Genomic DNA, 51,653 nt, shown 5'->3' with positions numbered 1-51,653 from the left:
TTTATCAGCTTTCTCCTCTATCCAACGAACAATCGCCTCCTCAAATGTGACGTCAGGGAAGTCACCAAGCTTTTCTATGCGCCACAGTTCAGACTTTCGTTTGTCGTGTAACTCCTGTGCTTGCTTCTTGTTCGTTGTGCCAAGAGACTCCTTGATACGCTTGCCGCTTGGCGTCGTGTAGTCCCCGTACCAGATTTTTCCTCTTTGGAATATTGACATGGTTTCCTTTCTCCTGTCTCACCAGTGTTCACTGGTATAGTGTGAATTGATTTATTGGCCGCTGCAATACATGCAGCTCTAGTGAATAAATAAGGGGAGTTTTTCTTTAGCGGGTTTTTCTTTGTGAATGCAATCATTCCTTGCTTGCACCACTGTGATAGCGTGTTTTCAGTTATACCAATTATTTCTGCTGCTTCTTTTCTAGATATGGTTATTCCTGTCACCGTTAATCTCCTTATCGATGCTATTGACATACCAAATTAGCCACATGATTGGTGGAAACTTTTTGTGTTCTTTGGTGAGTGTTAATTTAAACTTGGGTAGGTAATCTTTGAGTATTGCTGTGCTTTGTTTATCGCTGATTTTTTTAGTTGCTTTAATTTGTCTCTGCATTCCCTTGCTATTTTTCTACGTCCGTTCTCTAATATCTGCTCATTCATATCCTCTGCCTTTTATTTCTCATTGTTACCATATAAGACTTTTGACAGTTTTGAATTTCGACAGGGTAGATATTCTTCCCTATCTTTATCTTGTGATTAACGATTATTCCTGTTCGGTTGTGATTCTTTTTGTGGGCTTCCAATGCCGTATTAATAGCAATCCTTTCAGTGGGCGTGACTTCGCCGCGAATTATTAATTTCATAATTCACCTATGCTATTTTCCATTCATTTAATATTTGATTGCCGATATTCATCAACTCATCTCTATCGACAGTGCTAATTATCTTTCTAGGTTTAATGTACGGACGCCATATTAAAAGCATTGAGCCTTTGTTATTCCCGTTAACTGGTTTGTTTGTAGCAGCGTTAATAAATGAAATCCTTCCTCCTGTAATTAATCTAACTTCATCAACTGTTTCTAACGCTGAATTAAACCAGCCTACTGATGTATCAGACGGAATTAGCATTACTATAGGCTGTAATTGTTTTTTACATTGCTCAGCGGCTTTATTAATCCACGGCTGAATATTGGAATAGGGTGGGTTAATCCAAATAGCGCCATAACTTTCCCAATCACAATTTAACGAGTCGTCTTTTTCGGTTAAGTAATGAGCACAAAGGTGGTTATTTCTATCGGCGGCAGCATCTAAATAGAAACCGAATTCAGCGTCCAATGCTGTAAATAAAGGTAGTGGAGTTTGCCATCTATCACGCAATTCCTTTGGTGTGTGGCTTCCACCGTAGTCAGCCTTCATCCTTGCTATCACTTATATTAAAAGGCAATTCGTCAGCTTCCATTGGTTTTATATTAGTAAATTCACATGGAATAATTAAACCACCGAACTCTTGAACGAACATTAGCGCTTGCTTTGCCTGAAGAAATACATATTGTTTTGGTAATGCTATTTGATACGTAACGCCATCAATTAAAACTAACGTCGTCATTGCTTGAACTTGTTTCATTGATTAACTCCAATTCACCTTGTGCGAAATACGTTTCAATACCATCAGGAAAATTAACTCCAATATTTAAAGTTTCACTATTATCAATCGATGTTACTTCGCATTCATAACCAACAAGATTAGAGCCGAGAATATCTTTAACTACTCTAACCTTATCGCCGACTTTATATTTCATTATTCATCACCAACGTATTTAATTTTACCATTCATCATTGCATCAATTATTGTTCGCAATTCCCAGCACCAGTAAGCAGACTCAACATATATTGATAGCTTGCCGTAGTCGTGCTGCTTGCGCTTAATAAATCGCTCAGCAGCTTCTTTTGTTAGATGTGAATTTACAGTTCTATAATCCCATTTCCAGTAGTAAATATATGAGTCGGATATGACATTATTAATTGCATCGGCTTTACTGTGGTCGTCTAATTCATCCCATTCGTACACTTCAAATTCATCGACATATTCACGAACCTTACAGGCTATATCTTCTTCAAGGTCATTAAATGCTTCGTCGATATCATCGTAATAATTATCTTCACAATAAATCCCAACTTCGTCATCGTCACTGCCAGTTACTTTGACTTTCTCTCTAACTGTGAATATTGGGCTTGCAGTGTAGTGATAATTAACACCTTCGCCTTGGTTGTGATATTTAAGTCGTTCAATAAAGTTATTCCATGTTTCGTTATTTAATTTGTCACCATCTGCTAATGATTTAATTTCGCTCATCTGAAAACCTCACCACATTTAATTTCAACATCCCGCACCTGCATTAATTGCATGGCACGGCTCTCGCATTCTTGCTGTGTGTATATTTGCTCAGATACAGGCACAGCAGAACCCTGTATCACAAGCAGTAATACATATCCGATTATTTTCATGGTTGTTTACTTTTGAATAAATATAGGCGTGTTTATATTGGTGGTTAATTTCATTCCCACGTCTCTTTAATTAATTGCTTACCTTTATCGGTTAATTCAAGAGTTCGACCAGTATCAATTCCGTAGCCTAAATTATCTAAAAACTCGCAAGCATTCTCGCCAGCCGACATAAATAAATGGTCATTATTTGCGTATTGTTGGAAAACTAGAATTAAATGCTTAATGGCTTCGTCGCGTTCTTTTTCTAAACTCTCGCGTGATGCTTGCCATGCCATCCATTGGCGCTGGTGTATTCTCGTTATCGAAATCATACCTAACCCATTCCGCTTCATTTCTTCTTTCTGTGGTGCAAACCACGCTTCAAATTGCTGCCTTGATTTATCCATCACTCACCCTTATTTTCTATTGCCGCATTCCATCCGAAAATAAATCCATTCCATGTGTTAGCTACGAATAGGTTAATATAATTACCTTCGGAGTCTTTTTCTAAGTCAGCGTTTAATTCTTGCGTCATGAATTGTTCGAATATTTGCCGTTTATCCATCACTCCACCTTTAATCTTCAGGTTGTACCCAGTAATCAATAAGCGACTCTATTGCATCGCTAATAATTACACCTTGCTCAGATTCAGTTAATTGGTTCCATTCAGCCTCGGTCATTCCTAAACCAGTTTCAGAATCAGAGCCAACCTTATTTGTCCTTGCAACTAAAACCATCTGCTTACTCATATTTATTCCTTTTATTGCATATATTTAATCGATATGATTAAAATAATTCATCATTGTTTTTAATTTATGACCTATAGTTAATTTGAACTTTCTAATTATTTTTGTAGTCCTCGCCGATGCTTCCTGTGTCGGCATTTTTTTATTCATTGCATCCATTTAATCGCTAGGATTAAAACGTTTCATGGCAAACACTTATTTACCTTCTACACTTAACCCCGAAAGAGTAGTAACAAGCTGTGCAATTTTCGCCGACCTCCCTGTGTCGGCATTTTTTTATCTAGCTTCCTTGCTAAATTCCATGCCTTAACTATTCTTAAACTGCATACACAGATAAATTATAAGTTTCATTCCTGCACGTCCCCTTGCCGTCCTCTCTGTGGCGGCTTTTTTATTCATTGCATCCCTGCGAGTTAAATTATCCAGCCGTTGATTCAACTGGCGCTGGGAAGTCGATATAAGTAAAAAAGTCAGCGTCCATTGCTTTAGTTGCTAAGCAAAAGTCACCTTTGTTTTTATTCATCCATTCACTCACTTCGGGCTCTTTACTTCTGTCATAAATCCAAACCATTGGGTCGCCAGTTGTATAGAAGCCAAGACGTTCTGACGGGCATTCATCCAACACCTTTTGAACCTTTTTAATCCATGCCAGTTCTTTTTTGGTTAGTTTTGCCATATATATCTATCTCCTGCTTGCATCCTTGCAAATATATCCTTTGGTTAAATTACATAGGGAAGGGTTAGAATGGTATATCTGAGTCATCCCAATCCATCGGTGGCTCATTCTGCGGCGCTTGTTGCTGCTGAGGTTGTCGCGCTGGCTGCTGGCTTCCTGCCTGATTATTACCACCGTTACCGCCTAGCATTTGCATTGACCCGCCAATGTTAACCACGACTTCTGTGGTATAACGATCTTGACCGCTTTGGTCTTGCCATTTACGGGTTTGCAGAGAACCTTCGATATAGACTTGTGAGCCTTTTTTCAGATATTCACCTGCTATCTCAGCTAACTTTCCGAAAATGCACACTCTATGCCACTCTGTTTTCTCGCGCATTTCACCCGATTGCTTATCACGCCATGTTTCCGATGTGGCTAGTGTGAGATTTGCTACTGCGCCACCTGCTGGCATGTATCGAATTTCAGGGTCTTGGCCTAAGTGACCAATGAGAATTACCTTGTTTACTCCGCGACTAGCCATCGGTTCCTACCTCCTCATACTCCCCCTCAAAAATAGTAGCGTTTTCTTGGTCCACATTAGCCTCTGCCTTTTCATCCAGAACGACAGCTTTTTGCATTTCGATAGAGACTGGGAGGTACTTAAACAAACGACGAATAACGGTTTTCTTTGCCATTTCTTCCCAGTGAGAAACCCATGGGCCGTTTTGTCCAGCCTTGCTAGATGCTCTGACTTTCTCAACTTGGTTATACGTCATGACTTCAAACTGGACGCCACCATCTTTTAATCTCGCCACTGCGTACACGTGTGTAATAGGTGAATCTTCATTTTCACTAGGTGTGTGAGTTAGGTCCTCATTAAGTCCGTATTCAAAGTGAAAGTTATCACCTTGTCTTACTGTTCTAGCTGAAATGCTGATTATTTGGTTTGAGCGGCGGGCTAAATCAATCATCCCTCTATAGCCAATGATTAACTGTACGTTTGATTGCCCTGATTTAGCTTTCCCGTTACCAAAAGGGAGCAGGTAGGCATGACCCAAAGCGTTGCCAGGTTCTAACCCTAATTGTGAGCACTGAACAACAGCACCAACAAAGCTTTGCATATCACAAGTGGCTAGTGCAGGTGTTTTGCGAATCTCTGTTGTTACAATGCGAATCATGCGGTCAGGTGTCATGTGGCGAGGCAGGGCGGCAGCTAATTGGGCTTTCATGCTTGGCTGATTAATGAACTGAATTAGTTGCTGGTCCTTAGTTTTAACTTTAACCTCTGTTCCTTGAGTTTTTTGCAAATCAGATTGAGCTAGCGGTGGGTTACTCATTCCTTAATTCCTTAGCCCAATAGGGCAGTGATAGTGTGCGTATGCCTGCCCATTCATCCATTTTTAGGCATTCTGCATACGTTTTTAAGTTTTGCTTGTATGTTGTTCGGCCAATATCTTTCGCCTGTTTGTCCAAATTGAAGACTCTAACTGGGTATCTACCGCAGTCGATAGTCGTGCTTACAACGAGAAAGACAAAGACTGGTGATTCGCCTGTTAATGACTTATATCCGTCGGAATAAAATGAGTCCTGTACGTGATATCGATATTCGTACATCGAGCGGTCGAACCTTTGAATATCGGCAGAGCTTTTTACATCAACAATCCAGTTGTGCTTTTGAATAAGCTTGTCTGGCCTGCAACGACAAAGAATGCCTGTATCCTCATCATTCCAGTAAATGCTGCTTTCAGATACTCCATCAGCCTCCAAGCACCATTTTGCTATTGGGTGTGCTAGTGCGCTTTCTCTCATAATCATTAACTTCCTGTTATCGTCATGAGTGATAGGGGTTACCCCTTCCTTTTCGCACATGTCAAAGAATTCCTTTTCTTTTTCTTTCCCTGCATTGGTCCGTCTATTTACATCGGGGCCTATTTTGTATCGTTTACTGTACTCTTCTGGTTCGAGCAAAAGACAGTGAATCGCAGTCCCGAAATCCAATGCCTTTATTTTTTCTTCATCAACAGGAGCTTCCTTGCTCCAAATATATTCAGCTGGCATTTCGTTTATAAGATCCAATTGTGATTTGCTAATACCTAATCCATGGTGATAGTCCTCATTTGAAATGTCGTAATAAATACCTTCTTTCATTGATGAAATCTCTCTTCTTTCGCAGCCTCAAAAAAAGCATTCCATGCTTCATCTGATTCTTGAGTCGTCATTTTCCGTATGACCGATGAGGGAAGGGCATCATAAAACCGCTGAGCCATTTCATTAGTTAGCTCATCATCCTGATTTGCTAGGTGTTCACGGTCTGGAATGATGACGAAATTTTCATACTCTGAAATTCTCATGCTGAGTCCTTACGTGAATTCATACGCTCCACGAGTATCAACCTGACGTAAAATGCGATTTGTCTTTTCGCATTGCTGTTTAAATTTCCAATCAGCAAACAATAATTCGACTTGTTTCTCGGTCATTTCAGACTCGCGAAGTAGGGTGAATATCTGTTGCTTTGCGTGTTTCTGCTTTGCGTTCATGTTGTACTCCGTATGCTGTTTTTAATGTTTCGTTTGCTTCGCTCCATCCGTTCTCATCCTTGAGATAAATAGCGCGCCATGCTTGTTGTTGAGCTATGCAAAGTTTGTGTTTATCAATACTCATGCTTACCTCTGGATGTGCGAAACCCTCACTTATCGATTGATAGCGATTGTTATTTAGGTTCTGGTGTTGGTGCGGTGGGTATTAGTAATTCATTGTCATGTGGGGGATTTGGTTACTTGCAACTAGCTTAATAAATTCAGTCGCTAATTTTTCATCAAATCCGTTACTGACTAAGGCTTGCAGTGCTTCTTTATTAATAACACGGCGATGTTCTTTATTTTCCTGACGTTTAGCTTCTTCCTGACGCTTACGTTCTTCTTCTGCTAATCGCGCTTGTTCTGCTTCTTGTGCTTTCTTGCGCTCAGCTTCGATAGCTAATTGTTTCTCGCGTTCGGCTCGCTCCTGAGCTTCTTTAGCATCACGCTCTGCCTTTTCCTTAGCTTCTTTTGCTGCTTGCTCTGCACGTTGAATTGCTTCCTGCTTTTCACGCTCTGCACGTTCAGCGGCTTCTTTTGCTTCACGCTCACGCCGTGCTGCCGCTTCAATTTCTTGCTGTGCTTTGCGCTCAGCTTCAAGTCTTGCCTGTTCCGCAGCTTGACGCTTCATTTCTTCTTCACGAGCAATGCGCTGGCGTTCCTCTTCGGCTTTGCGTAAATCAAACAACTCGTTCATTTGCAGCGCTTCTTCGTGGTCAAGCTCGATTTGCTTCTTGAGCGCCTCAGCTTCTTCACGAGCTTTTTCTTGCTCTTCCCACTCGGTTAGTGGCTTGCGAATTTCTGTGCTCAATGCATCTAATTCGTCACGAAATAACTTACGACTAGCATCAACTTTTTTGGGTAGCTCTTTTAACTTATCGACAACTGCTTTACCTTCCTTGTCGATATACGTTTTTGTTTGAGCAACTTTGTACGCCAGAGATGCAAAAGCCTTTCGGTTTTTAGCTACTGAGAAATCACTGTCGAGTTCTTTACGCTCTTCTTCTGCAAGAGATTTAATATGCTCTAGCATCTGATTTACTTTTTCTGGTGCCGTAAACAAATCTAGTGCTGTAGCTTGTTCAATTACGACTAATTCATTTGCCATTTCCTATGTTCCTTATGTGCGTATTCCTCACTATTAATAGCGATATGAAATGTTTGTGGTGGGTTACTGCTGACCGAGGGCTTTTGCGATGACAGCGTCAGTGATATCTAAATTGTCGCCGCTGTCCTGTTTGTAGCTTGCAACTATGTTTCGTAGTCGAATGAGCTCACTTAATAACTCTGGTGCTGCTGCGATTAATCGGACATCGGCATCGGCTCTTGCTGATTGTTCATTGTCACTAGGTTGCGATACGTGGGCTATAACAGTGTTATCGTCACTCCGAATAGTATGTCTATTTCGGTATTCAAATGGATGTGAACCAATGTGCCATGGTGATTTACTACCTTTAAATTCCATATCACCCCCTAGCCTTTAACATTGCATCTGCCATGCGGTAGTAGGTTTCAGCTCTATCCTTGGAAATGGCGTCAATGTCATCCTGTGACCAATACCCGCTATCCATGCGCTCTGTTGCCCAATCACCTTGCATGCATTTAGCTGCAAAGTAGTCGCGCAATGTCGCATCACTCGCCATCAACTCAGGCTCTTTACCATCTGGACGCCACAGCAAATCATAGTCGCCGTTATCATCGAAACTGGTTACTTGGTATTTCCAGCGGTGACCTTTGTACTCGAATGTTTCATTTGAGCAAGAATGGTGACGCCTATCCTTTGGGAATCGAGCTTTCATATACTCACTATGCTCTGGCGAGTCTTTATATACCTTCAGTGTTATTGTCATACTCCCTCCGTTATTCCCTATAGATACTCAAGTTCCCAAGTGGGGTGATAAATATCAGCATAATCATCGCCATCCATTTTTATTTTTAGATTCCCTGCATGGGTTCCAACTATTGTTCCTTCTCTTGAGCCATTACCGAAGGTATATCGAACACGGTCACCTTTTTTGATGTTTAAGCCGTAAGTCTCATTTATGTAATCGAACATATTGTTTCTCCGTTATTAACTAAACACGATGCTAGTAATCAAACAAGCCCATCGATAACTTTCTCAACTACTGTCACCGCTTCTTGCAGTTTTTGCAGTCGAGTTATAAATACTTCACGCTGAGACTTGACGGCCTCAATGAGAAACTCTTGGTCTGCAAATGCTCTGAACGAAGTGTTATTATCTGCACAGACCATCCAAGTAATGGATGCATCCCTTTTGTTAAAATCAAGCACATTATCTGCCCGCTGTATGGCGCGCTTCGTTGTTTCGATTTCGTCTAATAAACTTTTAATTTCCATTTTCTACCTCCTATCTATTAATCAACTCACCACAGCCCACCTTGATGGACTGTAATTAGTTAACTGTGCCTGCTTTTACGTTAACGATTTTAATCTTGCTATCAATGTGTTGTAACTTGTTGCAAATCTTTCGCAAGATTCTTTAAGGTCATAATGATTAATTGCGTCAAGAATTGCGCCAGCTTCAGCATGAGTTAACTGTCTGTCTCTGAAGTTATATGCGGCCGCTGAAATTACCCGCCCGCCTAAAGCATCCATTCCTATATCGGGTTGAGGTTCTTTGCCGCTTTTGTATTCAATAACATATGTTATTTTTCCCATCCGCTAATAACCCTTTAATTGATTGTTAATAATTGCTTTATTCGAGTTGGTGAGTGTTTCTGTGCTTCAAGGACAGCATCACAGAACTCTATTTGGTGATAATAAAATTTAAGCATTAACTCACTCATCATTGATTCATTCGTGGATACATCTTTTGCATCAATACCTCTCTCAGCAAGAAAGAGAATGAATTCTTTTAGATGTTGTTCTATGTTCAAGTTCATATCTATCCCCTTACCGTAACACTTCCATCACTCATAATCGGCTTGCGTAGCCGTGGTTGCTTGCGTGTGTCTTGTGCTGATTTGAGTTTCTTCAACTCAACGATTATCTGCGCCATAACATCGAATGAATTAACCTTCCGTGATTCTTCTTTGCGCTGTTCCATGCGCTTCTCTTTCCTGCGTAATTTGTAACGCTGTCTTGAGTTCATAATAAAATCCTCAGTTAGTTAACTTTGGTGATTGGTGGTAGGTGCTGAACTCCTACATTGTGCGTTTCAATCGCATAGACATAACGCTGCGTCCGCCTGACCGATTACCGCTGGTTCAGCGCTAACCAATTCGCACTTAACGTCTCAGCGCATCAGCCTGCGCATTCACCAATCCCAAAGCTAACTTCACTTTGGCCTCCCGTTTGCAAGGAGGAAGCTAAATTATTAAAGAGCATGAATGGTTTTGATAAATTATAGCTCCATTCGATGAGTTAAATTTAGCGTAATGATAAATTAAGGTCAATAGCAATTTGATAAATAATTTATCATTTACTGGTAAATTATGATTAAGTTATTGATTGTTGGATAAATTGATTTGGTAAATAATTTAGCAGAAATAAAAAAGCCAGCTCTGATGGCTGGCTTGATGTGAATAATGTTCGTTTTTAACCTAGTCTGGTGTAGTTCATTTCCCACTTACCGACGACAAACCCCTCGATTCTAAATTGGCTTTCGTTGGATTCGTTGATTTCCCATTTTTGATAAACTGAGTTATCACTAATGACTATCATCTTGTCGCCTAGAAGTTGAAGCCTCTTTATGTGTGATGCATCCATGAATGTAAATGCATAAATTCCGTCACTGATAAACCTATTCACAGTCTTATCAATTACTACTAACGATCCCGGGTCGATAGTACCTAACATACTGTCACCAACAGCGGTAACAATGCCTAGTGATGATGCTTTTCTACCACCAAACATTCTTTTAGCATGCTCAGGCTCTAGCTCCACAGCTCTTACGACATCAGGATAATCATGATTCAAGCTGCCACCTCCACAACTGTATTCTAGATCTAACAGTTCAATCCTGTACGTATGATCAGTACCTTTATCGGAGATGTTTTGCAAGATATATCTATCGTTGCTGTGATTTTCGTTCTTACTTTCTGCCTGTAGGGTGTCCATCCAGCCATTAGGCAGAGACAGTGAATCCTCAATTTTCCTAGCTAAAACATCACCAATGTTTCGCACTTCCTTGTCACTGGTAAGTTGACTTAGCTGAGCGGCAGGCATGCCTAGCTTGTCTGCAAATTGAGCTTTGTTATAACCAGATGAGAGATATTCGCTCATAAGGGCACGCAAATTAGCGCGTCTTATATCTTTATTTTCCATTCCCTAATGCTCACATTTTTTACCAAAATGATAAATATGCAAATTGATAAATCTTGCTTGCTAAATATTTATCATTACGATAAACTTTGATTAATTTGTAACAACAAAGGTAAATACAATGAGCAACGAATTACTCCGATGGAGAAAAGAAGCCAGTCAAGATGACTGGGTGCTCCTTGCTCAGCTTGCAGGGACGAGTGTTGGTTACTTGAACCAGATCGCTTACGGCAACCGCCGAGCGTCACCTGAAAAAGCTGGCGATATTGAGGAAGCAACAAAGCAGTTTAAGTACCAAGAAGTAAAAAAAGAAGCATTGGTTTTCGCCCAATTAAAAACGAATGCAGCCTAGCACTAAATCGCTCTTTAACATCTTATCCGCTCTCCTTGCAAACGGGAGAAAACTTAACTCACAGGATCGTGAGCAACGGGCTAACTACGTCAAAAGGAATTTAACAAATGGACTACGCAACAACACGCAAAAACTTCAATCAATTCGTATCAAATCATCTAATCGCTACGGCATTACAAGCATTGAGAGCTAAGTCTCAGTCTGTAGTGGCCAAAACATTAGGTGTCCATGACTCAACCATTCTACGCAGAACTGACAAATTTCCTGAGCTATGCGAAACGCTGGCAGCTTCGGGGATTAAAGATTTTGTGCTGGAAGGTGAGAGAAAAATATCTGAGGAAGAATATCGCTTTTTGTGGAAACAAATCGGCGAGCTTTCTTTGATGAGAACAAAAGAAAACGCCCCAGCTGCTGGAACAGTCGAGGCGCATTAGTAAATCATTCACGGGAGTAATTATACATGAATATTAATTACACAACAAATCGATATGGAGGCTTAAATGGCTAGAGCACGCAATATTAAGCCAGGTTTTTTCACAAACGACGATCTGGCTGAATGCGACCCTTACGCTCGCATTCTTTTTGTCGGTCTATGGACAATCGCTGACAGAGAAGGGCGGTTAGAAGACAGACCCAAGAAAATAAAAGTCCTAACTTTGCCATTTGATGATGTAAATATTGACAGTCTTCTTACTACATTAAGTCAGAAAGGCTTCATTAATAGATACCAAGTTGAAGGCCAAGAATATATTCAAATAGTAAATTGGGCTAAACATCAAAACCCACATCATAAAGAAATCGCATCTGTCATTCCTGCGCCAACAGATCATAAAGATACAGTTTGTGAAGGATATATACCACTAAGCAACACTATTCGAGACAGAATAAAAGAACGCGATGGAATGAAATGCAATTATTGTGGGGATACCGATGAATTACAGGTCGACCACATCACTCCTATTTCAAAAGGCGGAAATAGCACAGATGATAATTTACAGATTCTTTGTAAGAAATGTAATGTGTTGAAATCTAATCATTTAGTTAACCATGAAGCAAGCATGAATCAAGGTAAACTCATACTTGCTTCAAGCATGAGTCAAGCACGAGCTAATGAAATCGCTTCTTGTCCCACTGATTCCCTTAACCTGATTCCTGATTCCCTTAACCTGATTCCCTATAACACCCAAGCCGAAAACACGGCTTGTCCTGGCGATGAAAAAAAATCATCAAACAATGTTCAACCGATAGCAAAAAAATATGCATTCGAGGGACAGATTATTCGACTCAATCAAAAAGACTTCGATACCTGGAAGGGATTATTTCCAAATATTGATCTGGTTGCAGAGTTAACACGTTTAGACCTGGAGTTCGAGAAGGACAAACCTAAGAACTGGTTTAGCACAGCAAGCGCGAAGCTGAACTACCAGAACAAAAACGCCAAACCTACCTGGTCGCCTAACAAGCGAGTAGCCAGTGAGAACTTTGGATCCAAGGATTATGGACAAACGGATATACCAACATGGGTGAATTAAATTATGAACCTGACAGAAAGAATTCAAGAAATCGAGAAGCACCTGGCAGAGATTGATAAACAACCTGCTGAAATACCAAACACAGAAATTCATTACCTGGATATCGAATGTGAAACTCATGGAACATACCAGGCTAGGAAGCGAGTAAGTACAAGTGGGTTAAAACTAGCATCCCGACCATCACCATGCCCCAAGTGTCTGCTTGAAGAGCTAGAAAAGTTAAGGGCTGAAAAGCAGCAAAGTGACGAGCGTGGCAAAAAACGCCTTATCGAAAAGCTCCTGGCTGATCTGAATATCCCTGAACGTTTTATTCCATGCACCCTGGAGAATTACGAGCCAGTTAACCAGGATGCAGCTAGAAATCTAAGTGTTTGCAAAGCGTATGCAAACAAGTGGACGGATAGATTACGGCAGGGTGGCGGGTTGGTTATGTGTGGCAAGCCTGGTACTGGTAAAAATCATCTAGCCCTGGCTATTGCCCGACATGTGATTGAGCAATACCAGGATTCTGCGCTATTCACAACCGCATTACGGATTGCCAGAAAGTTCAAATCAACCTGGAGTAAAAACGCGACCGAAACCGAGTCAGATGTTATTCGAATCTATACCAACCCTGATTTACTGATAATCGATGAAGTAGGTGTTCAATTCGGGTCTGAAGCTGAAAAGCTGATCTTGTTTGAAATCATCAACACCAGGTATGAGCGAATGAAACCAACCATTCTAATCAGCAACCAAACCAGGGAAGAACTAGGCGCGTTTATCGGAGAACGGGTCATTGACCGTATGAGTGACGGTGGCGGTTGTACATTGGCTTTCACCTGGGATAGTTACCGATCACGCAAGCAAGCAGCCTAACACACCAAATCATAAGGACTTCTAGATGAATTTATTAAAAAGCACAGTCACCAAGGTATTAGGTGATCCGGTTCGCCATACCTACAAAAGCGATGATGGAACAGAAAATGAATATTATCTAACACCAGTTGAGAGTGATTGCTGGGGTGATATTTCTAACACGAAAGTGATGACAAATACTCTTGAGCAAGCCAAGAAAATTAAAGTCGGCTACGAGTGGGAATCGTGAGGAGTTAGCAATGAAAACCAAGCAAACTAAGATGGAGCTAGTCGCATACCAAAAGGATGACGACAAGAAAGTTAAAACCTATCAGTTGCTTCACTACAACGAAAAAACACGCCTGGAGCAGAAAATAAAAGTAACCAAAAGACAGGCACTTCATGGCTGGGAAGTTAGTTTGAATTTGGACGATTTCCCTAGACTAGAAACTGAAACTGAGGCTTTGCTGAAATACGCAGACTGGCTAGAACGCATGGGAATAGCAATACGCAGAGAAGCCAAGCGGGCAATTAAGCGAGGTGTTGAGTGATGAAATGGTATGAGGAAGCACTTGTAAAAGTATTTAGTAACACCGCACTGATGTTTCTATTTCAACTTATCGTTTGGGGTCTAGCGTCACTCATGATGGTGATGGAGAAATTAAGTAAATTTAATTTCAGCGCTTACCTAGAATCATTGCCAATAGTGGTCATTCATGCGGGGTTGATGACGCTCCTCATCAGGCTAGTATTCAAAATTCACACTAAAAATATTGATATTAATCATAGAGGTGAGTGATGAAAGGAACAACGTTAACAGAGCTGAACAAAGCCTACTTGCGACAAGGGAGATTTATAGCGGGTAGATACATTCATGCGAACGTTAAATACTTCAGACAAAGAACAGACGCAATTTTCTTTGAACACGAGCTAGCAGCTGATAAGCACAGACCACGCGGCAAAGCATATTTGCGATTAATGGAAATCGAGAATTTAGCCAACACAATGAAGTTTCAAGCGTTGCAAGAAAAAATTCGCCAGATGGAGGCATCTAATGCAGGGAACTAATTGGGTTAAGGTGAAAGCAATTATCACCTCAACCTAGTTTTATTAAATTGAGTCTTTTTCTTCTTGTCGTTTTTTAATCATCTCAGGCAAGGTAAAGGAGTACATTAGAAATACCTCGGTAAACCCTAGTATCTGTTTCGCTTCCTCTTTCGTAAATTCTTCGTCAGAGTGAATCGCACCGTTTGAATCAATTCTTACGATGTGAGCCCAATCTTTCATCTGTTCAGTTATTTTCCCCTTAGAAAATAGCATGGTGATACGCTTGGATAATTTTTCATCCCTAGCTTCATCACCCATGAGTATTTTAGTTGCAATATCCATGACCTTTCTGCAATTCATTACACAAGTTTCATATCTACCACGTTGAAAGTCATCTTTTGATTCAATAAAAAATTTAGCAGCTCGGTCGGGAGTATTATCAGGAGCGGTGTTCCCGTTAACTTTAGGGATTATGCCAATCAATAAAAATTTAGGGTCGTCCGAAGGAAGGCTCATTCCAGATGTTCTACCTCCGGCTGTATGAAATGGGCCATACGAAGTATTACTTCTAACAACGGCAATCCCTGAGTTGTGGCAACTTCGACACATGAAAGATACATCGAAAAAAGGTTCGTCATCACCTTTTTGTTGTTCACCGAAAGCTTCTAACACTGCATTTTCTCTAAGGCAGTGCGGACAAGTTTGATTAAAAAAGAGCTTACCCATGAATACACTAACTCCATTATTAAATGATATTTCAATAATTCTTAACAGTTCAGATAGACCTGAATTTACCTTAATTCAACGTTACGAAATAGCCTCATCATCGCAAAAGTCAGAATTTGTTATAGCACTGGTAGGTAAACTTATTGAGCAGGATAGGAGGCTAAAGGCTTTGCCACTCCCACCAATGCCAGAGGGTGAATAATGAACGAACTCAAGAAATGCCCGTTTTGCAATAACGATTTGTTAGATGAGAAATCAGCAGCACCAAATTTTAAATATATTCGCTGCCCTAGGTGTGGGATGGCAGGCGCTTATGGATTATCAAGCGAACAAGCTATTCACTTTTGGAACACTCTGCCGAGAGAGTCTAGCAGTATGGAACAGGAGAGCTAACAGTGAGTGATCCAATAACATTGATGTACAAAATCAGCATGAACCTATTTTGTGGTTTAGGATTTGCAATGGCATTTATCATGCTGAAGGTATTTGACGGGGATAATAATTGGTTTGTTATCACGATGAAGGTCATATCAGCAGCCGCGATAATCCTCTGGTTAATATCTATGGCTTACATTTGTTTTTTCTTATTCAACAACGTGTTTCTAAAAAATTGAATAGGGGGTTAAATGTCACTAAAGACATACTATCTCAGTAGCAAAAACATCAGACAAAACGCCATCGAAGCAATACAAAACCTACCAATAGATTCAGCCAAACCCTACGAAGTAAAACTTTCCGAACCTAAACGAACCAAAGCACAAAATGACCGCATGTGGGCAACTCTTACTGATTTGTCTGAACAGGTCATATGGCATGGTCAAAGGTACGATAAAGAGGATTGGAAGGACTTAATCACTGTACTTAATAAGCAAGTCAATGGAGGGGCTCAACGGTCGGCTGTCGGGCTAGGTGGCGGCATTGTTTATTTTGGTGAACGCACTAGCAAAATGCGAGTAAGGAAAATAGCGGATGTTATCGAATGTGCTCACTGGTTTGGTTCACAAAATGGCGTGAAATTCAGTGATGATGCAAGGCGAGAATTAGAGTGGGCTCAACGCATCGGTGACAAACAGAAACTCAAGGAGCAGCAAGAGAGATGACACATGATGAACTATGCGAGATAGCAGTTAAATTTCTTCGCAAAAATGGCTTTGAAATCGTGTTCGATGACAAGCTGAAATCTGTTAACTGCTCAGGCGAACAGCCCGACGCGATTGGATTTAGGAGTAGCGTGAGTTGTTTAATTGAAGCGAAAGTGAGTCGTTCTGATTTTCTAGCTGACAAGAAGAAGCGATTTAGGATAAACCCAGAACTCGGCATGGGAGACTGGCGTTTTTTCATATCACCGCCTGACATTATCAGTATTGACGATTTGCCGAAAGGATGGGGGTTGCTTCACGTAGTAGGAAAGACAGTGAAGAAGGTTCATAAATGGCCTAGCAACTGTCTGTGGATTAGTGAGAAGCCGTTTAAATCAGACAAACAAGCTGAGTGCAATCATTTGTATAGTGCGTTACGGAGAATGAATAAATGACACCTCAAGAAAAACTAAAGCAACTAGATGAACGTTTAGATGAAGTGCATAAGCTAGTTATTTATCTAAATGAGTGCCGCAGGGAGTTAATAAATCGTCACAATCTAAACAAGGAGAAGTTATGACTCAGCAAGGTAAGAACGCGATTGAAATAATCAAAGCGGTTAGAGAGCTTGAATATTTCACCACAAAACAAGTGCAAAACATAACAGGAATCCCTTACTCAACGGCAAGTTACATTATCAGCCTAATGCGTAAATTTGCGGCTGTGTCGGTTGTAGGGAAAAGCAAAGGTACATTGAAATATAAAATATCACCTGATGCTGTGCAGATTGTTAAGCGTGAATTTACCGAAGTTTTCAAGCCAGAACCTAAAAAAATAGACGATGAAATAGTAGGTCGTGGAATGGTCTATGTCGAAAAGGCCAATGTGCAGGGTATGGGTAGCAGGCTCTTAAAACGCATGGATTCTTTACTTAGTGGGGTGAGGGTATGATTAGAACTCGACACGTAATTCTATTCTTTTCTATTGTCACTTTAGCGATGGGGTTTATGGGATGAGCGGATTATTAGTAACCCACTTTGTATTACTAGCCTGGGCTATTGGTGTCACGCAACATAAAGTTGATGAAGGTGGCTGGTCTGAGTTATTCAGGACGAGCGTTATCTTAGGTATAGCAATATGGCCAATATGGCTGCCATTTTACTGTGCATATTGGCTGTATAAAAAATTGAGGGCATAAATGGCACTAAAACGCGATAAATACGATATTGTATTTTCGCAGTTAGTCAGGGAACGAACAGATTACGAATGCGACTACTGCGGAAGACACTTTAGACACGAACCTTCAAAACTTCACTGCTCCCACTTCAAATCACGACGACACAAAGCAACTCGATACCATCCTCTTAATGCCTTCTCACACTGTGCTGGCTGTCACCGAAAACTAGGCGAAGACCCACACGAATTCAATGCTCACGCCGTTATCACTTACAGCGAGATGACTATTGATAGCGTGGCTCGTTTAGCTGGAACGGCTGTGAAGTTAAAACCGTGGCAGATGGATGATTTATACCAGCACATGAAAGTTGAGCTTAAACGGCTTCAGGAGCTACGTAGTGAGGGCGTAACAGGTCGGATTGAGTTCACGCTGCCTGATTGGTATCAGCACGGCATAACTTATCAGATGGGGGATATATGAAGGCTGAGATAACAACCATTCCAGAATTACTCATCAAAACGTATGGAAATATGGCAGAAGTTTCTAGATATCTAGGATGCTATCGAGCGACGGTAAAAAAATACTCAAAAGATGTTAACGCTGAAGGTCATGTAGTTATCAATGGTCGCCTAATGACAATATATAAAACAAGAGTGAATGGCACTTCCAGTCTCGCCAAAGAATTAGATAGTGCCGTTTCTATTGTTAAGTGTATTAAACCCGAAGCTGACTGCAAAAGCTCGCAAATTAACACGAGGTGAACAATGCGTGATATTCAACAAGTGTTAGAGCGCTGGGGAGCATGGGCGGCTGATAATACAGAATCAGTACAATGGTATTCTGTAGCGGCTGGGTTCAGTAGTTTAATTCCAAGCAAGGTGAAGTCACGAGATCAGTGCTGCGAAGATGATGCAATGATCATCTCTGAATGTATGGCGCAGCTAAATAGAAAAGATAGCGAAATGCATGATCTGCTACTCGATTATTATCTGTTTGGTATGACATTCATTCAGTTGGCTAAAAAGCATAAATGCTCTGACACTCACATTGGTAAAAAATTACAGAAAGCAGAGGGGCAAATTGATGGAATGTTGATGTGGTTGGATGTCACTTTGGAAATGGATAAATATGTAGAGATAATTCATTAAATTGCTTTACGATCGTAAAATAGCTGATATTGTGATAAGAGTGACAACAACGTCAGCAGCTTATAGAGCCTCACTTCGGTGGGCTTTGTTGTATAAATATCTCAGTAAATCGCAATCAATCGTGACGGGAAACTATCATTAGCAGAAATGCCGACATTGCGGATGAGTAATAATAGTGCCCCTCATAACCTCTACGCAGGACGGAGAAATCTGGTTTGCGATACGTTTGGGGCTTTCTATTTTGGTTCCCTCATCAATGAGGATAGCATAACGTAACTATTTGAAAACGTTATCGTACGTAAATTTCTTAAGTCAAATTTCAAGAGGTCGCCTAGTGCGGCCTTTTTTCGTATGCGCCGCCACAGAATCACTACTATCACTCACTTTCACTGAGCGTCTGTGTGCGGCTATCTATTAACTAAATTCCTCCTGTGGGGAGGTGGGTATGAAACGTATGCCAGAAAAATTCGAATGGTGGGAGCAGATTCTACGCTGGCTGCAATCGGTACTCCCACTACTTGGCGGATTCACTATCGCTACAACCATCGCTTACATTCGAGAAAAGCAGGCTGGCTCACAATGGAAGAGGGCGCTTGGTGAAGCGGTTATGTGCGGCTTACTTAGCGTTGGCACCATTCGGTTTATAGATTGGTGGTTATCACGCAGTGGTGATGCTGGGTCATGGGCTTTACTTGCTGAGTTCTGCGGAGTTGTTATCGGCTTTCTAGGAACGAAGAAATTGTATGCGCTGTTTGAAGGTGCGGTGAAGATAGTAAAAGTTAAATTTGGAGTTAGAGATGAGTAAATTAAGTGAACATTTCGATAGTAAAGAGTTTGCATGTAAGGATGGGTGTGGTGCAAATCAAGTCGAACTAAAGTTGGTTGAAATACTTGAAGGTGTTCGCTCTCACTTCGGTAAACCAGTAATTATTGTCAGCGGTCGTCGCTGTGCTAAACACAACAGTAAAGTAGGTGGCACTCCTAAGTCTCAGCACTTATTAGGTACAGCGGCAGATATCAAGGTTAATGGTGTGACGCCGAAAGTTGTCGCTGATTATCTTGAATCTCAGTTTCCTGATAGCTACGGCATTGGTCGCTATAAAACATTCACACATATTGATGTGAGAGGATATAAAGCACGATGGGGCAGCAATTAAGCATACTAACCAAAGCGTTAATGGCTGCTTGTGCAATCTTATTATTCTGGCTTATCTGGGTTATGAATGACTTTGATAAGTTACAGGTTAAATTTGACAAAAAGTCTAACGAACTATCTGCAAGCCAACTACTAAACAAAGTAACCCAATCAGCTATCGCTCTTCACTATCAAGTATCACTCGACAACATCAAAGCAAAGCAATTAGAGGACTCAGAACATGTCAAAGTTAAGGCTGTTATCAAAACAGTACTCAAAGACAATGAGTGCGCTAATACTGCTGTGCCCGATGATGTTATTAGCGAGCTGCGGAAATACAAAAGAGATATTGATTCCCGTTCAGCCAGTACCGATACCAGCGCAATTAACCGCTGATTGTCCTCAGCCCGATATTCCTGAGAATGTTGATTGGGGCGATATGCCGCAGCTGCTAGTTGATGCGATGAACTCAATAGCAAAGTGCAACTTGGACAAGAAAGCAATACGGGAAATTGAACAACAAAGAAATGCCCCAGATATCGGGGCGAAGCGAGAATAATAGTTCATGAATGTAACGCAACTATACGTTAATCGTGAATGACCACAACCTTAAAAAGGTAGTAATCTCAAACGGATATTACAAATATGAACCTCCAATTAGGGGGCTTTTTAATGGCAAAAAAATAGCCCCTGATGTTGAGGCTTAAAAGTGTAGGAATATATATGAAGTTAATAACTTAGCGATGTAATAACCATACCCCTCTTAATGTTACGTTACGAAAGTAAAGTTAAAAGAAAGTTACATTTATTCAAGTTTTGTAATCAGTAGTACGCATTTCACCCTGTGCCACGCTCGGCACATACACACCAAAGAACCTTTCAGGATAAGCCTTGAGGATAACCAGTAGTGGTTTGGTTAACCCTCTTTGGGCTGGTTACTCCTGAGCGCAAGGTTTATCTCTAAAAGGAACTAACTATGTCTTTAGTGGAAATTAAAAAATTTGATTTATTGACTAGCTCCTCTGCAATCGCCGATGGAGTTAAAAAGAAACACAAAACAGTAATTCAACTTGTTCGCCATTATGTCGATGATTTAAATGAATTCGGAAGGGTGGCATTTGAAATGCGATCCTTTGATACAGACGGTGGACGACAAAAGCAGCAAGTAGCACTACTTAATGAACATCAGGCAACATTGTTAATTACATACATGCGTAACAATGATGTAGTCAGGGCATTCAAGAAAAGACTTGTTTCTGAATTCTTCAAGATGCGTTCTGCTTTAGCTGCCAAAAAGTTAGATAGAAATACGTCAAGATTGGAATATAAGCCAATGACCGATGCGGTCAAAAAGGCGAGAGAGGAACAAGGCAAGACTATTTCACCTCACCATTTTAGTAATGAAGCAGACTTAATTAATCGCATTGTGCTTGGTATGACGTCTGCTAAGTTTCGTGTACATAACGAAATAGGAAAGAAAGAGCCTATCCGTGATTACTTAACACCAGAACAAATACATTGCGTAACTGAATTGCAAAGAGCCAATACAGTGTTTATCTCAATGGGATGGAACTTTGAACAACGAAAGGAAGAATTAACTAAGTTGTTTAATAAAAACCATAAGCAACCGCTACTAGAAGAAATGCACAGGCTGGCAGCATAAGGATATCACCATGAAAATAAATACAACTGGACTAACAACGGGTCAATCTTTCGCAATTTTAGCAGTATGCATGATCGCCGCGCTATCAATAAGTTTCTTCGTGTCATGGTGCTTGCTGCATATTTGGAATTGGTTTGCTGATTCAGCAGGGTTCGATTTGGCAATAAGTATCAACTGGGGAACTGTGGTTGGGCTATCAGTAATTCTATGGGTTCTTAAGTCGATATTTGGCAAGAAGGAATAGGTCGCTCAGCGGCCTTTTTTATTGGGTGGAATATGAAAACAGGAACATTGGAACTACAAATTTCAGTGAAATTTAAATGGTGGGTCAATCCATACATATCCACCCTGAAATTATTTTGCCTAACGCTTGGTATTGAGCCCAACTACGACAAGGTAGGTGAGTTCATTGCTAAGCATGGGCTGATTACAACGAAACACATAACAACAAGGTAAATTATGACTACTGAACTAACAGCAAAAGAGAAAATCCGCTTAGGTTTACTTAAGCTAACAGGCAATAACACCGCAGCAACCGCAAAGGCGATTAAGCTCATCAATGACGACCAGCTTGAATATGAGCTATTTGTTCAACTGTGGGGCAACAACAACGGTAACTTTGATAATGGGTCCGTCGATTTACTAACTAAAGTCGACACTATCTATCAACGAGTGCAGGAAACAAAGAAAACGTTATTCAACGATGAAGTAGCAGAATAACCAATCACAAAGCTCATCATGGTGGGCTTTTTAATTTGTTATGAGGATATGAATATGGCACTGACAATAAAGCAAGAGGCTTTCTGTCAGGCATACATAGAGAATAAAGGTAATGCTTCGGAGGCATACCGAACTGCGTATGCCACTGGAAAGATGAAAGCTACATCTATCAACTCCAAAGCCTATGAACTGTTAAACAACGGTGAGATTACGGTGAGGATTGCAGAGCTTCAGCAAGAACACAGGGATAAGCATGATGTAACGGTGGCTAGTTTGTTAGAAGAGCTAGAAGAGGCTAGAAAGGCCGCTTTGTCAGCCGAGACCCCACAATCGTCCGCAGCCGTTGCTGCTACAATGGGCAAGGCCAAACTCACTGGGCTGGATAAACAAATAGTTGAACTAACAGGCAAGAATGGCGGCGCTGTTCAGGTTGTTTCAATGTCACCTGACGATATTAAAAGGGTGATGGAAAATGACGATTGCTGATGACCTGATTAGAGCAAAGATGTGTGAGACTGACGGATTGTACTTCTCTCGATACTTCTTCAAGCAGCGCACTGGCGGCAAAATGATTGTCGCACCTCATCACCATGCAATACAGGACGCGCTTGATAGGGTTATTAGCGGCGAAATCACACGGTTAATAATCAATGTTCCTCCAGGCTATACAAAAACAGAGCTCGCAACTATCAACATGATGGGGCGAGGAATGGCGATAAATAACCGCGCCCGTTTCATGCATCTTTCATACTCCCATAACTTAGCATTACTTAATTCATCGACAACTCGAAGTATGGTTAAGTCACAGGCGTTTCAATCTATGTGGCCAATGACTTTACGCGATGATGCAGATAGTAAGGCTATGTGGTGGAATGAGTTTGGCGGCGGTGTATATGCTTCATCAGCCGCAGGTCAGGTAACAGGTTTTCGAGCTGGTCACATGGAATCAGGATGGCAGGGCGCATTAGTTATCGATGACCCAGTTAAGCCCGATGATGCATATAGTGAGACCGTTCGTGATGGTGTAAATAATCGATTCAACGAAACAATCAAATCACGATTGGCTATCGAAACCACACCAATGATTGTGATTATGCAACGCATTCATTACCACGATTTAAGCGGCTATCTATTGCGCGGTGGCTCTGGTGAGAAGTGGCATCACCTTTACTTACCCGTAGTCATTGATAATTCACAATCGTATCAAGAGTTATTCCCTGAAAACACTCACGCCATACCTATTGAGCATGGCCTCGATGATGGCTGGTTGTGGGAATTCAAGCACAATGAATCACACAGAACGGCTTTAGAGTCACACCGCAGAACATTTGAAGCGCAGTATATGCAGCGACCTCGCAGATTTAATGAGGAAGGCGCGCTGTGGAATGAGCAAATGATTAATGCGGCTCGTGAGCTGAACATCATAGAGCCATTAGCTCGAACGGTAGTAGCCATTGACCCGCAAGCGACAAACTCAGACGAGAGTGATGAAAGTGGAATTGCAGTGGCTAGCGCATATGGCGGTGGTGATAAACGCCAATTCACAGTCGATGGTGATTACAGCGGCAAATACTCTCCGAATGGTTGGGCGACGAAAGCGATATGGGCCTATGAACATCATAAGGCTGACGCGATAGTGATTGAAACCAACCAAGGTGGCGATATGGCTGAAGACACCCTGAAGAATGCAGGTTTCAAAGGCCGTATTATCCGCATCCATGCCAGTAAGGGTAAGTTTGCCAGAGCTGAGCCAATATCAGCCTTATATGCACAGGGCAGAGTTGGACACAGAGGTAACTTATTCACACTGGAAAACCAGATGATGGAATACGTACCGCAAACAGCCAAGAGGTCACCCGACAGAATGGACGCCACAGTTTATGCATTGACTGAGCTGAGTGAGCCAGTATCAATCGGAATGATGATCCCCAAACGGTTACTGAGGTAATACATGACCGACAAATTACAATTAGCCGTCAATCATGCGATGAATGACGCGATATCTCGTGCTCGTATGGCCTTGGTTAATCCGACTATGGGGATTGATGCCAAGCGCGAATCAGCGTGGTGCGAGTACGGATTTAAACAAACTCTGACATTCAGTGATTTATATAACCTGTTTAGACGTGGTGGCATCGCTTACGGCGGGGTAACAAAACTTACTGGAACTTGCTGGAAAACGTCACCTCAAGTTATCGAAGGTGACAAAGCAGATAAATCTAAGGAAGAAACCTCGTGGGAAGGCAAATTTAAAAAGCAAGTAACTAAGCGTATATGGCGAGAATTTAAAGAAGCAGACCAACGTCGATTAGTTGGTAGATATGCAGGGCTGATACTTCACATTAATGATGGAGGAAAATGGCACGAGCAAGTTAAAGCTTCTAAATTACTCAAAAAGGTTACTCCTGCATGGGCTAGTGCTATCAAACCTACTGAGTGGGTGACAGATATTAATTCGCCTGACTACGGTCAACCCAAGATGTGGCAATACACTGAGTCACTACCCAATGGTGGCACTAGGAATATCAATATTCATCCTGATCGCGTTTTCATTCTTGGTGATTACTCCATTGATGCCATTGGTTTCCTTGAGCCAGCCTACAACGCATTTGTAAGCCTTGAGAAAGTCGAAGGTGGTTCTGGTGAATCATTCCTCAAGAATGCCGCCAGACAGTTAAATATTAACTTTGCCGAAACCATCGACTTTAACAACTTAGCCGCCATGTACGGGGTGAGCGTTAATGAGCTTCAAGAGAAATTCAATGAAGCTACAAGAGAGATTAACAGGGGGAACGATGTAACTTTGGTCACGCAAGGTGCTACGGCTACCCCGTTGGTTAGCCCAGTTGCTGACCCGACACCAACCTATAACGTTAACTTACAGACTGCCGCAGCCGCTTTAGATATTCCATCAAAAATACTTGTCGGTATGCAAACAGGTGAAAGAGCCAGCACTGAAGACCAGAAGTATTTCAATTCACGATGTCAGTCACGTAGGGAAAGTGAGCTTTCATTCGAGGTGGAAGACTTTATTGACCACTTAACACGAATCAAAGTGCTAGAGCCCGTGCCAGAGAAAACGGTTATTTGGGATGACCTGAACGAGCAATCAGCTACTGAGAAGCTTGATAGTGCTGAGAAGATGAGCCGTATTAATCAGGCATCACTAGCAACGGGTGAGCCTGTATTTACGGTTGAGGAAATTAGAACAGCAGCAGGGCCCGACTACGAAACTGATAATAAGCCACCGCTAGGTGAATTCGATGAAAATCCAGAAGATACGAACCGCGATAAGAGCAGGAACGAAAGCCGATCCGACAGCGGTTGATAAATTAGAGCGCGGAGCAATGAAAGCCTTTGCCAAGCGCATTAAAAAAGTATCACAAGGCTACATACAGCTACTCAATAGAATACCATCCGAGCCTGTAGTTAATAAAAAATACCAATTCGACCTAGACCCTAACTATCTTTCAATCATCTTGAGAGACGGTGAGCTCATGGTTGATGAGGTGTTATTGCAGGGTGGTGAATTCAATAACTTCTTTTTCAATGAGTACGTCAGCACAGCATATGAACGAGGAACAGCGCAGGAGTATGCAAACTTAGCGCTGCAATCGACAACATATGCCGCAACACAACAAAGCGTGGCAACAATATTACTCAGTGAGCCTTATCAGCTTCGCATGGCATTGGTTCGCGCTCGTGTGTTTGAGGAAATGAAAGGGCTGTCAGCACAAGTCAAAGCAGATATGGCGCGCATTCTTACCGATGGTATAGCGAGGGGGCTAAATCCTCGTGAGGTTGCTAGAAATCTGAATGAGCAATCAGGTATCGAAATTCGCCGTGCTAATCGAGTGGCCAGAACGGAAATTACCACAGCACTACGTAGGGCAAGAATGGATGAGGCTGACGAAGCTAGCGAAGTTCTCAATCTTGATACTCGACAGGTCCACATATCAGCACTGAGCCCAACAACTCGACCTAATCATGCATCACGTCACGGAAAAATATTTACCACTGACGAGCAGCGCGATTGGTGGGCTAGAGATGGTAATTCAATCAACTGCAAGTGTTCGACAGTGACCATTCTGACCGACAAAGAAGGTAGGCCGTATAACGATACGTTACTCAATAAACTGAAAGAGGAAAAAGAAGCCATGAAAGAACGTGGTTACCAATGGGCGGAGGAATAACGATGCCGATTCAAGTAAACGTCACGACTAAGGTTAACAGCGCATCAATCAGGCGTGAAACCTATAACGGTCGTGAGCACATCATCATCCCGAGTTACACACTGCCAGCAAACGTCATAATGAAAGGCGGCTTATATCCAAGCACAGAAATCGATGCTCACTACAGAGGCCTAGAAGGCACTCTAGCGCCACTTGGTCACCCAACGGTAAATGGTGAGTTCGTATCAGCATTATCCGCTGAGGGTATCAATCAGGGGCATATAGGCGCATGGAATCGTAATGTTGCGAAAGTTGGCAATCGGATTTATGTCGAAAAGTGGATTGATGTAAACAAAGCTAAAGAATCTGAAGGTGGCCGCCAAGTTTTGGCAAGAGTGGAAGCGCTGGAAAGCGGCGAAAGTTCAGAGCCAATTCATACCAGTGTAGCTGTTTTCTTGGAGCAACTTGAAGCCAACGAAGAGCAGAAAGCACAAGGCTATAACTGGATTGCAAAAATCCACAGCATGGACCATGACGCAATCTTGCTTCATGAATCTGGCGCAGCAACACCAACTCAAGGCGTCGGAATGATGGTCAACGCTGACCAAGCAACCGAAATGCAAGTCAACAACGGCGCGCTTACTGGCGAAACCTATCGCGAGAAAGAGCACAAGTTAACAATGGCGGCTCGCAAGCAGTTTGCTACTGGTGACGAATATGTATGGGTATCTGATTTCACTGATACACACGCAGTCATCATGGTAGATAACGGCACGGCTAAATTACATTCCTACACTAACGAAGATGGCGTTATCACATTTGACATTCAAGGCGAAGAAGTAGAGCGCCAAGAGTCGTGGGTGAAAGTGGTAACAAACAAACTTAAATCGGTATTCAGTAAACCGCAGGCAAGCCCTGCAATCAATAACAGCACGGAGGGCGACATGCCTTTAACTCAAGAAGAAAAGAAAGACTTAGTAGGCGATATCACACAAGCATTAGCGGCAAATTTTGCTGAGCAATTAAAGCCAATCAATGAAAAGGTTGATGCGCTTCAAGTTAACCATCAGAAGTTAGAAGAATCACTAACCGCTAACCAACGCGCTGAAGAAACAGAAATGCGCAAAGAGGTAGCGGCTAAATATGGCGAAGTGGTTGCAAATTCACTACAAGGCCAAGCGTTAATCGACATGCACAAGCAACTCGGTGAAACAGCGTCATTAGCTGGCAACTCAGTCACACAGCAAGAGCAAGTTGGCGCACCAAACCCAGCGGAATACTTTAAAGGAGCTCAATAATGGCTACTAGTCGTTACCGCCGTGTAAATCTTGACGGCAAATCAATTACAGAAACTCGCGCAGCAAAGGCGAATGTGTTGCCCGGTACTTTCGTAGTTATTGATGCAAATGATGAGTTTGTTCAAGCTACAGCATTAACAGGTCGCATTTACATCACCAATCCTGCATATCACCAAGGTCTGACAATTCGTGATGCGATTCCAGCTGGTGACTCTGCTGTCGGTGAGTATGTGGAAGAAGGTCGAGAGCTTGCTTTGTTGGTTCCTGCTGGCACTTACAAAAAAGACTCACCGATTAAATTTGGTGCGGATGGTCAAGGTGCTTTGGCAACTGCTGATACCGACTTGGTTATTGGCTACAGCCAAGATGAAGTAACTCTGTCTAGCGCGGATTTCATTCGAGTTCGCTTCCGTGTTGGCACTGTTGCCGCTGCATAATTAAAAGGAAAAACTATGTTTTATACTGCTGAAACTTTAGCAACAAATAGCCGGCTGCAACGTCAGTGGGAAGGGCTGTGGGCGACACGTAATATTTACAACACGCAGCATAATCTGATGATTAACCAGTATCAGAACGTGATGGACGGTGAAACGTTAGCGGCAAACCAAGTTGGCGGCTTCACTCGTGAATTTTGGGCTGAAATTGACCGTAACATTATCCAGCTCCGCGACCAAGAAACAGGCATGGAAATCGTCAATGATTTAATGGGCCTGCAAACTGTGTTGCCTATTGGTAAAACCGCCAAGCTGTATAATGTGGTTGGTGATATTGCTGACGATGTGTCAATCAGTATCGATGGTCAAGCGCCATACTCACATGACCACACTGAATACGGTTCAGACGGTGACCCAATTCCAGTGTTTACTGCTGGTTATGGTGTTAACTGGCGTCATGCGGCAGGTTTAAGCACAGTGGGGATCGACTTAGTGTTGGATTCTCAAACCGCGAAGATGCGCCAATTCAACAAGAAGATTGTTAATTACTTCCTGAATGGTGATGACAAAATCAGCGTTGATGGCTACAAAGGTCAGGGTCTGAAGAACCATCGCAACACAGCGAAGATTGACTTAGGCACTTCAGGTGCAGGTATCGATTTAACCACAGCAGATTTACCGGCACTGTTAGCATTCTTTGGCTTCAAAGGTGCATTTGGTCAGACTGCTTACAATAACAAAGTAGATGTTTACGATGTTATGTGGGTGAGCTATGAGGCATGGGGTAACTTGATTAAGCCTACAGTAGTTGCGGTTGGTGCAGGTGCAGGTAATAGCGTAGTGAATGGCCGTGTTATCGATACATTGCTACCCTATGCTGGCGTGAAAGAAATCCGACCGACTTACGCGCTTAAAGGCTCTGAGTTCATTGCGTATCAGCGCCGCAAAGATGTGGTGACTCCTTTAGTTGGTATGGCGACAGGGGTTGTTCCTAAGCCTCGCTTTATGCCGCAGGATAACTACAACTTCCAAATCATGAGCGCGGCAGGTCTGCAAATCACTCGTGATGGTGAAGGTAAATCTGGTGTGGTTTATGGTGCGAAACTGAGCTAAGGAGATAAAAATGGCTAAGTATGAAGTTATTATCCCTTGGCATGGTGTTATTAAGGGGCAGGTAGTTGAATTTGAAGAGTTGCATCCAGTGTTAAAGCCAAATGTACGCTTGCTGTCCTATGAAGCTAGTGCGGCACTAACACCCTCAATTGAGCAATCTAAAAAGCCAACTAAGAAAGAAGTAATCGAAAAACTCACTGAATTAGGTATTGAGTTTGATGAGAAAGCCAAGGTCGATGAGCTAATTGCTCTGCTTCCAGAAGAATAGCCGCGAAAGCGGTTTTTTTTATGCCCTCGAGAGGGGGCTTTGCTTTGTGAGGTAATCATGATCACAAAAGAGCAAGCCAAAGAATACCTGACGGGGCAGGGAATAGAGTTACCTGATTTTATTCTCGACGCGTTGATTGAGCAGGTCGGTAGTATTCAGGAATGCCTTGATAAGCATTACCCAGCGGCAACCGCACTATTGATTCAGATGTATTTGCTTGCGCTCATGGCACTTGGTCAGGGTGATAAGTATATCAGCTCGCAATCAGCCCCTAACGGTGCGTCACGGTCATTTCGGTATCAATCCTTTGGTGATAGATGGAAAGCGGCTACTGTAGTGGTTTAATAAATTTGGCCACCTGAACAGAGGTGATATGCTCACCTCAGAACAACACAGGTGCCTTAATGAAAAAACGAAATTTCAGTGCAGAATTCAGACGTGAATCAGCCCAGCTGGTTGTGGATCAGAACTATACAGTTGCAGATGCCGCGAAAGCCATGAATATCGGGCTTTCCACCTTGACGCGGTGGGTAAAGCAATTACGGGACGAACGGGCAGGCAAAACACCGAAAGCATCCCCTATCACGCCGGAACAAATTGAGATACGTGAGCTGAAGAAAAAAATTCAACGTATTGAAATGGAAAACGAAATATTAAAAAAGGCTACCGCGCTCTTGATGTCAGACTCCCTGAACAGGTCTCGGTGATCGGGAAACTCAGAGCGCATTATCCTGTGGCCACTCTTTGCTGCGTGTTCGGAGTTCACCGCAGCAGCTATAGATACCGGGAAAACCGGCCTGACAATCCGGACGGCAGGAGAGCCGTATTACGTAGTCAGGTTCAGGAGCTGCACGGCCTCAGTCATGGCTCAGCAGGTGCAAGAAGTATCGCTGTAATGGCAACACACAGGGGCTTCCGGATGGGACGATGGCTTGCCGGACGGCTAATGAAGGAGATGGGGCTGGTGAGCTGTCAGCAGCCTGTTCACCGGTATAAACGTGGCGGTCATGAACACATTGCTATCCCGAACCACCTTGAGCGACAGTTCGCAGTGACAGAGCCCAATCAGGTATGGTGCGGCGACGTAACGTATATCTGGACCGGTAAACGCTGGGCATACCTGGCCGTTGTACTCGACCTGTTCGCAAGGAAACCCGTGGGCTGGGCAATGTCATTTTCTCCGGACAGCAAACTGACAACCAAAGCGCTGAAAATGGCATGGGAAATACGAAATAAGCCATCCGGGCTCATGTTCCACAGTGATCAGGGTAGCCACTATACAAGCAGGCAGTTCCGACAGTTACTGTGGCGATACCGGATAAAACAAAGTATGAGTAGGCGTGGTAACTGCTGGGATAACAGCCCGATGGAGCGCTTCTTCAGAAGTCTGAAAAATGAGTGGGTGCCGGTGACCGGCTACATCAGCTTCAGTGAAGCAGCCCATGCAATAACGGATTATATCGTCGGGTATTACAGCGAAGTCAGGCCGCATGAATATAACGGTGGATTACCACCAAACGAATCAGAAAACCAATACCGGAAAAACTCTAAAACCGTGGCCAATTTTAGTTGACCACTACACTACATCGCTTCTACGTGGATTAGATAAGCACGGATGCGCTAATGGCCTAATTCCATCTGACCCGACCCAAACAGCGCATGCTGGATTGTGGATAGCTAAAGGTGGCTGTATGTGTGGAGGTGGTCGATGAGCGCTACCGCTAACTGGTCCTATACCGCACTAGCAACAATTTACCCTGTCATTCGTGGCGGTGGTAAATGGGATGACACAATCACCTATGGCACACCATATCTTATCGACTGCACATGGCAATCAAGCAATGAAGTTGTGAAAGACGATATGGGGAAAGAGTTCGTCACCAATAACGTTTTTTACACTGAGCTGAAGCGTAACGGTGTAGATGTACAAAAGCCAGAACGCGGCTTCTACATTGCCAAAGGTGATACCACTTCTCAATCTGACCCGAGAGTCGCAGGAGCTGACATTATCATCACGGTTAAAGAAGATGATATGAGCTTTTTCGGTGAAGAGTTCGATTATGAGATAAGGACGTGATATGGGCGTAAAAGTCAAAGGTATCAGGCGAGTCAGAGGGAATATCAATAGCGAATTAGAGCTTATTGCTACACAGCGAACAGCCCGAGTTATGCAAGAGATATCTATCACTGGTGCGGCTTATGCCGCTGCAATTACCCCTATCGACACATCCAATCTCATCAACAGTCAGTATCGACAATTGCAGAGAATACCTAGCGGTTATGAGGCCAGAGTCGGTTATTCAGCAAACTATGCCGCAGCGGTTAGTCAGATGAAAGGTAAGCTTAAAGGTCAGCCAAGAGAAGATTTTGGAAAGACTAGAAGCGGTGTCTCATTTGGCGGCGGTACTGGTAAGGGGCGATATTGGGACCCTAACGCAGAGCCTGATTTTTTACGCAAAGGTTTTGAAAACGCAGCGCCAGAAATACAGGAAATCATTAAACGAGGCTACAAGATATGAAGCCTAGTGATATTTACAGCGAAATTACTGAGTGGCTGGAGGTTAATCACTTCTCTGAAGGGTTCGATGTTCAGTATCGATTTTGGAAAGATGGTCAGCAACTAGACAAGTTTATCGTCATTCAGCGAATGGGTGGCGCTAAGCCAGAGGAGGCTATAACACGCGATTCCTACCGAATGCTGCTTATATCTGAAGTCGATGGCGGTCAATCAGCACTTGAAGACCTAGCTTTTAGTATTAGAGAAGCATTAATCCGAGACCATAAAATCGGATGCATGACCTATGTAGAGCCAATCGGCGGTATCAACCAATCAATGAGCGACAGAAATCGCTTAGTCCTCGAAATCAATTTCAACACAATAATCTCACGATAACGGAGTAAATAAACATGGCATGTGAATCAGGTGCATTCACAGGGCGCGACGTCGTTGTATTTTATGCAATTGCGTGTCCTGAGAACAAACCATCACCAATGGACTACGGTCGCCTTGGTATGATGCGCGGAAAGTCGTCTGCTACTGAATGGGAAACGGTAGACGCAACGGGCGATATGTCGCCACAAAATACACAGGAAAGCTTAGTTTCGTATAAAAACGTCACTTTCTCGGGTGATGGCGTATCTCGTAAAGAGTCTTTGTACGGTCAAAAAGAGCTTAAGCGCCACGTTAACAACCCTGAAACTACATCAGGTCAACCTTACGTATGGTTCAAGATTGTTAGCCCTACAGATATCACAGAAGGCTGTTTCTTAGTGACTAGCTGGAGTGATGAATATCCACACGATGACGTAGCTACTTGGTCTATTGAAGCCAATAGCGCAGGTGGTGTCGATATCCGTGATATTCCAGAAGAAATCGTAATCACCAAGCAGCCAGTAGACCAGACCTTAACTGTAGGCCAAACGCTAACTTTATCTGTGGAAGCTAAATCCACCGATGGCTCAGCGCTAACTTACCAGTGGAAGAAAGGTAACAGTAATGTGTCTGGCGGTACTGCTGCGACATTCACTAAACAGGCAACGGTTGCGGGTGATGCAGGGGAATACACTTGCGTTATCACTTCAACTTCTGCGGGCAGTGTTACTTCAAGTCAAGCAACAGTCACCATTTCTTAATCTAAGGGGCGCAAGCCCCTCTATTGAGGTCTCATGCAAGTATTAACGGATGTAGGGCAAATAGCGGTGATTGTCGATGGTAAGCCGTATCATTTAATCCCGTCATTTTCAGCAATGGCTAGGCTATCTCAAAACTCACCCACGCGATTAACTGATATTTTCGTTACTGTACACGGAGGTCGATTTCCTAACCTGAAAGACCCTAAACTAGCAAAAAATGCAGAGGCGATTTGCTTTGCTAACATGGTCATGGAATGCAAAGAAGTGATTGAAAAGTGCTGTAACGAAAAAGTCAGTGTGTTAATTGGCAATCTTAGCGTCAACCGTAAAGGCTGGCTAAGCTATCGAGAAGGGCGCTTGAAGTTACAGGATATTATCACTCTTGCCCGTCACCTCATGCGCCACGGCATCATGGGCGACCAAAAGCCCGATGAAGATGAAGAGCCGCAAGGTAAATTCACAAACGAGTTTGACCCGCGCGTCTATGTTTATCTTGCTGTAGCCCATTTAGGCATTAGCGAACAGGAAGCATGGGGAATGACAATGACAGGTTTCCGCGCTGCTATGGAAGCTAAGTTTCCCCGTAGCGAAAAAGATAAAATCCCATCTAACAAGCGGTATGAAGAAGCTATGGATTGGGCTGATAAAATTATTATGCGTGATAATGCGAGGTAGGGTATGGTTGAGTTAAAATGTAATTTCTGTGGGCGTAGTCAAACTAAAGTACCAATTCTTATTTTAGCTAAAGACAATGCCGCTGGTATTTGTAGCACTTGCGTTGGTGACTGTGTGCAGCATATGGGGTTGTTAATTAAAGAAAGTAAGACCACATTTGAACTTCCAACAGAAGAAAAAGAGGGTTGATATGAGAGAGCCTAAACCAACAACAAAGCCCGTTCCGTCGTCAGATATTCAACATGTTAATATTCCTGTTGACCATGTCGCTAACAGTATGAGCGTGCTAATTTCAGTATGTGATCATTATGGATTACTTACTGATGACGTTAATATACATGTAAGTAAAGACGTGGACGTTGGCCTAGTTATCATAGCAACCGCTAAAGGCAAAAATCTAGATGAGATATCATCAATGAATGATTACCTTTTTGAGCGGTTATATGAGAGAGATGTAGATCTAAGTGTTTTAGTTGTATTTTTTGAGCCTGATGCCGCTACTTCTTCTTAGTTAAATGACCTAACTTCTCAGCGGCAGCAGCATATTCATCCCATTCATTGAACGATGGATCTTGCCAATATTCATCTCCAGTTCTGCTTTCAATATCTTTATAATTTAACCAAGCAGATTTTATTTTATCGGCATCTTTTTTATCGCAGTGCCATAACAAGGAGTCTATTTGCTGCTCAGATATTGGTATTCTCTTAGATAGTCTTGAGCGCAACTCTGACGCATGGCTAAGCGCCAGAACGTGCACAGGCTCAGAAGCTTTATTCCACTCGTTCCTACGAGCAATAGCTATGGCGTCTTTTCTTCCCCACCATCGACCAATGAAGAAAGTAATTATTCCTATTAGAGGTGATACATGACCCAAGAAAGCAATGATTTTATCGAACATTTAATTACCTTATGTTGGCTACTGTGGCCTTTCTTCATGTTAGCATTTGGGTATGCCAGCGGTCGAGGCTGGTTAGGAAGCTAAAGCTTCATCACTTGTTATCCTTGTCGTAAAGTTCCATTAGAGTGCTGAATACCATTTTTTTAACTTCCTCAGCTTGATGGTCAGCAAGTCTCTCTCTGTCATTTCTATATCCAGATACTGACGAAGGTACTGACAATGCATCATCTATAATCTGTAATAATTCTGCATTGACTGAGCGTCCGTTCATATCTGCTCTGGCTTTTAATTTATCTCTTGTTTCTGGAGGCATCCGCAATTTGAATTGAGGGTATTCTCTGCTCATATAATCACCTTTATTTTTCTTGACAGTCTATAACGGTGATAGTACATTCTCAATTGAACCACGGTGGTTCATTAAGGAGAAGATATGAAAGGAGCGAGAAAGCTACCACAGCTTAATTTTCGTTGGCCTGAAAAGGATATTGACCTAGTTAAGCAGTGGGCAGAAAAAAACGGAAGATCTTTAAATAATGAAGTTCACAGAATTGTGATGGATTTTTTGAAGAAAGAAGGTGTTGTGAGTGCTAATTAACAGCGAAGCCCCAACTGCGGGAACAGTCGAGGCTTCTAATTTGTCAGTAATACTGGAGAAAACCGACATGAATAGTGTATCAACAATTAACGTACCTTTCCACGGTAACAATTTATGTATCGTCAATCATGAAGGAAGGCCATACGTACCAATGAAGCCAATTGTTGAAGGTATGGGGTTATCTTGGGAGCCGCAATTAAGAAAGCTAAATCAACGCTTTTCTAAAGGTATGATCAAAATGGTAATACCTACAATTGGTGGCGCTCAAGAGACTGTTTGCTTAGCAATGCATAAATTAACAGGTTGGTTATTTTCAATAATGCCCAATAAAGTTAAACCAGAAATCCGTGATAAAGTAATCCAGTATCAAGAAGAATGCGACGACGTACTTTATGAGTATTGGACTACTGGTGAAGTTAAGGCTAAGCCACGTAAGCAGGTTAAACAAATCGCTGGTCGCATTACCTCAGAGCAGCAAGAAGCAATTAAGCAACTCGTTTTAAATCGCGGCAAAGCATTGCCCAAAGAGAAGCAAGCAAAAGCAATGATAACTATGTGGTCGTCGCTAAAAAGTCATTTCGGTTGCACATACAAAGAAATTGATAGCGATAAATTCACAGAGACATTATCACTAGCTGCGCGTGTTCCGCTAGAAGGTGAGTATTTACCGAAACAGCAGTTACCCACAGCGCCAGAATTCAGTTTCACAGAAGAAGAAATGTTATCCATTGTTCAAATGTGCAATGCTGCAAATCAAATGCGTCAGGCTGCTACTGATATGTATCCTGCATTTGTTGAGTTTGGCAGTCGATTTACTGGTGCTATTTATGACATGAAGTGTGAATATGGTTTCAAAGTAATTAATGGTACTACGATTTTATTTAACAAACTCAAATCAACTAATTTTACAGGGAGAGCGTGGGGAACTGCTATTTCTAAACTAGAAGGCCATTCTGCCTAACCACCCAGCCCAAGGACGGGCTTCTAACTTAACAGGTAAACAAAATGACAGATAAATTTCCTAGCCAGTTAATGGATAAATTTAGTTTGAGACTACCTACCGGTATGAGAGATGCAATTGCTGATAGGGCTGATAGTAATGGACGGTCAATGAATTCAGAAATCATCAGTATATTATCTGACGCCTTGAACGGCACAGTTCCTGATTGTGATCTTGGTTCAACGTTGCTGATTAACTCATTGAAGAAAGAAATCGTGAAGGAAATTCTAGATAATTTTATAGTGCTACCTAAGAGTTAGTAGCTGGTTATAACCACAGTCATTACAAGGGTGGCGTATTATACACCTCGATATTCAAGATACAAGTAGAGCTTGCAGTTAAGTTAACTTAATTCTAATATACTCCAAGGTATATTTAGCAATTTGATGAACCACAACCTATGAACTGTGGTATTTAACTAAGCGGAGGTGTCACATGACGGCAACAATGCGCAGATATCTCATAGTTATGGGTAGCATAATGGACTTAGCTCCTGCTACGGATTACAGAAGAATGGCAGCGCAAGGGCGAGATCAAGAGCGCCTAAAAAAAGATATCGAAGCCGTAGGGAAAGATATGAGCAAGGCTATTTCTCAACTTGTGAGTGAAAGTGATGAGTTCAGAGCAAGAACAAGATAAGCATCACACGATAATATCGGAAGAGGAATTAACAGGGGCGGTCGCTAAAATAGAAAGCGCAGCTGAAGAGAATCCAGATGTTCTCGAGAGACTGTTGGACCGCCCTAAAATAATGTCAGTTATCCAAAAACGTGAAATATTCCACGGACCTCTACCTCACCCAGATCACCTTAGGCAATACGAAGAAATTGCTCCTGGCATGGCTGAGAGAATACTTTCTTTCACAGAGGCTGAGCAACGATTCAGGCATGAAACACAAAAAACTGCACTGAATGGCGCCATCAGAAAAGACAAAAGGGGGCAATGGATGGCTTACTCCTTGTCATTGCTTATTTTTTTGCTTGGTGGGTACCTTATGTGGAAAGGTGAGCATGGTACAGGTGCGGGGCTAATAACTATGAATGTTATTGGACTTGCTGGCGTTTTTGTTTTTGGAAGAAAAGCAAAACAACCCACCCCTGATGATGAATAACCAAACTAACCCACTTCGGTGGGTTTTTTGTTGCCTGAACTACAGGTGAATACTATCAAATATATAAATATTTATGCCTCTTAGTTGAGGCTTTTCATATTTCTTCCAACCCCTCAAATAAAGCAGGTATACTTTATGTGCAATTTAATTATGAATAAGGATTATACATTTATGACTGAGATAGATTTTGAGGCGTTGGGTCGCTGTCATTATCTGCGTGGTAAAATAGCTGATGCTTCTAGACGAAGGGATGATGCTTATAAAGGGATGACTGAATGGTACACATTAGAACCTAATCCGTATGACAGAGTATACGAGGTTAATATGTCTAACTTTCACCAAAATTATAAAGAATTTGAGTCAGCTAATGAAGAACTTACTTTATTGGTTGGTGAATACAACCAATGGGCTGAAAAGGCTGGTGAAAGGCCGATGAATTGGGTTAAAAGTCGTAGATAAAGTGTAGTCATCTAAAGGGTCGCTTACGCGGCCTTTTTGTTTGCTTCAATTTGCACTCCCGCTAAGCTAATATAAGGCAAATTAATCTAATATTGAGGCAAGGGATGAAGAAGTTACTTTTAGCTGGATTGGTTGGCTTGACGGTATCGTTAATGGCTGGGTGTGCATCATCAGGCAATCATTCAATAAAAAATGAAACGCAAGAAAGTATTGATTCAAAGCTGGTGAAAGGTAAAACAACCAAAGAAGAGGTAAAGCTAATTTTTGGTAAGCCAAGTGCGACGACATTTAGCAGTGAAACTGGTGAGCAGTGGATTTATACGTTAGCAAATACACAAATTAAAGGGACAACACTTATTCCATTTTACGGGTTGTTTGACGGTGGTGCTGATTCTCAGATTAAGCAATTGATAGTAATATTCAAAGATGGTGTTGTTGATAAGTATATGTTATCTGATTCTGCCATTGAAACTAAATCTGGCTTATTGAATTAATGTGAGGATGCATGAAAAAGGTATTTATTATTGCTGCGCTGCTAGTATTAAGTGGGTGTTCGAATAAAACAGGGTTAGGAACTAATATAAGTAAAGATAGTTATGATGGTAATACTGTGATATCGATTGAAGAGCACGGTAATGACTGCCAATCATTCATCTGCACTGGTCTTGGCGCTCAGTGGAATTCAAAAAATAAAGATAAAGCCATCTTGTACGTTAGTGTATTTAATGAAATAACGACCATTAACGCGGCGGAAATTAAGATTGATGGAAAAGAGTTTAAGATAGCAAAAAAAGATGGTTATTCTGACTTTGATTCTTTCTCTCCGTCAGTTCGAAAGTCAAGCCAAGCTTTTTTGGTTGATTTTAGTCTAATTAAGGCAATAACTGCCGCATCTGATGCAAGGTTAAGAGTGTACACATCAAAAGGGCAAATAAGTGATGTGATTGTATCTAATGGAAAAGACAGCAAGGCTTACTATGCGTTAAAAAGATTTGTTGATGACGTAGAGAAGGCAAATTAATTTAAATTAACAAATCAATAACCCTGCCAACTGGCGGGGTTTTTTGTTTTAGCTAACAGCCCTGTCACTTGATGGGGCTTTCTTTTTTGAGAGGTTAACAATGACGCTCAATGCTGGTTCAGTAGAATTTATTATTAAAGCAGATACTGAAGCTCTGCTAGTTGCAAATAAGCAAGTGGAAAGAAGCTTAAGCGATCTCGACTCGGGATTTAATAAAACATCTAAATCTGTTGAGAAAACAGAAAAATCAATGCTTTCTCTATCTAAAGCAGCGGCAGCTGTAGCCTCTGCTTTATCCATAGGTGTAGTTGTTAGCGCGGTGGATGAGTGGGGGCAAGTAGCAGCTCGAATAAAAATGGCTTTGAAGTCTGTAGAGGGGGATGTTGAGAAATACGCCGCCATACAGGAGCGTTTTTTAGAAATAAGTAATCGAAATGGTAAGGCTGTTGAAATAACTCAATTGTTGTATGTAGAAGCCGCAACATCCATGCAAGAGCTTGGTTACAACACCGAGCAAACAGTTGATTACATTGAGTCTCTATCATCGGCGTTAACTGCAAATGCCACTAGTGCAAACCAAACACAATCAATGTTAAATGCGCTTAGTAAATCAATGGTGTCTGGAAAAGTTGCTGGAGAAAACTGGAACTCAATTATGAATGCGACCCCAACATTGATCGGGGATATCGCTAAGCAATTATCTGTAATGCGTGGCGGGGTAAAAGTTACAGAGCAAGATGTTAAAAAGCTAGCCGCTGAAGGGAAAATATCATTCCAACTATTTGCCGATGCGATCATTAAAGCTAGAGATGCAAATAATGCAATGGCCGACTCAATGGATAACACTGTCGCCGATGGGTTCACGAAATTAACAAACTCAGCAAAGGCTTATTATGGCGAGCTAAATCAGACGTTAGGCATAACAAGAAGTGTTTCGGCTGGATTTGCTGTACTAACTGAGAACTTTGATAAGGTCTCTACCGCCGCAATGGCTCTAGCCGCTGTTATGGGTGCGAGAATGGCAGGCGCTATGAGTAACTCTGTTAAGGCTAAAATTGCCGATGTTGCCGCAAGTACATCCCAAGCTAAGGCAACTCACCAAGCGGCACTAGCTGAACAATATGCAGCAACTGCAACAGTGAAGAAAACACTAGCAGATAAGGCCGCCGCTGCATCTTCATTAGCTCTTGCTCAGGCTGAATATAATGTAGCTAAAGGAACAAATGCCGAGGTTACAGCGCTAGAAAACTTAATAGCCAAAAAGACAATTGCTAGGAATGCGTCATTAGCTCACGCGCAAGCATTAAAGGCTGAGACTGTAGCAATAACTACAACTGGTAACGCTGCAAGAGCTGCGAACGTTGGACTGACAGCTTTAAGGGCTGGATTGGCATTGATTGGTGGGCCAATGGGCGCAGCCATGATCGCCGCTGGTGCTGTATTCTATTTTTACCAAAAAAGCCAAGAAGCAAAAGAGGAAGCATTGGCATTTGCTGATTCTATCGAAGAGTTAAAAAATAGAATGAAAGAGCTATCCGCTGTAGCGCTAGAAGCGGAAATGGCTAAAGCCAGAAGATCAATTAACGAGCAAAAGGATGTAATAAAAGAATTAGAAAGTGAAATAGAGATGCTGAAAACATCTTACAAACTAACATCTGAAAGCATGGCGCTGTTTTTAGATAAAGAAAAGAAACTAAGTGAGATAAGTGATGATCTAAAAATAAAAGTAAATGACCTAGAAGAGAAGAAAGCTAGATTAGCTGAAACGATCGGGTTTGTATCTAAAGCAACCGAAGAAATGAATGCAAGGCTTGATGATGCTTCAAAAATGTTCGGTGGAGCTACTAACGGCGCTGATAAGCTAGGTAATGCAGTTCAATGGATGGGGAAAAAAATAAAAGAAGCTGCGGATGCTCAGCGTGCTCTTAATGAAGCGCAAAAGGAAGCACCAAAAACCGATGAAGGTGCAAAAGCAATACTGTCTTTGAAAGAACAGAATGAGTTACTAAAAATCAAAGATAAGCGGCAAAGAGCCATTAGAAAAGCTGAAATGGAAGCTGGCAAGTTAACGCAAAATAAAGGTCAGGCGGATGAGTTAATAGCAGAAGCTACAGCCTTTTATGATTTAACTGAAGCAGACAGGGAAAGAGAAAAACAGTCCAAATCATCATCTAAAACCACAGACACAGTAACGGAAGCAATCAAACGACAAATTGCTGAAATCGAACGCCTTAATAAAGGCTACGAAGAAGGCTCTAAGAAGTTAGCGCAATATGATGCTGGAAAGGCGCTAGGTGATAAGGCAAGTCCTCAGCAGATAGCAGAAGCAGAGCGTTTAGCTGGTGAGTTGTACGATATTCAGCAACGATTAGCAGACAAACGAGCCGCGCTAGAAGCTAATGTGATCGCCAAAGCGGAGAAGTTGAAAGCTGATGAACTGGCACAGATAGAAAGACAACTGAAAGCGGGTGATATTTCTTTCGAAGAATCACAGCGCCGCAGGTTAGAAACCGCGTCTGAATACGCCACTAAAATTGCAGAGGCCACAGCCAATAATATCATCACACCAGTAGCGGAGAATCGCGCTAAGTTCGACCCTGTACAAGCATTACAGAACGAAAATACCCGCAAACTCGCCTTGATGAGAGAGTATTACAATCAAGAGCAGCAGTTACTAGAGAACTCCTACGCTAAACAGCAAATGTCGCATGAACAATTTACAGCAGCAAAGCAAGCTACTGACATGCAATACAGAGCGCTTATTACAGCGATGGATAATCAGTACCAACAGCAGCAAACAGCGGCACAATGGGAGCTAATGAGGAATCAATCATTAAGCTACGAAATGCTGGCGTCTGCGGTTGATTCGTTCGCGGGTAATGCTTCCAATGTAATGACAGGGTTGATGACGGGCACCATGTCGGCGGCTGATGCCATGCGCTCATTGGGTAACACGATTCTAAACAGTGTCGTTAATTCAATCGTTCAAGTCGGTGTCGAAATGCTGAAAAACTTTATCATCAGTAAAACGATGGGAGTTGCAGCACAAACAGCGAACGCAGCGGCAGCAGTAGCAGGGGGCGCGGCAGCGTTGGCAGCTTGGACACCTGCGGCAATAGCGGCATCTATCGCAACAGGCGGGGCGGCAGCAGGTAGCGGATTAGCTTCTTTCCAATCATCCATGTTAGCTGGTCAATCAATGTCATTACTCGGCGGTCGTCGCTACGGCGGTAACGTATCAGGCGGCAATCCGTATCGTATTAATGAATCGGGTGAATCTGAGATATTCCAGACTTACGACGGGAAACAGGCTTTTATTCCGAATAAGTCAGGGAAGGTTGTGCCAGCGGATAAAGCGGGGGCAGGCAAGGGGATAACCCTGAATATTGAGTTTTATGATTACTCAACAGGGAAGCACCAGTTCGACGCCAAAGCATCGCAAAGCGGCGATACATTAACGGTTCAGGCGTTCATTTCAGATATGCGTGAGAAAGGCCCATTGCTCCGCGCTATAACCGACAATACAAACGCAACGCCAGTCTTAAGATAACCAAGAGGTAAAGATGGACGAAATTATTGATTACCCTCGCGGTATGCCATTGCCGATTAGGGCAGATAAAAATATGACCATCGACACGGGATTTAGGACTGACCAGCCACAGGTTGGCGCTCCTATTTTCCAGCCTCTTACGGATGATTTAAAAACCGTTTGGAGTGTGCGATGGGTATTGAGGAGAGAGCAGGAAAGGCGCTTCGCTCAATGGCTGAGAAGCCCTAACTATCTTGATAACGGTAAGCGCTGGTTTCGCATGGAAATTGATTTGGGCGGTAGTGGACTGCAAGAGCAAATAGTTCACTTCGTTCAAATGCCAGTGCAGACGTCGATAGTTGCTGGTGTGGTGACATGGACGGGAAGCATTATTTGCCGAAAACTGAACAATACAGATGATGAGTTCGTCGACTTGATTGTCGAGTTGTTGCCTGAAGAGTGGGGACTGCTCGATATTGTCGTCACTGAGCGCCTACCGCGATGCAAGGGGGGAGAATGAAGTTAAGAGAGTACAGAGCGAAACGACCGATGCGTACATTCTACGAGACAATTCAATTCTATCACCCATCATTCGGAAACATTCATTTAGTCAGCTTGCAGATAGAGCCTAAAGTCTTGGGTGGTATTGAATATCAGCCGTGTAACTTTGAACTCGCTGAAAGCCAGCAAAGTAAAACACCGATTATTGACGCTTCGGTTAAGTTTAGCCGAGTCGCGCAGGACTTTAAGCAGCAACTCAAGCTATGGCGGTCAAATACTCGAATGAAGCCGATCATCGCAACGTTCAGGCTATTTGATTCAGCCGACAAAGATAACCCGATAAGTGAATGGTCGCTGTATGTGAAAGACTGCTCACTTGATGCGGAATCGGTCACTGTCACGCTGTCGATGAATAACCCACTAAATAAAAACGTTGGGCGCATTTACACGATGGAAGAATTCACAGGCTTGGAGACTGTTTAATGACGAGAAATGAATTCATAAACAAGATGATAGGTAAGCCGTGGAAGAATCGGGCGTGTACTTTGAATGAGTGTGACTGCTGGGGCTTGGTGGTCTTGTATTTTAGGTACGTACTAGGTACGGAAATTCATCATGACGCTGGCTACGAATCGGACCATGATTTTGTAACCTGCTATGAGAATGAGGTCGAATTCTGGCAGCGCACCGAGTATCCAGTAGATGACGGGATATTCATTGGTTATCGCGGCTCTCAGCCAGCCCACATCGGATTAATTATCGATGGCAATGCATTTCATAGCAGAGGGGAAAACGGGGCTGTAAGAATGGATAGGCTCATTGTGCTTGAGAAGAAATTCACGAAATTGGAGTTTATGAAATATGCCGATAGTTGAAATTCAGCGAGTGGCTGGAACACCGAAAGAAAGAGTCGATTTAACAGTCGGCTCTTTTTTTTATAGCGATTTTCTAGTGCATCAGCAGTTGCATACCGATGTGGTGATTATCGTTAACGGTCGTGAGCTGCAAGACGATGACGAGTTAGATTTCGAGATAACACCGACGCACTTTATTCAAGTGTTCGACCAACCTAAAGGGGTTATCGGCGACATCCTGAATCCGGTTTTTAACCTTGTCACGAAAGTATTCTCTTTTCTCGCGCCAAAAACACCGTCATTTTCTGCGGCTGAGTCGAATGTCAAAGATAGCCCAAATAACCGCCTTACAGGACAAACAAACGTTGCCAGAGCATACCAAGCAAGACCAGAAATTCACGGTCAAGTAAGGGCGTTTACTGACCTCATTCAGCAGTCAATGTTTGAGTATAACAACAACCTCAAGACTGTTACCGAGTGGCTAAACATCGGTATTGGCGAATATAAAACGGAAAGTATCCGATTTGCTGAATCTGATTTTACCGCAATGGCTGGGGCAAGTTACAAAATATACAAGCCCAAGGAAGTTATACCGCTGATTAATGAAGGCTTCGAGTTTCCAGACATCGACGGACAAGAGTTACCAGGGCCTAACGAAAGCAAGGACATCCCGCAGCAAACAGCGACGGCAAACGAAGTAGTTTCAGGTGAGATAAAAGGCGGTGAAGCGGCGATAAAAATCGTTAAGCAAGATGAGTTTGAGTACTTCTACGAACTGACAAAGCCGCGCTCTATCTCAATGACTGTGAATGTGAGTTACGACACGCCACAGGGTTCTGTCACTAAAGATGTGAAGATTGACGCTCAGCTAGTTGATGCGAAAGAGAGTGACGATGGTTCGTTGATTAACCCTGTCGAGTATTACGAATTCTTCTTTACTAACCTAAGCGGGACAGATTTAGCGCAACTCCCGCCGAATGAAGTAGTGAATACGACAAAATTCATTCTGTATGACAACCAGTTTTTAACAGTGGGCCCGTTCTTTTCGCCTGTTGACGGCGACCAGATGTGGATTCACTTACAGGCACAACTTGGTGGCGGTGATAATTGCAATGCAACTGTCGAAATCTGGAAGATAAATACGGATAACGAGGAAATAGCTGGCACTCGTCAAAGCTTCAATACTGCGCTAAGCGCTAACAATGGCGCACGAGTTTATTATAAAACAGACAAAGTGACTCTGAATTCAGGCCGCGGGCGTTACGCTGTACAGCTCACTCGACGCAATAACAGCAGCGACCAGAGCATCATGAAAATCGAAAACGCTCACATTGTCCGAGTTCGTGAAAATGTCGTTTTTGAGAATGACACGATTGTTAATGTGTCAGTGAGAGCCACTGAAGCACCTACAGGAGCGAGAGAGCGCAAATATAACTTATTGGCCACGCGCATGGTTATTTCGTATGACCGAGTATCAAAGCAAGTTGATTATACGCTAAGGCCATCGCGAAGCTTTGCTGATGCAGTGTTGCATACTTGGCTGATTACCGCAGGAGAAAGTGAGAAGAATATAGACATTGACGGGCTGTATCGGATTTTCGATGGCTTGCCAGATGAACGATTAGGATATTTTGACTTCACCTTTGATGATGAGGATATCTCACTCGGTCAGCGCATTGAAACTATCTGTAACGCCGCAAGGGTAACCGCTTATTTCGATAATGCCGTGCTGACATTCTCCCGTGAGCAGTCCAGCGAATTCCCAATGACCACATTCAACCGCTCAAACATCACTGGTAACGATATGAAGATATCGTATGACATGTCAATGCCATCGGGATATGACGGGATTGAGCTTGAGTATGTCGAACCGGTTCGCAACAAGAAAGACTATATCCGTTTTCGAGTTGATGAAAACGGCATTACGGAAGGGCTATCGCGCACGCCGAATAAGATAGTTTTGCAGGGCTGTAGAAATCGCTATCAAGCAATGGATAGGGCGCTGTTAGAAGCTAACCGATTAATTCACCAACGAACAAGCATCAGCCTGACAACCCTTGCAGATGGTGGGAATGTGTACCCATCAGACATGGTACTGATAGCGGATACTTACGATTCAAACCAGCAGGCAGGATATATCACTGAACGAAACGGAGAGGTATTCACAACTAGCGAGAAAATCAAATTTGATGAGGAAATGTGGGTGTATCTCACTGATTCTATGGGGTACACAACGCAGAAGTTTAAAGCATATCCTAGGCTAGATACAGAGTTCGGCTTTATCGCCAGTGTGCCAGAAGATATCGAACTCAATTTATATGATGGGTATCAGAAACAATCCCCTTCTAGATATGTGATAGCAGCATCAGTTGAACTCGAAAACATCAAGTGGGTCATTACAGATAAGCGCCCACTTGGTGGCGAACGCTACACAATAACTGCAACCGAATATTTCGACGCAAAACCAGACTACAACGCATAACAGCAATCATTAACCAACAAGCCAGCCATTAGAGCTGGCTTTTTTATTGAAGGTGAAGAATGAGAAAGTTAGATCCTACTCAAAATCCAGTGCCAAGCAGTGACGTTAGAGATTTGCCATTTAACGCAAGTAAAATAGATGAGGTAGTAAATTCAGAATCTCATTTTTATATTGATAGGCTTGGGAATGACCGCTTAACTATTAAGGGGTTAGAAGAAGCGGCAATCTCTGCAGGGCCAACGGTTGAAGCCGCCGCGAAAGCACTAGAACAAGCTAACTTGGCGAGAGAAGCAGCCGAAGGGGTTCAATCCGATCTGGATTCAACTGTCAATGAAGCAAAAAATGCAGCTGAGTTATCTCACGAATATGCAGACAAAGCTGAAGAATCAAAGATAGCTGCTGAGAATGCCAAAAATTCAGCAATGATAAGTGGCGGGCTTTATAGGACTGAGGATGAAGGTAGATTAGCGGTCGCCGATGGTGTTAACTTTAGAGTGCAAGGTGCAGATAAAGTCGCAGTTTATGAATATCGACGTATCAGCGCAACACAATCGGAGTTATTAGCTATTTATCCATCAAAGCGTTATATCGATGAAATAGCTGAAAGTTTAGCTTATCCGCTTAATCTTTTAACAACTAATGAAGTTCCTATCATCATGGATAAAGAAGAAAAGGTTATCTTGTCAGCTGATGAGAGTGGAAAGATAAAGGCCCTGTCAGGTTTGTTTTCCGATGATATTGATGTTGGTGAGAGCAGTAACATTGCTGACAATCCATTTTCAAACTTAATGCATGCACTTGTTGATAAAAATGAAAAATTGGCATTTGGTATAGATGAAAGCGGGGCGGTTATTGCAAGCGCGCTGAAAAGTCAGTCCGTTAATATCGATGACACATCTATCTATAATGACGCATTTAGTGGTCTTGCTTATGCAATTGTCGATGGCGAAGATAACGTGATTTACGGCGTGACAATCAACGGCGAGGTCGTCGGTGCTACTGACACGACAAATAGGGATAAAGAAACAAGTAATAACCATGCGGTTTCACTGAATCACTTCATTATGAACGGCCAATCGCTATCAGTTCGATCTGGAACAGCATTACCGCTGCAAGACAGCAATGATAAGACATTCTCTGGCGGTTTATTTCTCAAGCAAGACCAGATCAATAATACTCTCGTGCAAGCTAAGTATGACAATACATCTGCTGTTATCTGGAATGCCATGCAGCAAATGAAATTCTTGATGTCCGGCGGTATGGATTACAGTAAAGACCCAACCTACCGCGATGATTATCAGACGCTTGCATCGTCCCACGGTAATAGTGGTGCAAGGATCGAGTCGCTGTCAAAGGGTGGTTCAACTGGTTCTTATGAGGGCGCAATACATGCTGTCAGTGAAGGGCATCGTTTAGCTGAGTTAGCTAATGAAAGCTATTCGGTTCAGGCGTTTAACTGGATTCAGGGTGAAGATAACAGAGACGATACTGCTGATGCTTATATTGCTAAATTTAATGCAATGATGTCGGATTATAAAACAGACATCGATGCAATCACAAAGCAGGGATATCAGTTCCCAATCTTAGTTTATCAGCCATCAGGTAATCAGTATTACGCGCCAGTCGGCAGTGAGTCTCCGAATACAATTGCAGATGCATTCTATCGTTTAGCAGAAAGTGACAGCAATATTACAGTGACAACACCGACTTATTGGATTGAACATGCTGATGCTCTTCACCCGACGAACAAAGGTTCACTTCAATTCGGCATGCAATGGGGCAAGGTTCTGTATAAGAAAGTGTACCGAGGGGAAGATTGGCGACCACTTGAGCCTATTAGCATAGAACAATTAGGAACTAAGACCGTCATTGCTCGTTTTCATGTTCCTGAGCCACCATTAGTTTTCGATGAAACACTTGTCACAAACCCCGGTAATTATGGATTCGATTTGCGCGACGATTCTGGTGTATTGCAAATTACATCTATTAAATTACTTAACAACAACTCAGTAGAGCTACGTGTAAACAGAGACTTAGCACCAAATGTATTTTTATCTTACGCATACTATGGTGTTGGTGGTAATGGCGGTGGGCCATTAACAGGTGCTCGCGGAAACCTACGCGACTCTGACACGACAGTTGGCTTAGATAGCACAGTTAAACTTTATAACTGGGCGTTAGCGTTTAACAAAAAATTACCTTACACAAATCCAAAAGAGGTCAAATAACATGGGTACAATTATTCGATTAAAAGATGCAAGCTTCACTAATTCAAATCTTCCTAAGCTAGGCGATTACGGGAAATTAATTACAGATGATATGCACGCAATGCAACAAATGCTATCACAAAGTAATTATCTTGATGACAGTACAGGAAACGGCAATAATCTTGTGTATATCGGGACGGGTAGCACACCTGTAGATCCAACATTTAACAATGGGATTTTAACGCTCACAGATGGCTGGGCATCGAAGCAAACGTATCATCAATACACGGCAGGTGTTGCATCGGGAAATAGTCGAACATTCGTATTGTTGATTAAGCCAAATCTAGTTAGAACTAATTACCTGTGGCGCTATAAAAATACTGGCGTTGGTGTGAGCATGGTTCTAAATTCGGCAGGTAAAATTCAAGCAGTATTTAAAGATAAAGTAATGGAAATATCAGATGCACTTTCAACAACGCGCTGGAATATTGTTGTTTTTTCTGCAAGCGAAACAACGGTTAAATGCTCTGTAAACGGAAGTCATCCACAAACAATCATTTATGCAAATAATGGTGGCGCACCTGGGGCACCAAATGGCGTACAGTTGGTTTTGGGTGGAACGGGCACGCAGGGCGCTATTGGTGATTATGCTTACTCTGCTATTTACAATAGAGCACTAACTGAGTCTGAAATGGCGTCAACATTCAAAGCGATAAAAGCATGGGCGCTGACAAGGAAAGGTATTGTCGTCTAACGTGGTGTGCTAACTGGGAGTATGCAGTCTGTGCCGAAATTGTGACACAAAAATGAGAGGAGAATGATGGGACGTGGTTGGGACGTTCAAGTTTAAATGTGATTGAACGACTTTAAACAACTTTGAATTACTTTGCCTTCTTTGTGGCTTGTGAACACTGAGAAAGACTGTAATTAACTGATTATAAAGTATTAATTCTACGCTCTTCTAAGCCGTAGGTCACAGGTTCGAATCCTGTAGGGCGTACCATTCTCAAGTATTTCAAAGTCTACAACAGTCTATAAAACCCTTATAAAATCAGCTATCACAAGAATTCCTAGTATTCCAAGGTCTAGTTACGTCTATTGAAATCTACATATATGTGGGGGCATAATTGGGGGCATTACCCCGTTCAATGAAAATCGGTGCCCCCAAATGAAGCTAACAGCCAGACAAGTAGACACTTCCAAGCCAAAAGAGAAAGCTTATAAACTTTCTGACGGTGGGGGCATGTATTTAGAAGTTGCTCCAAATGGTTCTAAGTATTGGCGTATGAAATATAGATATGCTGGTAAAGAGAAAAGGCTGGCTTTAGGTGTATATCCATCAATATCACTCGCACAAGCTAGGGCGAAAAGAGAAGAAGCCAAGCGCATATTAGCGTTAGGTGATGACCCATCGTTGGTAAAGAAAGCCGAAAAGCGAGAAAAAGAGTCTCAGGTAAATAATAGCTTTGAGAAAATCACGCTTGAATGGCACGACTATAAAAAGCCGAATTGGTCGCAAGGCTACGCTGATGACTTATTAGAAGCCTTCCAGAAAGATATCTTCCCTTACATTGGTAAAGCTAGCATTACGGAAATTAAGCCGCTAGACATGCTAGAGGTGCTTAGAAAATTAGAAAAGCGTGGTGTGTTGGATAAGCTAAAGAAGATAAGACAGGCATGTAACCAAGTATTCCGCTATGCAATTGTTACGGGGCGGGCAGAGTATAACCCTGCATCAGAATTAGCTGGCGCACTGTCTACGCCAAAGGCAAAACACTTTCCTCATTTAAACGTTAATGAGCTACCTGATTTTTTACAGGCACTATCTGTATGCAGTGGAAGTAAGATCACTCAGATTGCTACAAAACTATTAATGATAACAGGTGTTCGTACTATTGAGCTTAGAGCTGCTGAATGGTCAGAAATCGATTTTGATAAGGCTATTTGGGAAATCCCAAAAGAGCGTATGAAAATGCGTCGTCCTCACATGGTCCCACTCTCTACGCAGGCGTTAGAATTATTCAGAGAAATACAAACCTTAACAGGGCGGTTTAAGTATATCTTTCATGGCAGGAATGATGCTTCTAAGCCAATGAGTGAAGCGGCAATAAATCAGGTCATAAAACGTATTGGTTATGATGGTAGAGCCACAGGTCACGGATTCAGGCACACAATGAGTACCATCCTACACGAACAAGGCTATAACACTGCATGGATTGAGACACAGCTAGCGCACGTTGATAAGAACTCTATCCGTGGAACGTATAACCATGCTCAGTACATTGATGGCCGTAGAGAAATGCTTCAATGGTACGCTGATTACATGGGGGCATTAGAGAACGGGGATAATGTTGTCCACGGCAATTTTAAATGTGCTTAATCCACCAGCAGTCGCATGCAGAACCAGATAATAAAATGTCTGGTTTTTTGTTTTGTAATAAATTGTTATTGCAGTAAATATTTAAAATATCAACGAACTTATCCACAAGTAGCCTCCATTTAGTTCACTTGATAATACGCAGATATACTATACACTTTACTTTAGTATTTCTTAATGGACGACAGTAGACCACAGATAACTCAGGGAGTGAGGCGTGGATATATTAGCTAGCCGAAAATGGCTAACACTTAAAGAAACATCTCGCTTTTTAAGTAAGAAATTAAAAAATGAGATTAGATTATCTGATGTTGCGCGATTGATTGCTGATGGCGTAATCAGACCCTCTGTTTTTTTTCATACCCCAGTTTTTGTTAGGGCTGTAGACATTACAGATAGGCCACTTTCTTATGTTTTATCTGAAACAGAAACAGCTCTTTCCGATAATCGTAAACTATTAAGCCAAGAGCCAATATTGCCTAATACATTAGTTCCTCACGCTACACCTATTGATAATCAGATCATGAGGGTTTCTAGTTTATGGTCAGCTTTGCCTACAGGTATAGCAAAACATGAAGCGGAAAGAATATATTCGCAAGAAGAACAATTGCCTATGCCAACACGGTCGTTATATGACATAAAGGGGATCGTCATCGCTGAACCAACAAAAAAATATCAGTTAATCACTGGGTTTGATGTTGAGAAAGAGCTACTGGAGTTAATCAAATTAAGTCAATCACAGGATGGTGAGGGAAGTGGTTTTCTTTCTGGGCATATAGAAAAGTTGAAAAATATCCGAGATGAAGTTCGCCATGGCAAAATGGAAAATAGCTTTATTCCCTGCACTAGCTTGCCTCAGAAT

The 51,653-nt window shown here is 42.3% G+C and carries 83 protein-coding genes and 2 pseudogenes (2 of these 85 cut by a window edge); 56 read left to right on the top strand and 29 right to left on the bottom strand.

The window, feature by feature from the left end:
* From M1F25_RS16350 to M1F25_RS16225, 26 genes are all read right to left on the bottom strand, one after another.
* On the bottom strand, positions 1-219 hold the 5' portion of the coding sequence (locus tag M1F25_RS16350; protein ID WP_181488453.1) for a tyrosine-type recombinase/integrase. It extends 939 nt beyond the left edge of the window; 219 of the gene's 1,158 nt are visible here — the first part of the coding sequence; it begins with the start codon at positions 217-219; its stop codon lies off the left edge, out of view.
* Between the two features lie 201 nt (positions 220-420).
* Positions 421-612 carry a hypothetical protein gene (locus tag M1F25_RS16345; protein ID WP_181488451.1) on the bottom strand — a complete coding sequence of 64 codons (192 nt, stop codon included), beginning with the start codon at positions 610-612 and terminating at the stop codon, positions 421-423.
* A gap of 43 nt (positions 613-655) precedes the next feature.
* Entirely contained in the window at positions 656-862 is a 207-nt protein-coding gene (locus M1F25_RS16340; RefSeq protein WP_164529050.1) for a DUF4060 family protein, read from the bottom strand.
* Positions 863-869: 7 nt separating this feature from the next.
* Positions 870-1,415, bottom strand: coding sequence for a phage N-6-adenine-methyltransferase (locus tag M1F25_RS16335; RefSeq protein ID WP_164529049.1), 546 nt, complete (start codon positions 1,413-1,415; stop codon positions 870-872).
* Complete coding sequence (locus tag M1F25_RS16330) at positions 1,405-1,623, bottom strand: hypothetical protein (protein ID WP_164529048.1); 219 nt, start codon at positions 1,621-1,623, stop codon at positions 1,405-1,407. The genes M1F25_RS16335 and M1F25_RS16330 overlap by 11 nt, the downstream gene beginning before the upstream one ends.
* A complete protein-coding gene (locus M1F25_RS16325) occupies positions 1,583-1,798 on the bottom strand; it encodes a hypothetical protein (protein ID WP_164529047.1) in 216 nt (71 codons plus the stop codon). Before M1F25_RS16325 ends, M1F25_RS16330 begins: the two co-directional genes overlap by 41 nt.
* Complete coding sequence (locus M1F25_RS16320) at positions 1,798-2,352, bottom strand: hypothetical protein (protein WP_164529046.1); 555 nt, start codon at positions 2,350-2,352, stop codon at positions 1,798-1,800. The genes M1F25_RS16325 and M1F25_RS16320 overlap by 1 nt, the downstream gene beginning before the upstream one ends.
* Positions 2,349-2,504 carry a hypothetical protein gene (locus M1F25_RS16315; protein ID WP_181488449.1) on the bottom strand — a complete coding sequence of 52 codons (156 nt, stop codon included), beginning with the start codon at positions 2,502-2,504 and terminating at the stop codon, positions 2,349-2,351. The genes M1F25_RS16320 and M1F25_RS16315 overlap by 4 nt, the downstream gene beginning before the upstream one ends.
* A 50-nt stretch (positions 2,505-2,554) precedes the next feature.
* Entirely contained in the window at positions 2,555-2,890 is a 336-nt protein-coding gene (locus M1F25_RS16310; RefSeq protein WP_181488447.1) for a hypothetical protein, read from the bottom strand.
* Positions 2,890-3,048, bottom strand: coding sequence for a hypothetical protein (locus M1F25_RS16305; protein WP_172766999.1), 159 nt, complete (start codon positions 3,046-3,048; stop codon positions 2,890-2,892). Before M1F25_RS16305 ends, M1F25_RS16310 begins: the two co-directional genes overlap by 1 nt.
* A 10-nt stretch (positions 3,049-3,058) precedes the next feature.
* On the bottom strand, positions 3,059-3,232 hold the full coding sequence (locus M1F25_RS16300; protein ID WP_181489727.1) for a hypothetical protein: 174 nt from the start codon (positions 3,230-3,232) through the stop codon (positions 3,059-3,061).
* A gap of 415 nt (positions 3,233-3,647) precedes the next feature.
* A complete protein-coding gene (locus M1F25_RS16295; RefSeq protein WP_181488445.1) occupies positions 3,648-3,905 on the bottom strand; it encodes a hypothetical protein in 258 nt (85 codons plus the stop codon).
* Positions 3,906-3,969: 64 nt separating this feature from the next.
* Entirely contained in the window at positions 3,970-4,428 is a 459-nt protein-coding gene (gene ssb, locus M1F25_RS16290; RefSeq protein WP_181488443.1) for a single-stranded DNA-binding protein, read from the bottom strand.
* Positions 4,421-5,224 carry a recombination protein RecT gene (gene recT / locus M1F25_RS16285; RefSeq protein WP_131681033.1) on the bottom strand — a complete coding sequence of 268 codons (804 nt, stop codon included), beginning with the start codon at positions 5,222-5,224 and terminating at the stop codon, positions 4,421-4,423. The genes ssb and recT overlap by 8 nt, the downstream gene beginning before the upstream one ends.
* Positions 5,217-6,035, bottom strand: coding sequence for a PD-(D/E)XK nuclease-like domain-containing protein (locus M1F25_RS16280; RefSeq protein ID WP_181488441.1), 819 nt, complete (start codon positions 6,033-6,035; stop codon positions 5,217-5,219). The genes recT and M1F25_RS16280 overlap by 8 nt, the downstream gene beginning before the upstream one ends.
* Positions 6,032-6,238, bottom strand: coding sequence for a hypothetical protein (locus M1F25_RS16275; protein WP_181488439.1), 207 nt, complete (start codon positions 6,236-6,238; stop codon positions 6,032-6,034). Before M1F25_RS16275 ends, M1F25_RS16280 begins: the two co-directional genes overlap by 4 nt.
* A gap of 9 nt (positions 6,239-6,247) precedes the next feature.
* Positions 6,248-6,424, bottom strand: a complete 177-nt coding sequence (locus M1F25_RS16270; protein ID WP_181488437.1) for a hypothetical protein — start codon at positions 6,422-6,424, stop codon at positions 6,248-6,250.
* Positions 6,425-6,629: 205 nt separating this feature from the next.
* Entirely contained in the window at positions 6,630-7,571 is a 942-nt protein-coding gene (locus M1F25_RS16265; RefSeq protein WP_181488435.1) for a cell envelope biogenesis protein TolA, read from the bottom strand.
* A 63-nt stretch (positions 7,572-7,634) separates the two neighbouring features.
* Positions 7,635-7,928, bottom strand: a complete 294-nt coding sequence (locus M1F25_RS16260) for a hypothetical protein (RefSeq protein WP_181488433.1) — start codon at positions 7,926-7,928, stop codon at positions 7,635-7,637.
* A gap of 1 nt (position 7,929) precedes the next feature.
* On the bottom strand, positions 7,930-8,313 hold the full coding sequence (locus M1F25_RS16255; protein WP_181489726.1) for a hypothetical protein: 384 nt from the start codon (positions 8,311-8,313) through the stop codon (positions 7,930-7,932).
* Between the two features lie 17 nt (positions 8,314-8,330).
* Positions 8,331-8,519 carry a hypothetical protein gene (locus M1F25_RS16250; protein ID WP_004916536.1) on the bottom strand — a complete coding sequence of 63 codons (189 nt, stop codon included), beginning with the start codon at positions 8,517-8,519 and terminating at the stop codon, positions 8,331-8,333.
* Between the two features lie 38 nt (positions 8,520-8,557).
* The gene (locus M1F25_RS16245; protein WP_110732185.1) at positions 8,558-8,821 is read right to left on the bottom strand and encodes a hypothetical protein; all 264 of its coding nucleotides are present in this window, start codon (positions 8,819-8,821) and stop codon (positions 8,558-8,560) included.
* 75 nt (positions 8,822-8,896) lie between these two features.
* Positions 8,897-9,142, bottom strand: a complete 246-nt coding sequence (locus M1F25_RS16240) for a hypothetical protein (protein WP_181488431.1) — start codon at positions 9,140-9,142, stop codon at positions 8,897-8,899.
* Positions 9,143-9,156: 14 nt separating this feature from the next.
* A complete protein-coding gene (locus M1F25_RS16235; protein ID WP_181488429.1) occupies positions 9,157-9,366 on the bottom strand; it encodes a hypothetical protein in 210 nt (69 codons plus the stop codon).
* A gap of 2 nt (positions 9,367-9,368) precedes the next feature.
* Positions 9,369-9,575 carry a hypothetical protein gene (locus M1F25_RS16230; RefSeq protein WP_181488426.1) on the bottom strand — a complete coding sequence of 69 codons (207 nt, stop codon included), beginning with the start codon at positions 9,573-9,575 and terminating at the stop codon, positions 9,369-9,371.
* A 446-nt stretch (positions 9,576-10,021) separates the two neighbouring features.
* Positions 10,022-10,750: a helix-turn-helix transcriptional regulator gene (locus tag M1F25_RS16225; RefSeq protein ID WP_036965334.1), complete on the bottom strand. Its 729-nt coding sequence runs from the start codon at positions 10,748-10,750 to the stop codon at positions 10,022-10,024.
* A gap of 118 nt (positions 10,751-10,868) precedes the next feature.
* Here M1F25_RS16225 and M1F25_RS16220 point away from each other — a divergent pair, with 118 nt between their 5' ends.
* From M1F25_RS16220 to M1F25_RS16185, 8 genes are all read left to right on the top strand, one after another.
* Entirely contained in the window at positions 10,869-11,099 is a 231-nt protein-coding gene (locus tag M1F25_RS16220) for an antirepressor (protein ID WP_036965331.1), read from the top strand.
* A 107-nt stretch (positions 11,100-11,206) separates the two neighbouring features.
* Complete coding sequence (locus M1F25_RS16215; RefSeq protein WP_181488424.1) at positions 11,207-11,533, top strand: hypothetical protein; 327 nt, start codon at positions 11,207-11,209, stop codon at positions 11,531-11,533.
* Between the two features lie 66 nt (positions 11,534-11,599).
* Complete coding sequence (locus M1F25_RS16210) at positions 11,600-12,631, top strand: HNH endonuclease (protein ID WP_181488422.1); 1,032 nt, start codon at positions 11,600-11,602, stop codon at positions 12,629-12,631.
* A 3-nt stretch (positions 12,632-12,634) separates the two neighbouring features.
* Entirely contained in the window at positions 12,635-13,489 is an 855-nt protein-coding gene (locus M1F25_RS16205; RefSeq protein WP_181488420.1) for an ATP-binding protein, read from the top strand.
* Between the two features lie 25 nt (positions 13,490-13,514).
* Positions 13,515-13,718: a hypothetical protein gene (locus M1F25_RS16200; protein ID WP_181488418.1), complete on the top strand. Its 204-nt coding sequence runs from the start codon at positions 13,515-13,517 to the stop codon at positions 13,716-13,718.
* A gap of 10 nt (positions 13,719-13,728) precedes the next feature.
* Positions 13,729-14,019 carry a hypothetical protein gene (locus M1F25_RS16195; RefSeq protein WP_069367913.1) on the top strand — a complete coding sequence of 97 codons (291 nt, stop codon included), beginning with the start codon at positions 13,729-13,731 and terminating at the stop codon, positions 14,017-14,019.
* Entirely contained in the window at positions 14,019-14,267 is a 249-nt protein-coding gene (locus M1F25_RS16190) for a hypothetical protein (RefSeq protein WP_181488416.1), read from the top strand. Before M1F25_RS16195 ends, M1F25_RS16190 begins: the two co-directional genes overlap by 1 nt.
* Positions 14,267-14,536, top strand: a complete 270-nt coding sequence (locus tag M1F25_RS16185) for a hypothetical protein (RefSeq protein ID WP_181488414.1) — start codon at positions 14,267-14,269, stop codon at positions 14,534-14,536. The genes M1F25_RS16190 and M1F25_RS16185 overlap by 1 nt, the downstream gene beginning before the upstream one ends.
* A 42-nt stretch (positions 14,537-14,578) precedes the next feature.
* On the opposite strand, the gene M1F25_RS16180 is transcribed toward M1F25_RS16185, so the two are convergent.
* Positions 14,579-15,241 (bottom strand): DUF4145 domain-containing protein, encoded by a 663-nt coding sequence (locus M1F25_RS16180; RefSeq protein WP_181488412.1) that lies wholly within the window; start codon positions 15,239-15,241, stop codon positions 14,579-14,581.
* Here M1F25_RS16180 and M1F25_RS16175 point away from each other — a divergent pair.
* From M1F25_RS16175 to M1F25_RS16025, 31 genes and pseudogenes are all read left to right on the top strand, one after another.
* A complete protein-coding gene (locus tag M1F25_RS16175) occupies positions 15,240-15,443 on the top strand; it encodes a hypothetical protein (protein ID WP_181488410.1) in 204 nt (67 codons plus the stop codon). The genes M1F25_RS16180 and M1F25_RS16175 overlap by 2 nt on opposite strands.
* Complete coding sequence (locus tag M1F25_RS16170; RefSeq protein ID WP_181488408.1) at positions 15,443-15,634, top strand: Lar family restriction alleviation protein; 192 nt, start codon at positions 15,443-15,445, stop codon at positions 15,632-15,634. Before M1F25_RS16175 ends, M1F25_RS16170 begins: the two co-directional genes overlap by 1 nt.
* Before the next feature lie 233 nt (positions 15,635-15,867).
* Positions 15,868-16,341 carry a recombination protein NinB gene (locus tag M1F25_RS16165; protein ID WP_181488406.1) on the top strand — a complete coding sequence of 158 codons (474 nt, stop codon included), beginning with the start codon at positions 15,868-15,870 and terminating at the stop codon, positions 16,339-16,341.
* Entirely contained in the window at positions 16,338-16,775 is a 438-nt protein-coding gene (locus M1F25_RS16160) for a hypothetical protein (protein WP_181488404.1), read from the top strand. Before M1F25_RS16165 ends, M1F25_RS16160 begins: the two co-directional genes overlap by 4 nt.
* Before the next feature lie 121 nt (positions 16,776-16,896).
* Entirely contained in the window at positions 16,897-17,271 is a 375-nt protein-coding gene (locus tag M1F25_RS16155; RefSeq protein ID WP_181488402.1) for a hypothetical protein, read from the top strand.
* A 61-nt stretch (positions 17,272-17,332) separates the two neighbouring features.
* Positions 17,333-17,518, top strand: a complete 186-nt coding sequence (locus tag M1F25_RS16150) for a hypothetical protein (protein WP_282560025.1) — start codon at positions 17,333-17,335, stop codon at positions 17,516-17,518.
* Entirely contained in the window at positions 17,519-17,977 is a 459-nt protein-coding gene (locus tag M1F25_RS16145; protein WP_181488400.1) for a hypothetical protein, read from the top strand.
* On the top strand, positions 17,974-18,258 hold the full coding sequence (locus M1F25_RS16140) for a hypothetical protein (protein ID WP_140180799.1): 285 nt from the start codon (positions 17,974-17,976) through the stop codon (positions 18,256-18,258). Before M1F25_RS16145 ends, M1F25_RS16140 begins: the two co-directional genes overlap by 4 nt.
* A 3-nt stretch (positions 18,259-18,261) precedes the next feature.
* On the top strand, positions 18,262-18,645 hold the full coding sequence (locus tag M1F25_RS16135) for an antiterminator Q family protein (RefSeq protein ID WP_181488398.1): 384 nt from the start codon (positions 18,262-18,264) through the stop codon (positions 18,643-18,645).
* Between the two features lie 445 nt (positions 18,646-19,090).
* Positions 19,091-19,450 carry a phage holin family protein gene (locus tag M1F25_RS16130; RefSeq protein ID WP_232368692.1) on the top strand — a complete coding sequence of 120 codons (360 nt, stop codon included), beginning with the start codon at positions 19,091-19,093 and terminating at the stop codon, positions 19,448-19,450.
* Positions 19,443-19,802 (top strand): D-Ala-D-Ala carboxypeptidase family metallohydrolase, encoded by a 360-nt coding sequence (locus M1F25_RS16125; RefSeq protein WP_181488396.1) that lies wholly within the window; start codon positions 19,443-19,445, stop codon positions 19,800-19,802. The genes M1F25_RS16130 and M1F25_RS16125 overlap by 8 nt, the downstream gene beginning before the upstream one ends.
* A complete protein-coding gene (locus M1F25_RS16120) occupies positions 19,787-20,176 on the top strand; it encodes a hypothetical protein (RefSeq protein ID WP_250690673.1) in 390 nt (129 codons plus the stop codon). Before M1F25_RS16125 ends, M1F25_RS16120 begins: the two co-directional genes overlap by 16 nt.
* A gap of 580 nt (positions 20,177-20,756) precedes the next feature.
* Positions 20,757-21,443, top strand: a complete 687-nt coding sequence (locus M1F25_RS16115) for a Rha family transcriptional regulator (RefSeq protein ID WP_181488392.1) — start codon at positions 20,757-20,759, stop codon at positions 21,441-21,443.
* Between the two features lie 459 nt (positions 21,444-21,902).
* Positions 21,903-22,163, top strand: coding sequence for a DUF2560 family protein (locus M1F25_RS16110; protein ID WP_140171644.1), 261 nt, complete (start codon positions 21,903-21,905; stop codon positions 22,161-22,163).
* A gap of 54 nt (positions 22,164-22,217) precedes the next feature.
* A complete protein-coding gene (locus tag M1F25_RS16105; protein WP_181488390.1) occupies positions 22,218-22,649 on the top strand; it encodes a terminase small subunit in 432 nt (143 codons plus the stop codon).
* Positions 22,636-24,111 carry a DNA-packaging protein gene (locus M1F25_RS16100; RefSeq protein ID WP_181488388.1) on the top strand — a complete coding sequence of 492 codons (1,476 nt, stop codon included), beginning with the start codon at positions 22,636-22,638 and terminating at the stop codon, positions 24,109-24,111. The genes M1F25_RS16105 and M1F25_RS16100 overlap by 14 nt, the downstream gene beginning before the upstream one ends.
* 3 nt (positions 24,112-24,114) lie before the next feature.
* A complete protein-coding gene (locus M1F25_RS16095; protein WP_318836631.1) occupies positions 24,115-25,491 on the top strand; it encodes an anti-CBASS protein Acb1 family protein in 1,377 nt (458 codons plus the stop codon).
* Positions 25,427-26,356: a phage minor head protein gene (locus M1F25_RS16090; RefSeq protein ID WP_181488382.1), complete on the top strand. Its 930-nt coding sequence runs from the start codon at positions 25,427-25,429 to the stop codon at positions 26,354-26,356. Before M1F25_RS16095 ends, M1F25_RS16090 begins: the two co-directional genes overlap by 65 nt.
* A 2-nt stretch (positions 26,357-26,358) precedes the next feature.
* Positions 26,359-27,633, top strand: a complete 1,275-nt coding sequence (locus M1F25_RS16085) for a hypothetical protein (RefSeq protein WP_181488380.1) — start codon at positions 26,359-26,361, stop codon at positions 27,631-27,633.
* Positions 27,633-28,070, top strand: a complete 438-nt coding sequence (locus M1F25_RS16080) for a hypothetical protein (protein ID WP_181488378.1) — start codon at positions 27,633-27,635, stop codon at positions 28,068-28,070. The genes M1F25_RS16085 and M1F25_RS16080 overlap by 1 nt, the downstream gene beginning before the upstream one ends.
* A 15-nt stretch (positions 28,071-28,085) precedes the next feature.
* Positions 28,086-29,180 carry a major capsid protein gene (locus M1F25_RS16075; RefSeq protein WP_181488377.1) on the top strand — a complete coding sequence of 365 codons (1,095 nt, stop codon included), beginning with the start codon at positions 28,086-28,088 and terminating at the stop codon, positions 29,178-29,180.
* 10 nt (positions 29,181-29,190) lie between these two features.
* Positions 29,191-29,448, top strand: coding sequence for a hypothetical protein (locus M1F25_RS16070; RefSeq protein WP_232368691.1), 258 nt, complete (start codon positions 29,191-29,193; stop codon positions 29,446-29,448).
* Positions 29,449-29,505: 57 nt separating this feature from the next.
* A pseudogene (locus M1F25_RS16065) lies at positions 29,506-29,778 on the top strand (hypothetical protein); the annotation flags it as partial.
* Positions 29,779-29,852: 74 nt separating this feature from the next.
* Positions 29,853-31,021 (top strand): IS3 family transposase gene (locus M1F25_RS16060; protein WP_094963266.1). Its coding sequence is split into 2 segments (ribosomal slippage): positions 29,853-30,102 and positions 30,102-31,021, totalling 1,170 coding nucleotides; the frame shifts between segments, so codons are not numbered across the junction.
* A gap of 135 nt (positions 31,022-31,156) precedes the next feature.
* A complete protein-coding gene (locus M1F25_RS16055; RefSeq protein WP_181488373.1) occupies positions 31,157-31,525 on the top strand; it encodes a hypothetical protein in 369 nt (122 codons plus the stop codon).
* A gap of 1 nt (position 31,526) precedes the next feature.
* A complete protein-coding gene (locus M1F25_RS16050; protein ID WP_181488371.1) occupies positions 31,527-31,967 on the top strand; it encodes a hypothetical protein in 441 nt (146 codons plus the stop codon).
* Entirely contained in the window at positions 31,964-32,341 is a 378-nt protein-coding gene (locus M1F25_RS16045) for a hypothetical protein (protein ID WP_181488369.1), read from the top strand. Before M1F25_RS16050 ends, M1F25_RS16045 begins: the two co-directional genes overlap by 4 nt.
* Before the next feature lie 14 nt (positions 32,342-32,355).
* The gene (locus tag M1F25_RS16040) at positions 32,356-33,081 is read left to right on the top strand and encodes a phage tail tube protein (protein ID WP_140171656.1); all 726 of its coding nucleotides are present in this window, start codon (positions 32,356-32,358) and stop codon (positions 33,079-33,081) included.
* Positions 33,082-33,114: 33 nt separating this feature from the next.
* Positions 33,115-33,756 (top strand): DUF6246 family protein, encoded by a 642-nt coding sequence (locus M1F25_RS16035; protein ID WP_181488367.1) that lies wholly within the window; start codon positions 33,115-33,117, stop codon positions 33,754-33,756.
* Between the two features lie 3 nt (positions 33,757-33,759).
* Positions 33,760-33,945 carry a ClpX C4-type zinc finger protein gene (locus tag M1F25_RS16030; RefSeq protein ID WP_165880899.1) on the top strand — a complete coding sequence of 62 codons (186 nt, stop codon included), beginning with the start codon at positions 33,760-33,762 and terminating at the stop codon, positions 33,943-33,945.
* A 1-nt stretch (position 33,946) separates the two neighbouring features.
* Positions 33,947-34,267, top strand: coding sequence for a hypothetical protein (locus tag M1F25_RS16025; RefSeq protein WP_181488365.1), 321 nt, complete (start codon positions 33,947-33,949; stop codon positions 34,265-34,267).
* Here M1F25_RS16025 and M1F25_RS16020 read toward each other — a convergent pair.
* A complete protein-coding gene (locus tag M1F25_RS16020) occupies positions 34,254-34,655 on the bottom strand; it encodes a hypothetical protein (protein ID WP_181488363.1) in 402 nt (133 codons plus the stop codon). The genes M1F25_RS16025 and M1F25_RS16020 overlap by 14 nt on opposite strands.
* Before the next feature lie 91 nt (positions 34,656-34,746).
* Positions 34,747-35,001, bottom strand: a complete 255-nt coding sequence (locus tag M1F25_RS16015; RefSeq protein WP_181488361.1) for an Arc family DNA-binding protein — start codon at positions 34,999-35,001, stop codon at positions 34,747-34,749.
* An 84-nt stretch (positions 35,002-35,085) separates the two neighbouring features.
* On the opposite strand from M1F25_RS16015, the gene M1F25_RS16010 reads away from it, so the two are divergent.
* The 17 genes and pseudogenes from M1F25_RS16010 to M1F25_RS15930 all read left to right on the top strand — a co-directional run.
* Entirely contained in the window at positions 35,086-35,250 is a 165-nt protein-coding gene (locus tag M1F25_RS16010) for an Arc family DNA-binding protein (RefSeq protein WP_181488359.1), read from the top strand.
* Entirely contained in the window at positions 35,240-36,211 is a 972-nt protein-coding gene (locus M1F25_RS16005; RefSeq protein ID WP_405127813.1) for a phage antirepressor N-terminal domain-containing protein, read from the top strand. The genes M1F25_RS16010 and M1F25_RS16005 overlap by 11 nt, the downstream gene beginning before the upstream one ends.
* Before the next feature lie 44 nt (positions 36,212-36,255).
* Positions 36,256-36,402, top strand: a pseudogene (locus M1F25_RS22480) (Arc family DNA-binding protein); the annotation flags it as partial.
* Between the two features lie 328 nt (positions 36,403-36,730).
* Positions 36,731-36,889 (top strand): hypothetical protein, encoded by a 159-nt coding sequence (locus M1F25_RS15995; RefSeq protein WP_154635018.1) that lies wholly within the window; start codon positions 36,731-36,733, stop codon positions 36,887-36,889.
* The gene (locus tag M1F25_RS15990) at positions 36,864-37,361 is read left to right on the top strand and encodes a DUF2335 domain-containing protein (protein ID WP_232368752.1); all 498 of its coding nucleotides are present in this window, start codon (positions 36,864-36,866) and stop codon (positions 37,359-37,361) included. The genes M1F25_RS15995 and M1F25_RS15990 overlap by 26 nt, the downstream gene beginning before the upstream one ends.
* A gap of 171 nt (positions 37,362-37,532) precedes the next feature.
* Positions 37,533-37,820 carry a hypothetical protein gene (locus tag M1F25_RS15985; protein WP_140180753.1) on the top strand — a complete coding sequence of 96 codons (288 nt, stop codon included), beginning with the start codon at positions 37,533-37,535 and terminating at the stop codon, positions 37,818-37,820.
* A gap of 104 nt (positions 37,821-37,924) precedes the next feature.
* Positions 37,925-38,314, top strand: a complete 390-nt coding sequence (locus tag M1F25_RS15980) for an outer membrane protein assembly factor BamE (RefSeq protein ID WP_154639079.1) — start codon at positions 37,925-37,927, stop codon at positions 38,312-38,314.
* An 11-nt stretch (positions 38,315-38,325) separates the two neighbouring features.
* Positions 38,326-38,841, top strand: coding sequence for a hypothetical protein (locus M1F25_RS15975; RefSeq protein WP_154639080.1), 516 nt, complete (start codon positions 38,326-38,328; stop codon positions 38,839-38,841).
* A gap of 100 nt (positions 38,842-38,941) precedes the next feature.
* Positions 38,942-42,391: a tape measure protein gene (locus M1F25_RS15970; RefSeq protein WP_181488353.1), complete on the top strand. Its 3,450-nt coding sequence runs from the start codon at positions 38,942-38,944 to the stop codon at positions 42,389-42,391.
* Positions 42,392-42,404: 13 nt separating this feature from the next.
* Positions 42,405-42,890, top strand: a complete 486-nt coding sequence (locus M1F25_RS15965) for a hypothetical protein (RefSeq protein ID WP_181488351.1) — start codon at positions 42,405-42,407, stop codon at positions 42,888-42,890.
* Entirely contained in the window at positions 42,887-43,354 is a 468-nt protein-coding gene (locus M1F25_RS15960) for a DUF1833 family protein (protein ID WP_181488349.1), read from the top strand. Before M1F25_RS15965 ends, M1F25_RS15960 begins: the two co-directional genes overlap by 4 nt.
* On the top strand, positions 43,354-43,746 hold the full coding sequence (locus M1F25_RS15955) for an NlpC/P60 family protein (RefSeq protein ID WP_181488347.1): 393 nt from the start codon (positions 43,354-43,356) through the stop codon (positions 43,744-43,746). Before M1F25_RS15960 ends, M1F25_RS15955 begins: the two co-directional genes overlap by 1 nt.
* Complete coding sequence (locus M1F25_RS15950) at positions 43,733-46,207, top strand: host specificity factor TipJ family phage tail protein (protein ID WP_181488345.1); 2,475 nt, start codon at positions 43,733-43,735, stop codon at positions 46,205-46,207. Before M1F25_RS15955 ends, M1F25_RS15950 begins: the two co-directional genes overlap by 14 nt.
* Positions 46,208-46,266: 59 nt before the next feature.
* Positions 46,267-48,435: a hypothetical protein gene (locus M1F25_RS15945; RefSeq protein ID WP_181488343.1), complete on the top strand. Its 2,169-nt coding sequence runs from the start codon at positions 46,267-46,269 to the stop codon at positions 48,433-48,435.
* A gap of 1 nt (position 48,436) precedes the next feature.
* Positions 48,437-49,168 carry a LamG-like jellyroll fold domain-containing protein gene (locus tag M1F25_RS15940; RefSeq protein ID WP_181488341.1) on the top strand — a complete coding sequence of 244 codons (732 nt, stop codon included), beginning with the start codon at positions 48,437-48,439 and terminating at the stop codon, positions 49,166-49,168.
* A 414-nt stretch (positions 49,169-49,582) separates the two neighbouring features.
* Entirely contained in the window at positions 49,583-50,794 is a 1,212-nt protein-coding gene (locus M1F25_RS15935; RefSeq protein ID WP_181488339.1) for a tyrosine-type recombinase/integrase, read from the top strand.
* A gap of 214 nt (positions 50,795-51,008) precedes the next feature.
* Positions 51,009-51,653, top strand: the 5' portion of a protein-coding gene (locus M1F25_RS15930) for a hypothetical protein (RefSeq protein WP_094960711.1). Its footprint extends 270 nt past the window's final position; 645 of the gene's 915 nt are visible here — the first part of the coding sequence; the start codon lies at positions 51,009-51,011; its stop codon lies off the right edge, out of view.

The organism is Providencia sp. PROV109 (genome assembly GCF_033681625.1).
GTDB classification, from domain to species: Bacteria; Pseudomonadota; Gammaproteobacteria; order Enterobacterales; family Enterobacteriaceae; genus Providencia; species Providencia hangzhouensis.
This window is presented reverse-complemented; position numbering and strand designations above follow the sequence as displayed.

What these genes read in the sequence shown, in the direction of transcription:
- M1F25_RS16345 (WP_181488451.1), bottom strand. Translation starts at nt 612, where the DNA reads ATGCAGAGACAAATTAAAGCAACTAAAAAAATCAGCGATAAACAAAGC.
- M1F25_RS16340 (WP_164529050.1), bottom strand. Translation starts at nt 862, where the DNA reads ATGAAATTAATAATTCGCGGCGAAGTCACGCCCACTGAAAGGATTGCT.
- M1F25_RS16335 (WP_164529049.1), bottom strand. Translation starts at nt 1,415, where the DNA reads ATGAAGGCTGACTACGGTGGAAGCCACACACCAAAGGAATTGCGTGAT.
- M1F25_RS16330 (WP_164529048.1), bottom strand. Translation starts at nt 1,623, where the DNA reads ATGAAACAAGTTCAAGCAATGACGACGTTAGTTTTAATTGATGGCGTT.
- M1F25_RS16325 (WP_164529047.1), bottom strand. Translation starts at nt 1,798, where the DNA reads ATGAAATATAAAGTCGGCGATAAGGTTAGAGTAGTTAAAGATATTCTC.
- M1F25_RS16320 (WP_164529046.1), bottom strand. Translation starts at nt 2,352, where the DNA reads ATGAGCGAAATTAAATCATTAGCAGATGGTGACAAATTAAATAACGAA.
- M1F25_RS16315 (WP_181488449.1), bottom strand. Translation starts at nt 2,504, where the DNA reads ATGAAAATAATCGGATATGTATTACTGCTTGTGATACAGGGTTCTGCT.
- M1F25_RS16310 (WP_181488447.1), bottom strand. Translation starts at nt 2,890, where the DNA reads ATGGATAAATCAAGGCAGCAATTTGAAGCGTGGTTTGCACCACAGAAA.
- M1F25_RS16305 (WP_172766999.1), bottom strand. Translation starts at nt 3,048, where the DNA reads ATGGATAAACGGCAAATATTCGAACAATTCATGACGCAAGAATTAAAC.
- M1F25_RS16300 (WP_181489727.1), bottom strand. Translation starts at nt 3,232, where the DNA reads ATGAGTAAGCAGATGGTTTTAGTTGCAAGGACAAATAAGGTTGGCTCT.
- M1F25_RS16295 (WP_181488445.1), bottom strand. Translation starts at nt 3,905, where the DNA reads ATGGCAAAACTAACCAAAAAAGAACTGGCATGGATTAAAAAGGTTCAA.
- ssb (WP_181488443.1), bottom strand. Translation starts at nt 4,428, where the DNA reads ATGGCTAGTCGCGGAGTAAACAAGGTAATTCTCATTGGTCACTTAGGC.
- recT (WP_131681033.1), bottom strand. Translation starts at nt 5,224, where the DNA reads ATGAGTAACCCACCGCTAGCTCAATCTGATTTGCAAAAAACTCAAGGA.
- M1F25_RS16280 (WP_181488441.1), bottom strand. Translation starts at nt 6,035, where the DNA reads ATGAAAGAAGGTATTTATTACGACATTTCAAATGAGGACTATCACCAT.
- M1F25_RS16275 (WP_181488439.1), bottom strand. Translation starts at nt 6,238, where the DNA reads ATGAGAATTTCAGAGTATGAAAATTTCGTCATCATTCCAGACCGTGAA.
- M1F25_RS16270 (WP_181488437.1), bottom strand. Translation starts at nt 6,424, where the DNA reads ATGAACGCAAAGCAGAAACACGCAAAGCAACAGATATTCACCCTACTT.
- M1F25_RS16265 (WP_181488435.1), bottom strand. Translation starts at nt 7,571, where the DNA reads ATGGCAAATGAATTAGTCGTAATTGAACAAGCTACAGCACTAGATTTG.
- M1F25_RS16260 (WP_181488433.1), bottom strand. Translation starts at nt 7,928, where the DNA reads ATGGAATTTAAAGGTAGTAAATCACCATGGCACATTGGTTCACATCCA.
- M1F25_RS16255 (WP_181489726.1), bottom strand. Translation starts at nt 8,313, where the DNA reads ATGACAATAACACTGAAGGTATATAAAGACTCGCCAGAGCATAGTGAG.
- M1F25_RS16250 (WP_004916536.1), bottom strand. Translation starts at nt 8,519, where the DNA reads ATGTTCGATTACATAAATGAGACTTACGGCTTAAACATCAAAAAAGGT.
- M1F25_RS16245 (WP_110732185.1), bottom strand. Translation starts at nt 8,821, where the DNA reads ATGGAAATTAAAAGTTTATTAGACGAAATCGAAACAACGAAGCGCGCC.
- M1F25_RS16240 (WP_181488431.1), bottom strand. Translation starts at nt 9,142, where the DNA reads ATGGGAAAAATAACATATGTTATTGAATACAAAAGCGGCAAAGAACCT.
- M1F25_RS16235 (WP_181488429.1), bottom strand. Translation starts at nt 9,366, where the DNA reads ATGAACTTGAACATAGAACAACATCTAAAAGAATTCATTCTCTTTCTT.
- M1F25_RS16230 (WP_181488426.1), bottom strand. Translation starts at nt 9,575, where the DNA reads ATGAACTCAAGACAGCGTTACAAATTACGCAGGAAAGAGAAGCGCATG.
- M1F25_RS16225 (WP_036965334.1), bottom strand. Translation starts at nt 10,750, where the DNA reads ATGGAAAATAAAGATATAAGACGCGCTAATTTGCGTGCCCTTATGAGC.
- M1F25_RS16220 (WP_036965331.1), top strand. Translation starts at nt 10,869, where the DNA reads ATGAGCAACGAATTACTCCGATGGAGAAAAGAAGCCAGTCAAGATGAC.
- M1F25_RS16215 (WP_181488424.1), top strand. Translation starts at nt 11,207, where the DNA reads ATGGACTACGCAACAACACGCAAAAACTTCAATCAATTCGTATCAAAT.
- M1F25_RS16210 (WP_181488422.1), top strand. Translation starts at nt 11,600, where the DNA reads ATGGCTAGAGCACGCAATATTAAGCCAGGTTTTTTCACAAACGACGAT.
- M1F25_RS16205 (WP_181488420.1), top strand. Translation starts at nt 12,635, where the DNA reads ATGAACCTGACAGAAAGAATTCAAGAAATCGAGAAGCACCTGGCAGAG.
- M1F25_RS16200 (WP_181488418.1), top strand. Translation starts at nt 13,515, where the DNA reads ATGAATTTATTAAAAAGCACAGTCACCAAGGTATTAGGTGATCCGGTT.
- M1F25_RS16195 (WP_069367913.1), top strand. Translation starts at nt 13,729, where the DNA reads ATGAAAACCAAGCAAACTAAGATGGAGCTAGTCGCATACCAAAAGGAT.
- M1F25_RS16190 (WP_181488416.1), top strand. Translation starts at nt 14,019, where the DNA reads ATGAAATGGTATGAGGAAGCACTTGTAAAAGTATTTAGTAACACCGCA.
- M1F25_RS16185 (WP_181488414.1), top strand. Translation starts at nt 14,267, where the DNA reads ATGAAAGGAACAACGTTAACAGAGCTGAACAAAGCCTACTTGCGACAA.
- M1F25_RS16175 (WP_181488410.1), top strand. Translation starts at nt 15,240, where the DNA reads ATGAATACACTAACTCCATTATTAAATGATATTTCAATAATTCTTAAC.
- M1F25_RS16180 (WP_181488412.1), bottom strand. Translation starts at nt 15,241, where the DNA reads ATGGGTAAGCTCTTTTTTAATCAAACTTGTCCGCACTGCCTTAGAGAA.
- M1F25_RS16170 (WP_181488408.1), top strand. Translation starts at nt 15,443, where the DNA reads ATGAACGAACTCAAGAAATGCCCGTTTTGCAATAACGATTTGTTAGAT.
- M1F25_RS16165 (WP_181488406.1), top strand. Translation starts at nt 15,868, where the DNA reads ATGTCACTAAAGACATACTATCTCAGTAGCAAAAACATCAGACAAAAC.
- M1F25_RS16160 (WP_181488404.1), top strand. Translation starts at nt 16,338, where the DNA reads ATGACACATGATGAACTATGCGAGATAGCAGTTAAATTTCTTCGCAAA.
- M1F25_RS16155 (WP_181488402.1), top strand. Translation starts at nt 16,897, where the DNA reads ATGACTCAGCAAGGTAAGAACGCGATTGAAATAATCAAAGCGGTTAGA.
- M1F25_RS16150 (WP_282560025.1), top strand. Translation starts at nt 17,333, where the DNA reads ATGAGCGGATTATTAGTAACCCACTTTGTATTACTAGCCTGGGCTATT.
- M1F25_RS16145 (WP_181488400.1), top strand. Translation starts at nt 17,519, where the DNA reads ATGGCACTAAAACGCGATAAATACGATATTGTATTTTCGCAGTTAGTC.
- M1F25_RS16140 (WP_140180799.1), top strand. Translation starts at nt 17,974, where the DNA reads ATGAAGGCTGAGATAACAACCATTCCAGAATTACTCATCAAAACGTAT.
- M1F25_RS16135 (WP_181488398.1), top strand. Translation starts at nt 18,262, where the DNA reads ATGCGTGATATTCAACAAGTGTTAGAGCGCTGGGGAGCATGGGCGGCT.
- M1F25_RS16130 (WP_232368692.1), top strand. Translation starts at nt 19,091, where the DNA reads ATGAAACGTATGCCAGAAAAATTCGAATGGTGGGAGCAGATTCTACGC.
- M1F25_RS16125 (WP_181488396.1), top strand. Translation starts at nt 19,443, where the DNA reads ATGAGTAAATTAAGTGAACATTTCGATAGTAAAGAGTTTGCATGTAAG.
- M1F25_RS16120 (WP_250690673.1), top strand. Translation starts at nt 19,787, where the DNA reads ATGGGGCAGCAATTAAGCATACTAACCAAAGCGTTAATGGCTGCTTGT.
- M1F25_RS16115 (WP_181488392.1), top strand. Translation starts at nt 20,757, where the DNA reads ATGTCTTTAGTGGAAATTAAAAAATTTGATTTATTGACTAGCTCCTCT.
- M1F25_RS16110 (WP_140171644.1), top strand. Translation starts at nt 21,903, where the DNA reads ATGACTACTGAACTAACAGCAAAAGAGAAAATCCGCTTAGGTTTACTT.
- M1F25_RS16105 (WP_181488390.1), top strand. Translation starts at nt 22,218, where the DNA reads ATGGCACTGACAATAAAGCAAGAGGCTTTCTGTCAGGCATACATAGAG.
- M1F25_RS16100 (WP_181488388.1), top strand. Translation starts at nt 22,636, where the DNA reads ATGACGATTGCTGATGACCTGATTAGAGCAAAGATGTGTGAGACTGAC.
- M1F25_RS16095 (WP_318836631.1), top strand. Translation starts at nt 24,115, where the DNA reads ATGACCGACAAATTACAATTAGCCGTCAATCATGCGATGAATGACGCG.
- M1F25_RS16090 (WP_181488382.1), top strand. Translation starts at nt 25,427, where the DNA reads ATGAAAATCCAGAAGATACGAACCGCGATAAGAGCAGGAACGAAAGCC.
- M1F25_RS16085 (WP_181488380.1), top strand. Translation starts at nt 26,359, where the DNA reads ATGCCGATTCAAGTAAACGTCACGACTAAGGTTAACAGCGCATCAATC.
- M1F25_RS16080 (WP_181488378.1), top strand. Translation starts at nt 27,633, where the DNA reads ATGGCTACTAGTCGTTACCGCCGTGTAAATCTTGACGGCAAATCAATT.
- M1F25_RS16075 (WP_181488377.1), top strand. Translation starts at nt 28,086, where the DNA reads ATGTTTTATACTGCTGAAACTTTAGCAACAAATAGCCGGCTGCAACGT.
- M1F25_RS16070 (WP_232368691.1), top strand. Translation starts at nt 29,191, where the DNA reads ATGGCTAAGTATGAAGTTATTATCCCTTGGCATGGTGTTATTAAGGGG.
- M1F25_RS16055 (WP_181488373.1), top strand. Translation starts at nt 31,157, where the DNA reads ATGAGCGCTACCGCTAACTGGTCCTATACCGCACTAGCAACAATTTAC.
- M1F25_RS16050 (WP_181488371.1), top strand. Translation starts at nt 31,527, where the DNA reads ATGGGCGTAAAAGTCAAAGGTATCAGGCGAGTCAGAGGGAATATCAAT.
- M1F25_RS16045 (WP_181488369.1), top strand. Translation starts at nt 31,964, where the DNA reads ATGAAGCCTAGTGATATTTACAGCGAAATTACTGAGTGGCTGGAGGTT.
- M1F25_RS16040 (WP_140171656.1), top strand. Translation starts at nt 32,356, where the DNA reads ATGGCATGTGAATCAGGTGCATTCACAGGGCGCGACGTCGTTGTATTT.
- M1F25_RS16035 (WP_181488367.1), top strand. Translation starts at nt 33,115, where the DNA reads ATGCAAGTATTAACGGATGTAGGGCAAATAGCGGTGATTGTCGATGGT.
- M1F25_RS16030 (WP_165880899.1), top strand. Translation starts at nt 33,760, where the DNA reads ATGGTTGAGTTAAAATGTAATTTCTGTGGGCGTAGTCAAACTAAAGTA.
- M1F25_RS16025 (WP_181488365.1), top strand. Translation starts at nt 33,947, where the DNA reads ATGAGAGAGCCTAAACCAACAACAAAGCCCGTTCCGTCGTCAGATATT.
- M1F25_RS16020 (WP_181488363.1), bottom strand. Translation starts at nt 34,655, where the DNA reads ATGTTCGATAAAATCATTGCTTTCTTGGGTCATGTATCACCTCTAATA.
- M1F25_RS16015 (WP_181488361.1), bottom strand. Translation starts at nt 35,001, where the DNA reads ATGAGCAGAGAATACCCTCAATTCAAATTGCGGATGCCTCCAGAAACA.
- M1F25_RS16010 (WP_181488359.1), top strand. Translation starts at nt 35,086, where the DNA reads ATGAAAGGAGCGAGAAAGCTACCACAGCTTAATTTTCGTTGGCCTGAA.
- M1F25_RS15995 (WP_154635018.1), top strand. Translation starts at nt 36,731, where the DNA reads ATGGACTTAGCTCCTGCTACGGATTACAGAAGAATGGCAGCGCAAGGG.
- M1F25_RS15990 (WP_232368752.1), top strand. Translation starts at nt 36,864, where the DNA reads ATGAGTTCAGAGCAAGAACAAGATAAGCATCACACGATAATATCGGAA.
- M1F25_RS15985 (WP_140180753.1), top strand. Translation starts at nt 37,533, where the DNA reads ATGACTGAGATAGATTTTGAGGCGTTGGGTCGCTGTCATTATCTGCGT.
- M1F25_RS15980 (WP_154639079.1), top strand. Translation starts at nt 37,925, where the DNA reads ATGAAGAAGTTACTTTTAGCTGGATTGGTTGGCTTGACGGTATCGTTA.
- M1F25_RS15975 (WP_154639080.1), top strand. Translation starts at nt 38,326, where the DNA reads ATGAAAAAGGTATTTATTATTGCTGCGCTGCTAGTATTAAGTGGGTGT.
- M1F25_RS15970 (WP_181488353.1), top strand. Translation starts at nt 38,942, where the DNA reads ATGACGCTCAATGCTGGTTCAGTAGAATTTATTATTAAAGCAGATACT.
- M1F25_RS15965 (WP_181488351.1), top strand. Translation starts at nt 42,405, where the DNA reads ATGGACGAAATTATTGATTACCCTCGCGGTATGCCATTGCCGATTAGG.
- M1F25_RS15960 (WP_181488349.1), top strand. Translation starts at nt 42,887, where the DNA reads ATGAAGTTAAGAGAGTACAGAGCGAAACGACCGATGCGTACATTCTAC.
- M1F25_RS15955 (WP_181488347.1), top strand. Translation starts at nt 43,354, where the DNA reads ATGACGAGAAATGAATTCATAAACAAGATGATAGGTAAGCCGTGGAAG.
- M1F25_RS15950 (WP_181488345.1), top strand. Translation starts at nt 43,733, where the DNA reads ATGCCGATAGTTGAAATTCAGCGAGTGGCTGGAACACCGAAAGAAAGA.
- M1F25_RS15945 (WP_181488343.1), top strand. Translation starts at nt 46,267, where the DNA reads ATGAGAAAGTTAGATCCTACTCAAAATCCAGTGCCAAGCAGTGACGTT.
- M1F25_RS15940 (WP_181488341.1), top strand. Translation starts at nt 48,437, where the DNA reads ATGGGTACAATTATTCGATTAAAAGATGCAAGCTTCACTAATTCAAAT.
- M1F25_RS15935 (WP_181488339.1), top strand. Translation starts at nt 49,583, where the DNA reads ATGAAGCTAACAGCCAGACAAGTAGACACTTCCAAGCCAAAAGAGAAA.